This window comes from Streptomyces coffeae (assembly GCF_016741875.1).
Taxonomy (GTDB): domain Bacteria; phylum Actinomycetota; class Actinomycetes; order Streptomycetales; family Streptomycetaceae; genus Streptomyces; species Streptomyces coffeae.
On record NZ_JAERRF010000023.1, the window covers coordinates 57,672 to 115,342 of the forward strand.

Genomic DNA, 57,671 nt, shown 5'->3' on the forward strand with positions numbered 1-57,671 from the left:
GAGCGGCGGGGCGCGTCAGACGTGAGAGACGTGAGATCAAGGCAGGCTCCTTCGGTCGATATGCGGCGATGGGTAGTGGGTAGCTGTCCGGATCCTGTGCCCGGACCGCTGCTCCCTTGCTCGAAGCGGCGGCAGAGAGGCCGCTCAACTTCCTTACTGGCCAGCCGAGTACATCAAGAAGTGCCGGATATGCCGTGAGGTGTCCGCATTGTCTGGCACCTTGACGAGTGCACAGCAGGGCCTTAGGTTCGCCTTACCTTACCCCGCACCGAAAGATTTCAGCCATGCCCAAGTCCCCGCTGCGCCCGCTCGCTCTGACCGCGTTGCTCGCTCTCGCCGTGACGGCGTGCGGCAGCAGTGATTCCGGCAACACCGACTCAGCCGACAAGACGGCAGGCAAGACCCAGGCGAAGGACGCCGTGCCGGCCGGTGTGGCGCAGCAGTACACCGTGCTCAAAGCGGAGATCGACGCCCGAGGCGGGGAGACCAAGGCCGGGGAGTACCGCATCGGCTACATCGTCGAGGCCGCCGAGCCGTGGTTCCAGGGCGAGCACGGCGCCCACGGGAAGCTGGTCAACCGCGAGCCCACCAAGAACGAGACCCACCACATCGAGATCATTCCGATGGAGGCCAAGACCGGCCGCATCGTGCCGGACATTCCGATCAAGCTCGAGGTCATCGACGCCAAGGGCAAGGTCGTCCAGGCCCAGGACCTGAACTTCTACCACGCCCAGTTCTTCCACTACGCGAACAACTTCTCCATCCCCACCGCCGGCAAGTACACCCTCCGCGCCACGTTGCAGCCGCCGACCTTCCTGCGGCACGGCGCCAGCGGCGAAAAGCCGGCGCTGAGCGAAAAGGTCACCGCCACGTTCAGCAACGTGGAACTGAAGCCCGAGAGCTGACCGTGAATCTGACGTCCGAAAAACAGCCGGGCCCTCCGGCCGCCCCGCACACCGGGGCGCCGGAGCGGCCTCCGGCTGTCGGCCCCGAAGCCCATGAGCGCACGGAGCACGCGCCCCTGCCGTCCTGGTCGCTGATGGTGCTCGGGGTCCTGAGCTCTCTCGCCCTGGCCGCCGTGTGCTGGACGTCCGGTCACGTCCACCCTGATCCCGCCTTGCGGGCGGTGGCCCGCTTCGTGCATGTCGCGGCCCTCGTCGTGAGCTTGGGCGCCGTGCTCGCCGTGGACTGGTTCGCCGTTCTCTGGCTGCTCGGCCGCCGCCGTTTGACCGACATCCTGAGCACGGCCGCCACGCTTCAGGGCCCGATCTGGGCCGGGCTGGCCGGGCTGGTGGCCACCGGCATGTTCCTCAGCCCCGATCTGACCTCGAGGCTGACGCTCATCAAGCTGGGAATCGTCCTGGTCATCACCTTCAACGGGCTGTACGCCCACCGGCTCGGCCGCCACCTCGACCGATACCGGGACGCGTCGGTGCCGCGCGGTCTGGTGTTCCGGTCGGGAGTCACCGCTGCCATCAGCCAGCTCGGCTGGTGGGGTGCCACCCTGATCGGCCACCTCAACAGTCAGTGATGACCGGCATGACCCGGACCACGGAGTTGGCCTGACGGGACACCTGCTTGATCGTCGCCTTGATGCCGAGGCGGCGGATGGCCTCCTCCAGCCGGGTGTCATGGGTGAAGACGACCACCTGCCGGTGCCGAGCGTAGAGGTCCAGGAGCCGGGCCAGGCCGTCGACCTTTTCCGGGTCCATGGACTGGACCGGGTCGTCGATCAGCAGGAACTTGAACGGGCTGCTCTCATGCGTGGCCCGCGGCACGAACAGGGACAGCGCCAGTGAGTGCAGCTCGCCCTGGCTCATGACGCCGAACGCGGGCGCGTCCACCGCGTCGACCGCGACATCCAGCACCACCTTGCGCGCGTTGGCCGTCCCCGCGAGGCCGACCGAACCCAGCGAGACATTGCTGCGCTCGCACAGCAGCTTCCACACCGTCTGCGACTGGTCGGCGATCGGCCCGAGACGCTCCTCACGCAGCTCGTCCGTGAACTTCCGCAACCACGCCCGCGCGGCCTTGATCTGCTTGATCCGGGGCAACGCCCGCTCAGCGGCCTCGGCGTGCCGCAGCCACTCGGTGAGGCGCCCCACGACGCTCTGCCAACGGCCGTCCTGCTCGTCGAGACGCCGCGTGGCGTCCTCGCTCACCCGGCGGCAGGCATCGCCGATCGCTGCCTCGGCGCGCTCCACCCGGTCCGCCAGCTCCCGCGGCTCCAGCACCGCACGGCACGCGACCCAGTCGCGCCAGAGGGCGGCGAGCGACGGTTCGTCGCCCTGGAGCCATTCCGGGACGGGGTGCACCGTGTCCTGGACCGCTTGCACCGCGGCCGTCAACTCCCGTTGTACGCCCTGGGCCTGGGCCGCCTCTGCCTGGAGTCGCTCGACCTGCGCGCGGGCGCCCTCCGCCCAGCTCGCGTCGAACCGGTCACCGCTGCCGCACACCGGGCACTCGGTGGCGCCGGGGTGGCGGCGGTGACGGTCCAGCGCCTTTTCCAGCAACTCGATCAGCTGCCGCGCGTCCTCCGCGGAGCTGTACCGCAACCCCTCCGCGTCAGCGGCCGCCTTCCGGAGCCGGGTCACGGCGGCGGCCACGGCCACTCGGTCGGGACCCTTGAGGTCGGCCAGGCGGCGCAGCCGGGCGAGCGCGGTGTCGTCGGCCACGGCGCTTCCGCTGAGCAGCAGACGCACCCGGTCGACGTCGGGACGACGACCGCTGAGCGCGGTGACCGCCTCGGCGGCACGCGGGTCGTCATGGTTCGACAGTTCGCCCACAACGGTCTCCGTCAGCGTCGTGAACGCCGTGACCTCGTCGTTCAGCGACTTGAGCAGGACACGCGCCTGCTTGTCGGTGTCGCTCAGCAGTTCAAGGCCCAGGAGCTGAGCGAGCGCGTCGTGCAGCGCGGTGAGCGGCCCGCTGATCGTCGCCCCGAGCTCGCTGTACGGAAGGAACGGCCGGTACAGCGATATCTGTTCGGGGTCGACGACCTCGTGCAGCGCGGAGGCCGCCCCCTCGACCTCGATGTGGCAGTCGTCCAGACCCGTGCCGCTCCAGCGGCGACGAACGGTGATCGAAGTGCTCTCGCCATCGGCGTGCAGTTGGACGGCCACCTGCGGATCGACGTTGTCGTGCAGATTGCGCCAGCCCTGCTTCCAGATCTGAGTCCGGTCCTGCCAGCGGTAGTTGCTCCCCGTCAGCGCCATCTCGGCGGCTTCGGCGAGGCTGGACTTCCCGGAGCCATTGCGTCCGGCGATGACCGTCAGCCCCGGCTCGGGCTGGAGGTCGAGGGTGACAGCGGGCCCGATGCCGCGCCATCCGGCCGCTGTAATGGACTGGAGGTAGAGGAGACGGCTGCGCCCTTCGCCCCTGACCGGCGCCTCCGGTACGAGGTCCCGCAGCACCTCCTGCGCCTCGGGTGCGAGGCGGGATGCGGACAGACGGCCGAGCAGGGTGTCCCGCAGGGACACGGGGGGAGGGACGGTGATTCCGTCGGACATCGCTCTGCTCCTTGTGCGGGCAACGGGAGTTGGCGGTCGGGCCCGGACAACTTTATGAGCTTGGGTCCAGCTCGGCCCATACGGTCTTGCCCACGCACTCGTGGGGTTGCGTACCCCAGCGGTCGGCGAACGCGGCGACCAGATGCAGACCGCGCCCCGTTTCGCTGTCCGGACCCGGGACCGGCCCCAGAGTGGGCAGCTTCTCGCCGAGCGTGTCGGCGACCTCGATGCGGAGCGTCCCCGTTGCCTCGTGGTGCGTGAGGGTGAGCCGGAAGTCGCGGCCCTGGACGCGCCCGTGCGATGCCGCGTTCGCGGCCAGTTCGGCGATGACCCCCTCGGCGCGTCCCGCGAGGCTCGGCGACACCGGCCAGGTACGGAGCTGTTCCACGGCGAACAGCCGCGCGAGCCGGGCCCCGCGCCGGGTGGAGGACAGGCGCTGGGTGAAGAGTCGTGGGATGGGAGGGAGTTGGGGCGTGCTGACGTTCATGGGGCCACGGTGGCGGCTGCGCGGGGCCCTCGCCAGCAGCGGCGCGCGTACGCTGCGTCAGCGTACATGCGCGTTCGGTGGACGGTACGCCGGTGATGCCGTCACGCTGGGTGAGTCGAGCGCGGGGGCCTCGTACGTACGCATATGGAGGTGGCCGTGTATGGCGACTGACAACGCCCTTGGGGTGACGGGAGACAGTGACGGGGAGCGGGAACCCGATCCCTCGGACAGTCTGCGGACCTTCGGGGCCGTCGTCCAGGCTCTGCGTGAGCACGCTGGCCTGAGCCGGGTGGAGTTCGGAGAACTGGTCCGGTTCTCGAAACACACGGTGGCCTCGGTGGAACTGGGGCGTCGGATGCCGGACGAGTCGTTCGTGGAGCGGGCGGAGGAGGTGTTGGGGAACACGGGTGCGTTACGGAAGGCGGCGGTGTTTCTGACGCGTGGCAAGCCGGGGCTGGCTGTGTGGTTCCGGCAGTGGGCTCGGCTGGAGAAGGTGGCGGTGAGCCTGTGCACGTACGAGTGCAGGCTGGTGCCGGGGTTGTTGCAGTCGGAGGCGTATGCGCGGGCCGTGTTCGACAACAGCATCCCGCTCCTGACGGACACGCAGATGGAGGAGCAGGTGACGGCTCGGCTGGAGCGGCAGAAGATGCTGTACGAGCGGCCGAGCGTTCCGTTCAGCTTCATCGTGGAGGAGGCAGTCTTTCGGAAGCGGCTCGGCGGTGCGGAGGTGTTGCGGGGCCTGTTCAATCACGTGCTGGACCTCAGCGCTCGGCGCAATGTGATCCTTCAAGTCATGCCGGTGGACGCGGAGTTCCATGCTTGCCTGGACGGCCCGGTTCAGCTGTTGGAAAACCCAGAGGGACGGCGGCTCGCGTACTCCGAAGGGCAGCAGAACGGACGGTTGATCACTGGCCCGAAAGAGGTGAGCCTCCTGCACCAGCGCTATGACACACTGCGGTCGCAGGCCCTGAACCCCCAAGACTCCCGGGGCCTACTGGAGCGACTGCGAGGAGCGCTATGAGCAGGTCCGAACTCGCTTGGTTCAAGTCCAGCTACAGCGGTACCCAGGGCGACAGCTGCGTGGAGGTCGCCCTCACTGAACAGGCCGTCCACGTGCGCGATTCCAAGGATGTGGGCCGCCCCGCCTTCGCCGTCGGGCGCGAGGGCTGGGATCACTTCGTGCGGTACGTGGCGGGCGACTAGCGAGGAGCGCTATGAGCACACCTGAACTCGACTGGTTCAAGTCCAGCTACAGCAGCGCCCAGGGCGACGACTGCGTGGAGGTCTCCGTCACCGAACAGGCCATCCACGTCCGGGACTCCAAGGATGTGAGCCGCCCAGCCCTCGCGGTCGGGCGCGAGGGCTGGGGCCGGTTCGTGCGGTACGTGGCGGGCGTGTAGATCAGCTACGGCATCCCTGCGCCTTGGCCGCCGTGGGCAGATAGGAGCGCAGGAAGCGCTCAAGAGCCTTTCGGCGTTCGGACACGTCCTTCGGGGTGGGGGAGGAGAGAGAGACCTCCAGCGCGAAGGTCGTGTCCTTGCCCTTGGGCGCACATGAGGTGGTGACCAGCGCGCCCTTGTCCCCGAGCCGGGCGTCGTCCCCGATGTCCACCTTCTTCGCATTGCCGTACCCGATCAGGGTGTCCTTCTTGACCTCCAGGGGGTCAACGCCCTCGGTGACGGCGTCCCGTGTGATGTACACCCCGCCACCATCCCCGCCCTGCACGGAGACATCGCAGGTCGCACCGTGTTCTCTCGGGACGTCGCGCTGGTGGATCTTCTCACCGTCTGAAAGCAGCGGTGCGAGCAGATCAGGATCGACCTTTGTGTCGCAGATCTTCTCGGGCACCGCGTAGCCGCGGCCGTCGTCGCCGCAACCGACAGCGGTTACGGCCAGCGCCACGATTACCAGGGAGGCGGAGGTGCGGTTCATGGGGAGTTCTTCCTCGGCTCAGTGGGCGGGCTGGCGGCCGGGGAGGCCCTGGGCGGCCGCGTTGCCCCTCAGAGCCGCGTTGCCGGCTTCCCCCGTGATGGTGTAGACGGTCCCCTCCTCATGGGGGTTCTGCTGCTTCCAGATCTTGGCGAGACTCTCCAGCTGATGCTCCCGCCCCTTGAACGTCTGACCGCTCTGCTGCCGGTTCTCCTCGCCGATCCGTTTCTCCTCGTCCATGCGCCAGTCTTGCGAGAGCACGTACAGCCCGCGGTCCGCAGCACCGGCCAGATGTGCCTCCGGGATGAAGCTCGACACTATTCCGGCGCCGTGGTAGCCCCAGGTCTGCTGCCATACGGCGTCCTCTTTGTCCGCCGCCACCTTGTCCGCCAGTGCCTGGTAGCGCGCCTCCTCCAGGAAGCCGACGGTGTGACCCGCGCGCTGCAAGGTCTCCCGCGGATCCTCGGGCTTGTCGGTGCGGATGTCGTGGACCAGTTCGTGGTTGATGCCGTCGTTGAGGAGGCCGTACGCGCCCTGGTCGCGGGAGATCTGCTTGGTGACCTCGAGCAGTTGCCTGCGGTCCAGCTCCCTCGGATCGTTGGGATGGTCGGCCTGGGCCGACGCGGTGTGGTGGAACACATCGCCGTGGTTGACGAAGACCTTGGCCATGTCGTCGCGCATTTCCGGAGGGAAGTCGTCCTTCTTGGCGGAGAGGTAGTCCAGCGACCTGTCCAGGATCTCCCGGTGTTCCGGGGTGTGCGGGGGTGCCTTCGCCGAGTGGTCGCCTGGGTCCACTCCCGTGGCCCCCGCGGCCAGCGCGGCTCCGGTGGACTCCCAATACGGCCGGGGTGTCTTCTGCTCGTGCACCACGCCGTAGCCGCCGTCCGGAATCGAGTCGTCGAGCACCGGACGGTCCTTGAGCACCCACTTCAGGTTGTCCTCCGGCTCGTGAGAGCTGAAGAAGTCGGTGGAGGCGTCGGGAGTCCTGGACAGCGCCTTCATGAACCCGGTCATCGGGTCCGTGCCGGCGTCCTTGTCGTCACCGAAATGCAGTGGGTCGGTCTGGTCCAGGGCGTCGTGCTTGTCCCAGGGCAGGACGTTGTGGCGCTTCGGGCTGGCGATGCCCCCCGACGGCTCGTCATCCCCCGTGTGCTTCTTCTCGTAGGCCACGAGGTGATTGCCGTAGTTGGTCAGGAAGTCCTTGTCGTAGGTGCCGTTCCGCATCAGATTGCTCATCAGCTGGAACCCGTATCCACGCTTCTTGCCGTCGCCGTCGGCGAATTGGTGGCCGCCGAGCGCGACCATCTGGTCCTTCCACTGGTGGATGGACTCGCCGTCCTGCCGCGAGGCCAGACCCAGGGTGCTGCCCAGGCGCTGCTCCATGGTGCTGAGCAGCTTCATCCGGGCGTCCTTCTCGTCCTTGTTGGCGATCCCGGCCGGATCGTAGCCTCCCTTCTTGCCGTCCGGGTCCCATGAGTCGATGTTGGTGGCTCCCGACCAGAACTTCAGCATGCCCTTGGCGCCGAGTTCCCCCGCCACCCGCTCGGCGAAGACCGGGTCCCCCTGGTTCGCCTTCAACAGGTCGTTCAGCTGGGTGAGTTGCTTGTTGCTGAGCTTGGTGGGGTCCGTCTCGGCCAGCTTGACGAACGCGTTGGAGTCCTTGATGACCTTCTTCGCCTCGCCGAGGCTCTTGAAGCCCGTGGAACCGAAGTCGTACTTGTCCTTCGCGTGGAAGCGGAGCGCCGCGGCCGCGGTGCTGTCGGTCTCGGCCGCCTCGCCCAGGACGGTCTTGATCTCGCCCGCGATGGCGTCGATCTCGCCCTGGGTCGGCTTCTTCTCCGCGTCGTCACGGGCCTTGACCGTGCCCTGGGCGGTGACATGGATGTCCTGCTTGGCCGCCCGCTCGACGATCTCCTTCAGCTTCTTCTTGTGGCTGGTGAACTTCTTGTGGGCGTCGTGGAGCACCGTGTGCACACTGCGCGCCTCGGTGAGGATGTCCTGGAACTGGTCCGCCGTCTTTGTGGTGAACGCCTTCGTCACCGTGGCGTTGACGCCCTTCCAGCTGGCCGCCTTGGCCTTCTTCTCCAGGTCGGCCGCGTTGATCTCCCCGTCGCCGCCGTTGGCGAGCTTGTCGAGCTTGGCCACCATCTTCTCCCAGTCGGTCACGGCCATGTGGAGGGTGCCGAGCCGCAGATGGTGGAGTTCCTGGTACGTCAGCGCCATGCTGCCGTTCCCCCGTCCTCTTCGCTGGACCGTTTCCGTGCTAGCGAGTCATCACGGTCACTTGATGTATTCGTATATGCGCGAAACGGTCATGCGCTTGCCGTCGAGATTCTGCATCTCCGTGATGATCTTGTCCTCGTCCTTGCGGTGCGCGGAGCGCGTGTAGTCGAGGTGGTTGGAGATGTGCGCACACGCTTCCTTGAGCGTCTGCAGCTTCGTATTCCAGGCGTCCTGCAGCTCGGTGAGCGCGGAACCCGCGTCCAGGCCGTCATTGAACAGCTCGATGGACGCGTTGAAGGTGTTCTGCCGGGCGTGATCCCCGTACGTGGACACACGCTCGCGCAGATCCCGGCCCATTTCGCCGATTTTGCCCAACTCGTTGTCGTGGACGATGAGGTCACCGTCCGGGCTGCCCTTGCCGTGCCGGCCGCCCGTGCCCTTTGTCTGATTCAGCTGCATGTGTACGGGCTCGTCGGCGGCCCGGGTCTTCTGCTGATTCCACTCCTGCTCAAAGGACATGTCGTGTCGCCCCCTGTCTTGGTGAAGCCTCCGTGAAGCTACGGCTGCATGGAGTAAAAAATCTTACCAAGGGGCTCGGTAAATGGTTGTAACAGCGATGCAATGAAAGGGAGTTGGCAAGGGATCGTGGGTGACTATTTCCGAAATAGCTGACTCGCTGGACCCGGCCGCCTACGCGCTGTTCGCTCACGGGTGGCGGCGCTTGATCATGTCGGCGCACTTCTCGCCGATCATCATCGTGGTGATGCACGGGTTGACGGCGACCAGATGGGGCATCACCGAGCCGTCGCACACCCGCAGCCCCGTGATGCCCTTGACCCGCAGTTGCGGGTCAAGGGGGGCGGCCGGGTCGTCCGGCGCGCCCATCCGCACCGTGCAGGACGGGTGGTAGACGGTGTTGTGCGTCTGCCGGATGTAGTCGAGCAGTTCGTTGTCGGTGTTCACCTCGGGGCCCGGGGCGAGTTCGGCGCCCGCCCACAGGGCCAGCGCGGGCCGGGCCGCGATGGTGCGGGCGACCCGGAATCCCTCGGTCATGACGCGGATGTCGTGCTCATGGGTGAAGTAGCGGGGGTCCACCCGCGGTTTGTCGCGGAAGTCGCGGGTGCGCAGCCGGACCGTGCCGGTGGAGCGGGCGCGGGTCACATTGGGGGTGAGGCAGAAGGCGTTCTCGGAGGTCGGGTAGCCGCGCCGGTAGGTGTTCAGGTCGAACGGCACCGAGCCGTAGTGGAACATCAGGTCCGGGCGGTCCAGATCGGGTTCGGTGGGGGAGAAGATGCCGATCTCCCACCACTGGGTGGAGCTGGTGACCATGGGCTGCTCGGCGTTCCACATGATGACGCCCTCGGGGTGGTCCTGGAGGTTCTCCCCGACCCCGGGGGAGTCCACGGCCACGTCGATGCCGGTCTCGCGCAGATGGTCCGCGGGGCCGATCCCGGAGAGCATCAGCAGCTTCGGGGAGTCGATGGCGCCGCAGGAGACGATGACCTCGCGCCGGGCGTGCACGGTGTGGGTGTGGATGAGGTCGGGGGCCAGGTAGTCGACGCCCGTACAGCGCCGGTCCGCGTTCAGCACCAGCCGCCTGGCCTGGAGCCCGGTGCGTACCTCCAGGTTGGACCGCTGGTCCAGCACCGGGTGGAGATAGGCCACCGAGGCCGAACAACGGGTGCCGTCCTCCCGTGCGTTGATCTGGAACCAGTTGGCGCCCCGGACCACGGTGGCGCCGGAGTTGAACGGGACGGTGGGGATCCCCGCCTCCTCGCAGGCCGCGAGCAGCGCCACCCCGCACGGGTCTTTCGGGGGCACGGTGCGGATGGTGACGGGGCCGCCGCGGCCGTGGTGGTCGCCGGGCGCGTTGTTGGACTCCAGCCGCTGGAACAGCGGGAAGCAGTCGGCGGCCGACCAGCCGGCCAGTCCCTGGGAGGCCCATTCGTCGAGGTCCTCGGCCGGGGCCCAGAAGGCGATACAGGAGTTGTGCGAGGAGCAGCCGCCGAGCACCCTGGCGCGGGCGTGCCGCAGGAAGCTGTTGCCCTTCTCCTGAGGTTCGACGGGGTAGTCCCAGTCGTAGCCGGACTCCAGGAGGGCCATCCACCGGTCCAGCCGCAGCACGTTGTCGTCGCCGATGTCGGAGGGGCCCGCCTCCAGCAGGCACACCGAGATCGAAGGGTCCTCGCTCAGCCGCGCCGCCACGACCGACCCGGCCGTACCGCCACCGGCCACCACGTAGTCGAACTCGTCCACGGGTCTCTCCTCACGGGGTGGCGGGGGCGGCATGCTCCGCGAGCACGCCGGTGTGCTTGCGCTGGACGAACCAGTAGTAGGCGAAGCCGCCGAGCGCGACCGCGCCGATGAACAGGAACGCGCCCCAGCGCAGATACCAGTGCTGCGGGCCGCTGGCGTTGTAGACCTCCGCACGCGGCCAGGCCAGGTTGACGGACATTCCCACGCCCCACAGCACCGCCAGGACGTTGACCGGCAGACCCAAGCGGCCCAGGGAGAAGCGGCCCTCGGCCGGTGTCCACTCACCCCGCAGCCTGCGCATCAGCATGGGCACGGTGACCAGCAGATACGCGATGTAGATCATGATGATCGCGATACTGGTGACCACTGAGAAGATCTGTGGCTGGTTGATGTTGATGACCAGGATGCCGACCGCCACCAGACCGATGAGGATCGCCGGGAGCAGCGGGGTCTGGAACCGCGGATGGACCCGTGCCAGTCGGGAGCCGCCGGGGAGGTTGTTGTCCCGGGCCATGGCGAACATCAGCCGGATGCCCGCGGTGTGCACGGCCAGCGCACAGACGGTGATCGCGATGACCACGCACCACAGCACGATGTCGCCGACGGTTTCGCCGAGGGTCGACAGCACCACGTACTGGAGCCCTTGCGCCGACAGTTGCCTGGCTTGCAGATTCTCCACCGCGAGCAGCGCGAAGAGCAGGATGAACCCGCCGATGATGAACGAGGCGACCAGCGCCCGCAGGATCGCGCGCGGCGCGTTGCGGGCCGGGTTCAGGGACTCCTCGCCCAGCGAGGACGCGGTGTCGAAGCCGTACATGACGTAGGCCGAGGCGAGCGAGGCGGTCAGAAACGCGCCCAGATAGCCCAGATGCTCTCCGCTGCCGAGGCCGTAGGTCTCCATCACGGCGGACGGGCCGCGGGTGATGTGCGCGGCCAGCAGCAGGATCAGCACGATCGCGGCGATCAGCTCGATGGCCACGCCCGCGGAGTTGATCCGGGCCATCAGCTTCACGCCGAAGCCGTTCACCAGCGTGGTGAACAGCACCAGGATGCTGCCGAGCACCACCGCGTTGGCCGCCCGCTCGGTGCCACTGCTGCCGTCGCCGATGAACTGGAACCACGCGGAGATCTGCGGCAGCGTGATCTGGTACGCGAGCGCCACCGCCGACAGCGACACCATGGTGGCCGTCATCATCATCCAGCCGCCCAGCCAGCCCACATGCGGCCCGCCCAGCAGCTTGGACCAGTTGTAGACCGACCCGGCCACCGGATAGCGGCCCGCGAGCTCGCAGAAGCACAGCGCCACCATCAGCTGGCCCGCGAACACCATCGGCCAGGACCACCAGTAGGCCGGGCCGCCGTGGCTCACCCCGAAGTAGAACAGCTGGAAGGTGCCGGTGAGGATGGAGATGTAGCTGACCCCGGCGGCGAAGGTGTGGAAGTTGCCGAGGGTGCGCTTGAGTTCCGGACGGTAGCCCAGTTCGGTGAGCGAGTCGTCGTCGTGACCGCCCTCGGGACGGGGGCCCGGCGACGGCCCGGCGGGCTCGGTCGCCGTCACGCGGACCACCTGTGCGGCGTCATGCGAACCACCACGGCGGCGTCATGCGAACCACCGCTGCGGGCGGGGCACGGTGTTGCGCCAGATGTGCTTGGCCTCCTGGTACTCCGCCAGACCCGCCGGGCCCAGCTCGCGCCCGATCCCGGACTGCTTCATCCCGCCCCATTCGGCCTGTGGGACATACGGATGGAAGTCGTTGATCCACACGGTTCCGGCGCGCAGCCGGGAGGCCACCCGGTGCGCCTTCTCCGCGTCCTGTGTCCACACCGCCCCGGCCAGGCCGTACACCGTGTCATTGGCCAGCGCCACGGCCTCGTCCTCGTCGCGGAACCGCTCCACGGTGAGCACCGGGCCGAAGGACTCCTCCTGGACCACGGACATGTCCGGGGTGCAGTCGTCCAGCACCGTCGGCAGATAGAAGTAGCCGTGCTCCAGCGCCGGATCGTCCGGCGGTGTCCCGCCGCAGCGCAGCACCGCCCCCTCGTCGAGTCCGGACGCCACATAGGCCGCCACCTTCTCGCGGTGGGCCGCGGAGATCAGCGGGCCGCTGCGGGCGTCCTCGTCGAACGGGCCGCCCAGCCGGATCTGCCGGGCCCGGTGCACGATCTCGTCGATGAACGCGTCGTGCAGCTGCTCCTGGACCAGCAGCCGGGCCCCGGCCGAACAGACCTGTCCGGCGTGCAGGAACACGGCCATCAGGGCGTAGTCCACGGCCGTGTCGAAGTCGCAGTCGGTGAAGACGATATTGGGGTTCTTGCCGCCCAGCTCCAGCGCGATCTTCTTCACCGTGGGCGCGGCGGCCGCCATGATCCAGCGGCCGGTGGCCACTCCGCCGGTGAACGACACCAGGTCCACCCGCTCGTCCGTGGCCAGTGGCGCGCCCACGGTCGATCCGGCGCCCAGCACCAGATTGGCCGTGCCCGGCGGCACCCCGGCCTCGGCCAGCAGCCGCATCAGCCCGATGGCGCTGTGCGGGGTCAGCTCGCTGGGCTTGAGGACGAAGGTGTCCCCGGCGGCGAGCGCGGGGGCGACCTTCCATGCGGTCTGGAGCAGCGGATAGTTCCATGGCGTGATCAGGGCGCAGACCCCCACCGGCTCATGGACCACCGTGCTGTCCACTTCCGGGCTGCCCACGTCGATGACCCGGCCCGGCCCCGCGGAAGCGATCAGATTGCCGAAGTAGCGGAAGCAGTTCGCGATGTCGTCGAGGTCGTACTCGCTCTCCACCAGCCGTTTTCCGGTGTCCAGGGATTCGGCGCGGGCGATGTCGGCCTTGTCCCGCTCCAGCAGCTCCGCGATGCGCAGCAGCAGTCTGCCGCGCTCGGCGGCCGGGGTGCCGGGCCAGGGGCCGCGGTCGAAGGCGTCACGGGCGGCCGCGATGGCCGCGGCCGTGTCCTTCGGCCCGGCCTCGTCGACCGTGGCCACCAGCATTCCGTCCGCGGGGCAGCGGATGTCGCGGGTGTGTCCGTCGAGGGCGGCTGTCCAGCGGCCGCCGATGAAAAGCTCCGGCATGTATCGCCTCCGGGCTCGGACGACAGTGGCCGACCCCCGTGGTGACACCTCGCTCGGTGATCCTTCGCCGTCCCTCGATCCCTCGGTGCGCGAGGCCGGTCCACACACCGAGCGTAAGTGGCACCGGTCTCCCTCGCACGGCGTAACCGGAAGGCCGCTGATCGGCGGGGTTGCGCGGTGGCAGCGGGGCGTGACGCGGGCCGGTGGGCGGGCCCGGGGGCCTCGGATAGACACCCTTACGGCCGGTACATCTTCACCGTGCACAATCCTCGTCATGGTCCACGAGCCCGAAGCCCCCCGCGCCCTCGCCGATGAGCTGCTCACCGTCCTCGACCCGTTGCCGCATCCGCGCCGGATGCACGAACTGGCCGTACGGACCAGGGTGGCGACCTCGCGCGGGGAACTCGGCGCCTTGATCGGTGAGTTGGAGCGTCGCGGGGGGTACGAGCGGCGGCTCGCCGCCGCGGCCGCGGCGGTCGGCGGGCGGACCGGCCACCTTCAGGGGCGGCTCCTGGACCCGGACCCCGTAGTGCGCCACTACGCCCTCGCGGTGGCCCGTGACGGGGGCGGGATCGACGACGAGACGCTGGAGGCGGCGTTCCAGGACGCGCCCGCCGCCGTACGGCGGGAGCTGGCGCGTACCGTCGTCGCCGGGCGGCGCACCGCGCTGGCCGAACGGCTCATCGACCCGGTGCGGGAGCGGTGGGGCGACGCCGAGGCTGCCCGGCTGCTGCCCGGCTGCGGAGCGGACACCCTCGCCCGGCTGCTGCCCGCCCTCTTCCACGCCGTCGGCAGCTGGCGCCCGCTCGTCCCCCGCCACCCCCTCGCCTTTCTCGACGAGGCCGAACGGCAGCTCACCGCGCTGCCGCAGGCCCTGCGCGACGCGTGGTGGGCGCGGTACGCACACGGTGTCGCGCTCGCCGTGCCCGTCGCACCGCACCGGGTGCTGGACCTGCTGGAGGACGTGTGCCACGGGGCGTTGCCGCTCCCGGTGCGGCACCGGCTGTCCGTGCTGGTGGCCGCCGACCCCACGCGTACGCTGCGGCTGCTGCTCACCCCGGCCCAGGCGCCCCTGTTGCGCGGCCGCGGCCTGGAACGGGCGGTCTTGCGCCGCCTCGTACGCGCCGACCCGCCCGAACTCCCCGAACTGGCCCGCGCCCTGCGGCACGACGCGTGCGCGCTGGCGCGGCTGCTGGCCACGCTGCCGCCCGGCCGCCGCGCCGATGTGTTCGCCTGCGCCACGGCGGGACGCGACCCCGACCACGCCTCCGTCGACCCCGCTGTCCTCGAGGTCCTGCCGCGCGCCGTCCGTCAGGACGAGGCGCGCCGGATGGCCGCACGGGCGCGCGAGCGCGGGGCCCCCTGGACGGCGGTGCTGGCGGCCGTGGCGTATCTGCCGGTCGACGAGGCGCGCGAGGAACTGCTGAGCGCGACCCGCCGATCCCCGGCGGAGGACCGCGCCCTCGCCCATCCGCTGCTGATCCGCAACGCCGCCCACTCCGGCGACCCCGCTGCCGTCACCTCCCTGCTGGTCCTGCTGGAAGGGCTGCGCAACGAGCAGGACCCGGTGCGCTGCGCCGCGCTCGGCGCGCTCGCCACCGTCCCGCCGGCCCTGTTCACCGACGACGCCGCGGACCATCTGGACCGGGTCGCGGGTGACGCGATCCAGGCCCGGGACTCCTCCCCGGCCACCCGGCGGGCGCTGCGCGGCCTCGCCGTCGCGCTGCTGCGGGAACACGCCGTCACCGGACAGCGGGAGCTGCTGGGCTGGGCGTTGCGCACCGTGACCCGGCTCGCCGGGCGGGTCGGCGCCGCCGATCTCGGCAGACTCGACCACACCCTGCGGCGCGGTCAGGAACACACCGTCTTCGAGGCGCTGCGGCCCTGGCTGGAGGCGGGCGCCGACCGGGTCGACCACGAGCTGACGTTCGCCCTCGTCCGTTCGCTCGGACGACGCGCCCACGCCATGCCCGAGCTCCAGGAACTGCTCCGCCAGGCCATCCAGTTCGGCAGTGACACCACCGCCCGTACCGCCGTCGGACTGTGGCTCGAACCGCCCGGTGAGCGCGACGCGCGGGTCGCGGAGATCCTCGCGCAGGACCCTTCCGCGGCCGTACTGCCGCCCGTGCTGGCCGTGTTGACACGCCGACGCACTGATCTGCTCGATGGTGTCCTGGCCGACACACCGCCGTACGGCCGGTTTCTGGCCCCCGGTACTGCCTGGACCCCGCCCACCACCCATGACGCCATGCGCTGGGTGCCCCGCCAGCAGGCCGCCGCGGCCCGCCTGTTGGAGCGGACCGCCGCCGACACCGCGCGTCCGGCCCATGAGCGCACCTCGGCCATCGCCCGCGCCGCGCTGATCCCCGGCACCGGCGCCGCCGCCGTACGGGCCTGGACGGGTAACGACGACGTGGTGCTCGCCGAGGCCGCGCTCACCGCCCTCGCCCACACCGACCGGCCCGGCGACGCCCTGCCCGCGCTGCTGGCCCACGCGGGCGACGACCGGGCGCGGGTGGCGGTGTACGCGGCCACCCGGGCGGCCCGTTACGCCGAACCCTCACGGCTGGAGGCCCCGATCCGCGGTGTTCTCGCACCGGACGGCGTGGCGACCGCCGTGCCGTCCGTGCCCGCCAAGGTCACCAGCCGCAAGCAGGCCGCCCGGCTCGCCGCCACCCTGCTGCCCGTGCCCGACGCCGCCACCCTCCTCGCCGACGCCTGCGCGGTGCCCGGCCAGCACCATGACGTCCAGGCCGCCTGTGTGGCCTTCGCGACCCGGCTGCTCGACGCCAAAGGCGCCTGGGAGATGCTCACCGCCGCCGCGAACGGGCGGCGCGAACTGCGCCACGCCGTGCTGCGCGTCCACCCGCTGGACCTGCCCGAACCCCACCGGGCGCGCTACGCCCAGCTCATACGTGCCGTCTGCGACACCGAAGACCCCGAGGTGGCCGCGGCGGGTCACGCCGCGCTCGCCGTCTGGTCGCCCTGGGCACCGGATGTGGCGGCCGTCCTCGTCGCCGCCGTCACCGATCTGGACAACCGGGCGGGCTGGACCTCCGCCGCCGACGCGCTGCTGACCCTGGTGGCCACCGCCCCCGACGGCACGCCCGAGGACAACCCTCTGGCATGGGCGCTCGCCGCGCTCGCCACCGCCGACGCCCGGCCCGGCACGCCCGACGCCGAGCCCGGCCGGGACCGGCCGGCGCGCCGCCGGATCCGCCATATCGCCACGCGGCTCGCCGGGCGGGCACCCGGCGGCACGGCGACCCGCCCGATGCGCCGTGCCGCCACCGCCGCGGCCGAACTCCTCGCCGGATACGAGACCTTCATCCCCGACGCCGCCCATGTCCTGGTCCACGTCCTGGACCTGGGCTCCCGGCCCGCCCCGCTGACCGCCGCACTCGCCCGCCTCAGCCGACTGCACTCCGCCCGCCCCGCGCTCGCCGCCCACACCGCCGGCGTACTGCACCGGCGGCTGAACGCGGGGACGCGGCCCGGGTCCGACGAGGCGCTGCTGCGCGCGGCGCGGGAGCTGAACGAAGACGGCGGACACGCCGCCGGGCTGTTCGCCACCATCCTCACCGAGGCGGGTGGCCGCCGCACCGACTGGCCGGAGCCATGGCGCGAGCAACTGCGCGCGCTGCGCGGGCATCCGCACCCGGACGTACGGGACGCGGCGCTGCTGCTGACCACGGCGGAGGAGTAGCCGCGGTCGGTCGGGGAAAGCGCTCGGCCCGGGTGGCGGTCAGCCGTTCTTGCGCCAGGCGCCCTCGTCGTAGTCATAGCCGTACCCGGGACGGCCCTTGGTTCCGCTGGTGCGGAACGGCGCGCCCCGGTCGTCGATCCGCACCGTCCCCTCGCGCCCGCCGCTGGACCAGTCCAGCTCCAGGTACCAGCGGCAATCGCAGCCGGTGGTACGGGCGTTGATCCGCAGCACCTCCGGATCCGTGGCCGACACGCGGTACGGGAAGCGGACGGCGGGGAGCGGCGTGCCCGAGTCATTGCCGTCGGTGGGGCGGGCCAGCGGGCGGGAGGCGTCCAGGTCGACCGAGAACGCGCGCGGGGTGAGGGAGCCGCCGCAGCCGTTGTCCATCGCGAACGACGACCACCGCAGGGGATCGCGCCGTCCCACGACCCGTACGTGCAGCGCCTGGAGGACCACCGCGGATGACGCCCGGCCCTGCGCCGTGACCTCCACATGGGTGGTCCCGCCGTGCACGGCGCCATGGGCCGAGGCCCAGGCGGGCGCGTCCTGCTCGGTGGGCGGCGGGGCGACGTCGGTGGGCGGCCGGTCGATGAGATAGCGGTGATCACAGCCGTTCTCCCAGACGTGGGAACGGGTGCTGAGGGTGAGCGGGGCGCGGGAGCCGCCGTTGCCGGGCGCGTCGCCCGGCCGGCCGGGCGACGCGCCCGGGGAGGGTGAGGCGGATGCGTCATGGTCCCGCTCGCCGTCACGGCGCGGCGCGCCGGACCGGTGCTTGTGGTCGTCCGTCTCCGCCCGGTCCAGATGTCCGCGCGCCGTCGGCCCGACCGGCGCGGCGGACCGCGGATGGGCGGTGGCGCGGGGTGAGGTCGCGGTGTCCTTCCGTTTGTCGTCGCCGGGCGGTCGTACCTCCACCGCCGTGACGGCGAGCACGACCATGGCGGCGGCCCCGGCCAGTAACGCCCATGGCCGCCGTCGCCAGGCCCGGCGCGGCGCGGCGCCCTCTCCCGCGGGCACGGCCCGCAGCCGCCCCCGCGCCACGGAGCCGCCCCCCACGGGTGTCCACCGCACCCCCGCCCCGGCCTCCGGCCCCGCGGGCCGTAACGCCCGCGGCCCGAACTCGGGGGAGCGGGAGGATGGTTGAGGCGTGGGATCCGCCGGAGCCGAGGCGGCGGCCGGTTCTGTGGCATCCACGGGCGCGCCCTTTACACGCCCCCGTCCGCCTCGGCCCACCTCGACGACCGGGCGGATCGGCCCGTTTGGCGTGGGGTCGGCGCCCTCCGTGCGGTCCGGCCCCGCCGTCGAGCCGCCGGTCGGCGCGTCGGGGCGCGTCCCGTCGTCTGGCACGGCGCATGGTGCGCTCGTCGGTGCGTCGGCATCTGCCCGCCCGTCCCGGCCGGTTGCGTCTGCCGCCCTGGCTCGCTGTCCCTCGGCGCTCGCCGGGGCGTCCGGAGCGTCCGCCGGGGCGTCCGGAGCGTCCGCCGGGGCGTCCGGAGCGTCCGCCGGGGCGTCCCCCGTGGTACGGCGGGGTCTGCCCGGGGTGCTGCCCCGGGTGGTGGTGCGGCGTCTGGCGGCGTCGGCCAGCATCCAGCGGCGGTGGAGGGAGATCAGCTCCTCCGGTGTGGCTCCGCAGAGCCGGGCGAAGCGTTCCACCGGCGCGTAGTCCGCCGGGACCGCGTCGCCGTTGCAGTAGCGGTGCAGCGTGGACGTGCTGACGTGCAGTCGCGTGGCCAGCGAGCCGTAGCTGCGGCCCGAGCGTTCCTTCAGGGCCCGCAGGCTCTCCGCGAAATCCGCGACCTCATTGGCGCTCCCCACGGAACCGTCCCCCTTCTTCCCCGTGTCCCCACCCGTTGCGCATCCCGCGGGTGTCCCGCGAACGCGTTCCAGGCTGAGTCATACCCCCAAGTCAGCGTACGTGCAGGCATTCCAGCGTCCCGGATGCCACTCCTTTCCTGGCGCCCGCGCCCGGCGGCCCGCACGCTGGGCCCTGCCGTCGTGAACCGCGCGGCGGCCTCATGACACGACGGCCGCACGCGTACGCGTCGCGCCGATATGAGTCGCAGTGACATGACAGGAAGAGACGGGGAATCACCTGATGCGCATGGTCAAGCACATCCTCCGCACCGCCGCCGCGGGCGCGCTGGCCGCGGCCGCCGTCGTAGGGGCGGCCGGGGCCGGTCCGGCCCGGGCCGCGGCCCTGGGCACACCCGCCCACCTCGTGCCGAGGGAACTTCCGCCGCACCCCGGCTCGGACTGGTACGCGAGTGATGTCACCAAGGGGCTGCCGGAGAACGTCCCGTTCTGCGTCGAGAGGACGTTCCCCTCCGCCGGGGCGACGCACCGTACCTTCTGGACCGAGTACGACACCGGCGCCGCCCAGATCGTGGTCAGGACCGGCACCGTGGACGCCGCGCGCAAGCTGGCCGCCGCCGCGGAGAAGAAGATCCGGAACTGCGCCGCCGACTGGCAGCGCGACTATCCCGAGGGCACCGCCTCCTGGCGGGACTACGGGGCGCTCCCGGCCGAGGACGGCGCCCATGTCTACGGCGTCCACACCTCGTACCCGGACTCCGAGCCCGGGATCCACCTCTACGGCGTGGGGCGGGACGGCCGGACCGTGACCGTCGTCCAGTGGGGCGAGATGGGTGGTTTCGGCCAGGCCCCGGTCGCCGACTTCACACGGACCACCACCACCGCCGTCGTCAAGCTCTACCACTCGTAGGGCAACCCGAAGGGCAACCCGTAGGGCCTCGCATCGGCCGCGGGCCCGGCGGTCACGCGCGCGCAAGGGGGGTGCGCGTGGCCGCCGTCCCGGCGCGGCCTCCGGCGGTTATGGTCGGGACACGTCGCACCGACCGGAACGACACCCACCGGACGACACCGACCGGAGGTCCCCGTGCCGAACGGCTCGCTCTCCCTCGCCGCCGCGCTCCATCTGCTCGCCTTCGACCCCGGGACCGGCAAGCCCGTCGGTGCCCACACCGCGCTGCTCGTCCGCGCCGCAGCCCTCACCGAGCTGGCTCAGCGCGGACTGCTGACCGACTCCGACGGCAGGCCGTGCCCGGTGGCCGACGCCATGACCGGGGACAGCGCGCTCGACGGGCTGCTGGAGCTGATCGGGGAGTCCCGGCCGCGTACCTGGGCGACTTGGGTGGAGTATCAGCCGCGGCTGACCGAGCACGCCGTGCGCGACCAGCTGGTGGCGCACGGCTATCTGCGTGCGGAGGTGCGGCGCGTGCTGGGGCTGTTCCCGCTGAAGCAGTACCGGCTGGAACGGACCGACCTGGTGGCGGGTATGCGCGAGGACGCGGTGCGGGTGCTGCACGGTGACCAGCCGGTGTCCGAGGTGTCCGAGCGGGACGCGGCGCTCGTCGCACTCGCGGCGGCGGGGGAGCTGCGGACCGTGGTGACGCTCAAGGACGCGAAGCTCCACAAGAAGCGCATTACGGAACTGGGGGAACGAAGCGGGGGAATGGGGCCGGTGCTGGAGAAAGTGATCGCACAGGTGCGTGCGGCGCTCGCCGCCGCGGTCACCACGGCGATCCTCGTGGCGACCACGTCCTCGAGCGGCACCTGACGCGAGCGGCGCCTGAGGGGGCCTGACGGCCCCCGGCGCGGGAGGCGAGGCGGCGGCGTCGGCTCAGGCGGGGGCGTCCCCCAGCAGGGACGCCAATCCGTCGTCCAGGTTCAGTGCCCCGCTCTCGCTGCCCTCGGGGACCGCGGTGTAGGAGCGGCCGAGGAACCTGAGGAGGTCGCCGGTGTCGAACTGGACCATGGCCATGCCCTCGGGGGCGTGGAACTCCAGCACCGTGCGCTGCGTACCGCACGGCCACATCTGCACATCACCGTTCCCCGCGGGGCCGCGCAGCCCCGCCGCGAGCAGCTCGCGCCCGAACGTCCACTCCACCGCGGACCCGTCGAGGGAGGCCGAGGGCGGGAAGGAGATGCGGACGGCGAACGGGTCGTCGGGCTCGTAACGCAGACAGGCCGGGATGGCGCGTGCCTCGGGCGTCGACGCGATGAGATGGGCCTGGACGGCTTGGTCGATGACTGTGGACAACGCCGGCTCCCTCGTGATCGGTGCGGGGTCCTCGCCTCGCTTACGACCGTTAAGACGTACGGGCAATCACGCCAGTGCACCCATGGTTGCTGTGACGTGTGTCACGAGTGATTTTTCCAGGGGACATAGGGCATTTAGGCTTGCGAAAACCATGCACGGTCTCGGGCGCCGTGCGGAGCTGTTACAAAACTCCGCCGCCGACGAGGCACCACCCCAGGGGTTGTTCCACCATGCACCAAGGTCCCGCGGCGCTCGGCGCGGCCGCCTACACCCGTCTCTACGAAGCCGAATATCCGCGTCTCGTCGCGTACGCCCGGACCCTCACCGGTAACCCCTGGACCGCGGGTGACCTCGTCGCCGAGGCCCACTACCGGGTGTGGCGGCGGGTACGGACCGGGCCGCCGATCGGTGCCGACGCCGCACCCGCCGAACTCACCAGTGCGGTGCGCGGGCTCTCCGCGGCGGCCTCGAGCTGGGGGCCGCCGCAGCGCGCCTCGTATCTCGAACCGCTGGTGGAGGTCCTGGGCGAACTGCCGCAGCGATGGGTGACGGCGCTGTGGCTCGCGGAAGTGGACGGGCTGGCGCCGGAGGGCGTCGCCCGGCGCCTGGGCAGCCACGCCGACGGTGCCGCCGCGCTGGTCGAACGGGGGCGGGACAGTCTGCGCCAGGAGTATCTGCGCGCTCAGCCGGGCGCCCCGGCGAGCGCGGCGTGCGGTGCGTACTGGGAGCGGATGCCCTCGCATGTGCAGGGTGTCGACACCCCGCAGCAGGCCGAGCAGATAGCCGTGCACATAGAGGGCTGCCAGGACTGCCGGGCCCGGATGGAGCAGCTGGTGGCGGCCGACGACCGGCTGCCCGCGCTCACCGGACCGGCGCTGCTGGCGCTGCTGGACCGGGGTGCGGCGACATGGCTGGCGCCGCTCGCCGCCGTCGGCGGCGCGGCCGCCGCGGTCGCGGCCACGCGCACGCTGCCGTTCGGCGGTGCGCACGCGTCCGCCGCGGGCGGCACGCTGGTGTCCACCCGGCGTTCGGTGCGCCATCTGATGCGCGGGCAGGTGCGCCAGGCCGGACCGGTCGCGGCCACCGTGGCCGGAGTCGGTGTGCTGCTCATCGCGAGTGCGGCGGTCGCGGCCGGGCTGGCGCTGACCGACGGCGATCCGGCGGAGCCGGGGCAGCCCGCGGCGGCGTCGGTGCCGTCGCACCCGGGTGGTGCCGGGGTGCCGCCGCAGGGGCACAGTTCGTCCGGTTCGTCGGAGACATCCGGTACGTCGCCGCGGAAGCCGGACGAGCTGCGGTCGGATGCCGCGCGTGAGGCGTCACGGAACCGGCCGTCCAAGGGTGCGCCCGTGGGGCAGTCGCCGTCGGATGTGCCGTCGAGCGCGGTCGCTCCCTCGACGTCGGCGTCGTCCTCCGCCGAGCCGTCATCGCCGTCGTCCTCTTCGCCCTCGTCACGGCCGACATCTCCCAGTTCGTCGCCTTCGTCTCCTTCGGGTGAGCCGTCCGATCCGTCCGCACCCTCGCCGACCGACGACCGGACCGACGGCCCGACGGGTGAGCCGACCGACGGTGATACGGCTCAGCCGTCCCGGCCCGGAGAGCCGAGCGGCACCACGAGCACGAAGCCGACCGCCGAGCCGACCGCCTCGTCCGGCGACAGCTCGAAGGACTGTGTGTCGCTGGTGGTCCGGGTCTGCGTCGACGACAACCGCTGACGCCGCGACGCCGGGGTTACGGCCGCTGCTCCCCGCAGCCGCCGGGCCCCGGCCTCGCTCCGCAGGGCCCGGACGCGTCGCAGTACGGGTCGTTGCGGGTGGCGCCGCAGCCGCAGAGCGTCGCGCGGGTCTCCTTGCGGGCGCCGTCCGGGGTCTCGATCATCAGATCCCCGCGGACCAGGATCTGACCCGAGGATGTGCGCGCGAGCGCGGTGGGGCGGGTGGGCTGCTCCGTCTCGCCGTTGGCCATCCGGTACCGCAGCGCCCCGGAGGTGCAGCGCCGCACCACCTCGGCGACAACATCGGCGGGCGCGCCGTCGGCCTGGATCCACGGCTGCTGCTCGGGGTCGAACACCTGCGGCAGGGCGCGGGCGCACGCACCGGCGTGGAGACAGCGCTCCGCTTCGTAGCTGACGGTGACCATGGCGCCCACGTACGGCTTTCCACGTTCGTTGTCCATGGCGGTCACCTTAGGAAGGCCGAGCCGGTCCCGCGATTCGGAGTTTCTCCCTCTCACTGGCTCACTCGTCCGTGGACGGCGTCCCGCGGATGGGCTAGCTTCCAGCTCCATGAGGGCCATGGGGATCATGAGCATGATGCGACGCGCGGTGGCGGCCGGACTCTGCGGGGCGGCGCTCGCCGCCGTGACGGCCGCGCCCGCGCACGCTCAACCGACGGACGGCGAGGGCCGGTTGGGAGTGGGGTGGCGGCTCACCGAGAGCGGCACCGACGCCCGGTTCCGCGGACTCGCCGCGGTCAGCCGCGGCACGGCGTGGGTCGCGGGTACCAAGGGCACGGTGCTGCGGACGCACGACGGCGGGCGCAAGTGGCGCAATGTCTCCCCGCCCGGCGCGGAGGGGCTGGAGTTCCGCGATGTCGAGGCGTTCGACGCCCGGCGCGCGGTGGTGCTGGCGATCGGCGAGGGCGAGGCGTCCCGGGTCTTCCGCACCGACGACGGGGGCGCGACCTGGCGCGAGAGCTTCCGCAACGACGATCCGCGCGCCTTCTACGACTGCATGACCTTCTTCGACTCCCGGCACGGGATCGCGCTGAGCGATCCGGTGGACGGCCGCTACCGGATCCTGTCGACCGGCGACGGCGGCCGCAGCTGGCGGGTCCTTCCCGCGGACGGTATGCCGCCCGCGCAGCCGGGCGAGGCCGCGTTCGCGGCGAGCGGGCAGTGTCTGGTCGCCTCCGGTGGGCGGAACGCGTGGTTCGCCACGGGCGGGTCGGCTACCGCCCGGGTGTTCCACACCACCGACCGCGGCCGCAGCTGGACGGTGGCCGACACTCCGGTCCCCGCGGGCGATCCGGCGCGCGGGGTGTTCGCGCTCGCCTTCCGCGACGCGCTGCACGGCCTCGCCGTCGGTGGCGACTACCGGCCCGATCAGCCGTCCCCGCGCGCGGCGGCCGTCACCGGGGACGGCGGATACCGCTGGACCACGGCGGAGCAGCCGCCGTCCGCCTACCGCTCGGGCGTCACCTGGCTGCCGTACAGCCGCCGGGCGGCCCTGGCCGTCGGCCCCACCGGTACCGACCTCACCACCGACGCGGGCCGCACCTGGCGCACCGTCGACACCGGCTCGTACGACACCGTCGACTGCGCCCCGGACCTCGGCTGCTGGGCCGCGGGGGAGAAGGGCCGGATCGCCCGGCTGGGCCCAACGGCGCGGTGACCCGGTGTCCGCCGGACCCCGCCCCGTGACGGGGTCCGGCGGAAGAGCGCGGGCCGCTCAGCGGACTCGCTGAAGTCCGGTGCGGTTCGGGTGCGCCCTGAAGGGGCGCGGGGCTGTGTCGATGTGCGGCTCCGCCGCGGCTGTGTCGATGTGCGGCTCCGCCGCGTGGGCGACCAGCCACGAGGCAGCCGCAGACGAACGACGACAGCTCGCGGCACTTCCCGAGTCGCGCTCAGACGGTCGGCTGCTGCCGGTAGGGCTCCAGCGCCGGGGCCGTCCTGGTGGCGATGAACTCCGTGATCGTGTACTCGCCCACACCCGCGATCGTGAACGGATCGGTGGTCACCAGCTTTTCGATGGCCGCGCGGTCGTCGCCGCCCGCCAGAATGACCCCGCCCTCGCGCGGGTCCTTGGGTCCGGAGGCGAGGAAGACGCCCGCCGCGTAGTGCTCCTCCAGCCAGGCGATGTGTGCCGGGAGCAGGGCCTCGACGCGGTCGAGCGGGGCGCTGTAGGTCACGTCCAGAACGAACATGATCGGGATAGTAGCGTGGTGCCCACGATGACCAGCGCCGACTTTCCCCGCTATGACCTGCCTCCCGACTGGCCCACGACCGAGGCCGAGGCGACCGCCGTTCAAGAGCGTCTGCGGGCGGCCGTCGTGACCGCCGGAGAGGTGGCCCCGCCGGGCGAGGGCGCGGGCACCGTGGCCGGGGTGGACGTGGCGTACGACGACGAGCGCGGGGTGGTCGCGGCCGCCGCCGTGGCGCTGGACCCCCGCACCCTGGCGGTCGTCGGGGAGGCGACGGCGGTCGGCCCGGTCACCTTCCCCTATGTGCCCGGACTGCTGGCGTTCCGTGAGATACCGGCCGTCCTGGACGCGCTCGGCGCGCTCGACCGGGCCGGTCACCGCCCGGATCTCGTGGTGTGCGACGGCTACGGACTGGCCCACCCCCGCCGCTTCGGACTGGCCAGCCATCTGGGGGTGCTCACCGGGCTCCCGGTCATCGGCGTCGCCAAGAACCCGTTCACCTTCCGCCATGCCGACCCCGGACCGCACCGCGGCGACTGGTCACCGCTGCTGGACGGGGAGGAGGAGGTCGGCCGGGCGCTGCGCACCCGGGATGGGGTGAAGCCGGTGTTCGTCTCGGTCGGCCACCGGGTCGACCTCGACAGCGCCTGCGCCCACACCCTCCATCTCGCCCGCGACTACCGGCAGCCCGAGACCACCCGGCGAGCCGACGCGCTGTGCCGCCGGGCGCTGGCCGAGGTACGGGCCGCTCGGAGCTGACCGGACCCGGGCCGTCACCGGCGCCGGGTCTCGGCCAGGAAGCAGCCGAACTCCACGGCGCGCACATGGACCGCCGCCACCCGCGGATCCCGGTAGAGCTGGTCGAGCCCCTCCTCGATCGTCGGTGTGCCGCCGTCCAGCAGCAGTCCGCCCAGGATGGAGCCGTCGGCGGAGTACGCCCGCAGCACCCGCCGGTCGCCGCGGAGGCCGTCCGGTACGCCGGTGCCCGTCCAGCCGCCGCACGGTTCGCGGTGGACGAAGACCGGGCCCGTCTCGTTGTACGGGCCCGGATCGGCGCCGGTGTCCAGCGCCCAGCGCAGCAGCGGGGAGTACGCGACGAGCGCGATGGTCTCGTGCGGTCCGCTGCGTCCCAGACAGCAGCGCAGCGGTGAGCCGCCGTTCTCGTCCTCCACCACGATGCGCGGCGGACGGTCCGCGTCGTCCATGATCCGCAGCCGCCGAAGCGCCTCCGGCGCGATGGCCCGGATGTCGTACCGCGGCGTCTGGTGTTCCAGGGTCTCGGGAGTGCTGTGCTCGTTCATAGGTCTCATGCTCACCGGGGGACACGGCCGGTGCTGGCGGTATTCGGACGCCGCGCTGGAGGGTGGGAAGCCTTGGCCGGGAGGGTACTTGACAGTGGGGTCGGCGCTGAGCGAGATTCAGCCCCGACATAGGACATCCCACCTCCCTATTGCCCCGCTATTCCCCTGGATGTGGCGGGACGTCAGATGTCGTATGGGTCATCCGTCCGGGTCCAGGCCGCCCGCGTGCAGAAAGCTGGGTTGTGATGAGTCTTCCGGCTCCGCTCACCGGTGTTGTACCGCCCCTGTGTACCCCGCTCACCCCCGGCGGCGCGATCGACACCCGCTCCCTGACCGCCCTGGCCGAGCGGCTGATCGGCGCGGGGGTGAGCGCGCTGTTCGCGCTCGGCTCCAGCGGTGAGGCCGCCTATCTGGACGACCGTGCGCGCCGTACCGTCCTGGAGACGGTGATCGGGGCGGCGGACGGCCGGGTGCCGGTGCTCGCCGGGGCGATCGACATGACCACCGCGCGGGTGCTGGACCACGCCCGCACCGCCGCCGGGCTGGGCGCGGGCGGCATCGTGGCCACCGCGCCGTTCTTCACCCGCACCCACCCGGTGGAGATCGCCGACCACTTCCGGCGGCTGCGCGACGGCGCCGGGCTGCCGCTCTTCGCGTACGACATCCCCCTCTCGGTGCACGCCAAGCTGACGTCCCAGGCCGTGCTCCCGCTGGCCGCCGACGGCACCCTCGCCGGGCTCAAGGACAGCAGCGGGGACGACGGCGCGCTGCGCAGGCTGCTGGTGGAGGTCCGCCGCCGCGGTCTCGACGCGGGGTTCTCCGTGCTCACCGGATCCGAACTGACCGTGGACGGCGCCCTGTTGGCGGGCGCTCACGGGGTGGTCCCGGGGCTGGCCAACGTCGACCCGGACGGCTATGTCCGGCTGTACGCGCACGCCCGCGCCGGGCGCTGGGACCGGGCCGCCGCCGAACAGGACCGGCTGGCCGCGCTGTTCGCCCTCACCGACGCCGGTGATCCGGCACTGATGGGCGGAAGTTCATCGGCGCTGGGAGGTTTCAAGGCCGCGCTGCATCTGATGGGTGTCATCGACTGCCCCGCGACGGCCGCGCCCCAGGTGCCGCTGGGTGAGGAGGCCGTCAAGACCGTCCGTCATGTCCTCGAGGAAGGGGGGCTGTTGCCATGACCGCCGCCGCACCCTGGTACCGGGAGGTCTCCCGAGGCCAGTGGACGTCCCTGACCGCGGCCTGGATCGGCTATCTGCTCGACGGCTTCGACTTCGTCCTGATCACCCTCGTGCTGACCGAGATCGCCGAGGAGTTCGACCTCAGTACGGCGTCCGCGGCGAGCCTGGTCTCCGGTGCGTTCATCACCCGCTGGCTCGGCGGGGCGCTGCTGGGCGCCATGGGCGATCGCTACGGCCGTAAACCGGCCATGATCGCCAGCATTCTGCTCTACTCGCTGGGCACCTTCGCCTGCGGCTTCGCCTGGAACTACTTCAGCCTCTTCACCGCCCGTCTCCTGATTGGCATGGGCATGGCCGGTGAGTACAGCGCCAGTGCCACCTATGTGCTGGAGAGCTGGCCCGCCCGGCTGCGCAATCGCGCCTCCGGGTTTCTCATCTCCGGCTACGCGGGCGGCACCATCCTCGCCGCCGAGCTCTACAAGTGGGTGGTACCGCACTGGGGCTGGCGCTGGATGTTCTGGATCGGTGTGCTCCCGGTGTTCGTCGCGCTGTGGATGCGGCGCGCGCTCCCCGAGGCCGCCGACTGGCGCCAGGAGGTGGCGGCGGGCGAGGGCGCGCGGCCCAACCCCTTCGCGCCGCTGTTCACCGGGCGGTGGCGCGCCTGGGCCAACACCGCCCTGGCGGCGGCCGCGAGCGCGGCGCTGTTCTGTGTCTTCACCCCGGTGGGCGCCGGGTGGCGGTGGCCGCTGTCGCTGCTGGCGACGGGGTGTCTGGTCGCCTTCGCCGCACAGCTCGGCGGGCGGCGCGGATGGCTGCTGCACACCGCGCTGACGGCCACGGTCTTCTGCGCGTTCCTCTACAGCTGGCCCATCCAGGCGCTGCTGCCGACCTATCTGAAGGCGGAGCTGGGCTATGCGCCCGGCGAGGTCACGGACGTGATGTTCTACGCCGGGTTCGGCACCATGGCGGGCTGCTGGCTCGCGGGCTTCGTGGGCGACTGGCTGGGCACCCGGAAGGCGTACGCCTGCACCCTGCTGGCCTCGCTGGCCTTCGTTTTCCCGGTGTTCGCGGTGCGGAGCAGCCTCGTCGGCCTCGGCGTGCTGCTGTTCTTCCTGCTCGCCCTGAGCCAGGGGATCTCGGGCATCCTGCCCACGTACATCGCGGGCCACTTCCCGACCCGGACCCGGGCCGCCTCGCTGGGCTTCGTCTACAACACCGGGGCGCTGGGCGGTGCGGTGGCCCCGGTGCTCGGCGCCGATCTGGCCGAGGGGATGCCGCTGGGGCGGGCGCTCGCGGTGCTCACCTTCGGGCTGACGCTGGTGGTGATCGCCCTGGTGGGCGGCGATGTGCCACGGCGGCTGGGGCGACTGGCCGATCCGTCGGGCGGCGCGGACCATCTGGTGCCCGGGCGGCCGTTGTCGGTGGCGGAGACTAGCGTGGAGAAGGCCGGTCGGGGACCGCGGGAGCATGGGCCCCCGGCCGCTTCATGACAGCCGTGGACCGCGCACCGCAGGAGGAGCCGATGGCCGCGTCGAAGGACCCGCTCCGGGTGCGGGGCGCGGTGCGCGCGTTCGCGCTCGGCCTCCCCGGCGCCTGGGAGGACTTCCCCTGGGGCGATGGCGTGGTCAAGGTCGGCAAGAAGATCTTTGTGTTCCTCGGGCCGGACGACGGCGACCGTACGCCCGGTGTCACCGTCAAGCTGCGGGACGAGGCGGCACACGCCCATGCGATGTCCCAGCCCGGCGCCGCCCCGACCGGCTATGGCCTGGGCCGGTCCGGATGGGTGTCCATACCGCTCGCCGAGGGTGCGCCGGGAGCCGACCTGCTGTGCGACTGGGTGGAGGAGAGCTATCGGGCGATCGCCCCCAAGCGGCTGATCGCGGAGCTCGACGCGGGCTGACGGCGCCACCGGGCTCATCGCTGCCCGACCCTCCATGGCCCCGCCGGCCAAAGACCGGCGGGGCCACGGTCTTTCGCTGTCCGCCGCCCGGCCCGGGGACTTGTGGAATGTGGCACGCCTTCTTAGCATCAGCGGTGTTACAGCAAAATTGTCACAAGGTTGGGGGTCGGATAGTGGCGACAGAGGACGGGGCGGTGCCGGGCGGTCCGCTGTCCGGGGTGCGGGTGGTGGAGCTGGCGGGGATCGGACCCGGCCCGTTCGCGGCCATGGTCCTCGCCGACCTCGGCGCCGATGTCGTCCGGGTGGACCGGCCGGGCGGCACCGGGGGATTGCGGATCGACCCCGACTACGACATCGCCAACCGCAACAAGCGCTCCGTGCTGCTCGACCTGAAGTCCGACGGCGGCCGGGCCGCCGTGCTCGACCTCGCCGAGCGCGCCGACATCCTGATCGAGGGCTACCGCCCGAGGGTCGCCGAGCGGCTCGGCGTGGGCCCCGAAGCGTGTCTGGCGCGCAATCCCCAACTGGTCTACGGCCGGATGACCGGCTGGGGCCAGGACGGCCCGCTCGCCCCGACCGCCGGACACGACATCGGCTATATCGCCGTCGCCGGAGCGCTCGGCATGATCGGCGCGGCCGACGGTCCGCCGGTGGCCCCCGCCAACCTCCTCGGGGACTACGCGGGCGGTTCGCTCTACCTCGTCATCGGTGTCCTCGCCGCCCTCCAGCACGCCCGCGCGGGCGGCCCCGGCCAGGTCGTGGACGCCGCGATCGTGGACGGCACCGCCCATCTGACCGCCGTGATCCACGGCATGCTGGCCGCGGGGGGCTGGCAGGACCGCCGCGGCGCCAACCTCCTCGACGGCGGCTGCCCGTTCTACGGCACCTATGAGACCTCCGACGGCGGCCATATGGCCGTCGGCGCCCTGGAGCGCAAGTTCTACGCGGAGTTCACCGAGCGGCTCGGCATCGCCGACCAGGCCCCGCCCCGCGAGGACTTCGACGCCTGGGGCAGGCTGCGCGCCGTTATCGCCGCCCGCTTCAAGGAGCGCACCCGCGAGGAGTGGACGGCGGTGTTCGACGGCTCCGACGCCTGCGTCGCGCCCGTGCTGTCGCTGCGCGAGGCCACCGCACACCCCCATCTCGCCGCCCGTTCCACCTTCACCGAGCACGGCGGCATCACCCAGCCCGCGCCCGCCCCGCGCTTCTCCGCCACCCCCGGCGCGGTGCGCCGCGCGCCCGCCCGCCCCGGCGCGGACGCCGCGGAGGTGGCCCGCGACTGGGGCCTCGCCCTCCCGCGGGACGCAAGCGACACGGCCACCGAGAGCGCCACCGAGACCACCGCAGAGACCGACGAGACCGCCACCGAGGAGAACCCGTCGTGACCCGCACGCCCCTGACGCGCCAGATCTTCACCGCGGAGCACGACGCGTTCCGCGAGAGCGTCCGCACCTTCGTCGAGAAGGAGGTGACCCCGCATCACGAGCGCTGGGAGCAGGACGGCGTGGTCGACCGCGCGGTGTGGCGCGCGGCCGGACGGCAGGGGCTGCTCGGCCTCGCCATGCCCGAGGAGTTCGGCGGCGGCGGAAGCGACGACTACCGCTACTCCGCGGTGATCTCCGAGGAGCTGGCCCGCGCGGGCGCCTCCGGGTTCGCGATCCCGCTGCACAACGACATGATCGGCCCGTACCTGCGCACCCTCGCCACCGAGGAGCAGAAGCGGCGCTGGCTGCCCGGCTTCTGCTCGGGTGAGATCATCACCGCCATCGCCATGACCGAGCCCGGGGCGGGCTCCGACCTCCAGGGGATCCGCACCACCGCCACCGACGCGGGCGACCACTGGGTGCTCAACGGGTCCAAGACCTTCATCTCCAACGGCATCCTGGCCGACCTGGTGATCGTGGTCGCCCGGACCACCCCCGAGGGCGGCGCCAAGGGGCTGAGCCTGATCGTCGTCGAGCGCGGTACGGAGGGGTTCGAGCGCGGTCGCAACCTCGACAAGATCGGCCAGAAGGCGCAGGACACCGCCGAGCTGTTCTTCAACGACGTCCGGGTGCCCAAGAGCAACCTGCTGGGCGAGTTGCACGGCGGCTTCGGCCATCTGATGACCAACCTGGCCCAGGAGCGGCTGACCATCGCGGTCTCCGCCATCGCCACCGCCGAACACGTCCTGGAGCTCACCACGGCGTACGTCAAGGAGCGCGAGGCGTTCGGACGGCCGCTGGCGAAGCTCCAGCACATTCGCTTCGAGATAGCCGAGATGGCCACCGAGTGCGCCGTCACCCGCGCCTTCCTGGACCGCTGCATCACCGACCACACGGCGGGCGGACTGGACGCCGTGCAGGCGTCCATGGCCAAGTGGTGGGCGACCGAGCTCCAGAAGCGGATCGCCGACCGCTGCCTCCAGCTCCACGGCGGCTACGGCTATATGACGGAGTACCCGGTGTCCAAGGCGTTCACCGACGGCCGGATCCAGACGATCTACGGTGGCACCACCGAGATCATGAAGGAGATCATCGGCCGCTCCCTGCTCGCCGACTGAGCCTCCCGCACCAACCCTCACCCCTCGAAAGGCTGCTGACGTGAGCACCGAAGCGTACGTGTACGACGCCATCCGCACCCCGCGCGGGCGCGGCAAGGCCGACGGTGCCCTGCACGGTACCAAGCCCGTCGACCTCGTCGTGGGCCTCATCCACGAGATCCGGCGCCGGTTCCCCGATCTCGACCCGGCCGCGATCGACGACGTCGTGCTCGGCGTGGTCAGCCCGCTCGGCGACCAGGGTTCGGACATCGCCAAGGTCGCGGCCATCGCGGCCGGGCTGCCGGACACGGTCGCGGGCGTCCAGGAGAACCGCTTCTGTGCCTCCGGTCTGGAGGCGGTCAACCTGGCGGCGGCCAAGGTCCGTTCCGGCTGGGAGGATCTGGTGCTCGCGGGCGGTGTGGAGTCGATGTCGCGGGTGAAGATGGGCTCGGACGGCGGCGCCTGGTTCGCGGACCCGATGACCAACTACGAGACCGGTTTTGTCCCTCAGGGCATCGGCGCCGACCTCATCGCCACCATCGGCGGCTGGAGCCGCCACGATGTGGACACCTTCGCCGCGCTCTCCCAGGAGCGGGCGGCGAAGGCGTGGAAGGACGGGCGGTTCGACCGCTCGGTGGTCCCGGTCCGCGACCGCAGCGGGCTGACCGTCCTCGACCGCGACGAGCACATCCGCCCCGGCACCACCCCCGAGACCCTGGCCGGGCTCAAGCCCTCGTTCGAGGCCATCGGTGAGGCGGGCGGCTTCGACGCGGTGGCCCTCCAGAAGTACCACTGGATCGAGGCCATCGACCATGTCCACCACGCGGGCAACTCCTCCGGCATGGTGGACGGCGCGGCCCTGGTCGCCATCGGCAACCGTGAGGTCGGCGAGCGCCACGGGCTGACCCCGCGCGCCCGGATCGTCTCCGCCGCCGTCTCCGGCTCCGACCCCACCATCATGCTCACCGGCCCGGCCCCCGCCTCCCGCAAGGCGCTCGCCAAGGCCGGGCTGACCATCGACGACATCGATCTGGTCGAGATCAACGAGGCGTTCGCCGCGGTGGTGCTGCGCTTCGTGCAGGACATGGGGCTCAGCCTGGACAAGGTCAACGTCAACGGCGGCGCGATCGCGATGGGCCACCCGCTGGGCGCGACCGGCGCCATGATCCTCGGCACCCTGATCGACGAGCTGGAGCGGCGCGAGCAGCGCTACGGCCTCGCCACGCTGTGCGTGGGAGGCGGCATGGGCATCGCCACGGTGGTCGAGCGCCTCTGACCACCCCCGACGTCCCTCAGACCGACCTCCCTTCCCCCTTGGAGACCGTGCCATGACCCAGACCACCACCGCGTCGGCCATCCGCTGGGAGCGGGGCGACGACGGCGTCGTCACCCTCGTCCTCGACGACCCCGGCCAGTCCGCCAACACCATGAACGCCGGGTTCATCGACTCCCTCGACGCGATCGCCGACCGTGCCGAGGCCGAGAGCGAATCCATCCGCGGCATCGTCATCACCTCCGCCAAGAAGACCTTCTTCGCGGGCGGTGACCTCAAGGACATGATGCAGGCCGGGCCCGACCACGCCCAGGAGATGTTCGAGGTCAACCTCCGCATCAAGCGGGGCCTGCGCCGGCTGGAGACCCTCGGCAAGCCCCTCGTCGCCGCGATCAACGGCGCGGCGCTCGGCGGCGGTCTGGAGATCGCGCTCGCCTGCCACCACCGCGTCGCCCTCGACGCCCCCGGCTCCCGGATCGGCTTCCCCGAGGTCACCCTGGGCCTGCTGCCGGGCGCCGGCGGTGTCGCCCGTACCGTCCGGCTGCTCGGGGTCACCGACGCCCTGCTCAAGGTGCTGCTCCAGGGCCAGCGTTACGCCCCGAAGCGCGCCCTGGACGCGGGTCTGGTGCATGAGGTGGTGGACACCCCGGAGGAGATGTTCACCCGGGCGCGGGCGTTCATCGACGCCCACCCCGAGTCCATCCAGCCCTGGGACGAGAAGGGCTACCGGATCCCGGGCGGTACCCCGGCCCATCCGAAGTTCGCCGTCAACCTGCCCGCCTTCCCGGCCAATCTGCGCAAGCAGCTGAACGGCGCCCCCTACCCGGCGCCGCGCAACATCCTGGCCGCGGCCGTCGAGGGCTCACAGGTGGACTTCGAGACCGCGCAGGTCATCGAGGGCCGCTATTTCACCGAGTTGGTGATCGGCCAGACCGCCAAGAACATGATCCAGGCGTTCTTCTTCGATCTCCAGGCGGTCAACTCCGGTGCCAACCGGCCGCAGGGCATCGAGCCCCAGCAGGTCCGCAAGGTCGCGGTGCTGGGCGCCGGGATGATGGGCGCGGGCATCGCCTACGCCTGCGCCAAGGCGGGGATCGAGGTCGTGCTCAAGGACGTGTCCACGGAGGCCGCGGCCCAGGGCAAGGCGTACTCCGAAGGGCTGCTGGCCAAGGCGCTCGCCAAGGGCCGCACCACGGAGGCCAAGCGGGACGAGCTGCTGGCCCGGATCACCCCGACCGGCGATGCCGCCGACCTCGCGGGCTGTGACGCGGTGATCGAGGCGGTCTTCGAGGACCCGGCGCTGAAGCACAAGGTGTTCCAGGAGATCGAGGGCGTAGTGGCCCCGGACGCCCTGCTGTGCTCCAACACCTCCACGCTGCCCATCACCCTGCTCGCCGAGGGGGTGCAGCGCGCGGACGACTTCATCGGGCTGCATTTCTTCTCGCCGGTGGACAAGATGCCGCTGGTCGAGATCATCAAGGGTGAGCGGACCGGCGAGAAGGCGCTGGCCCGCGCCTTCGACCTGGTGCGGCAGATCAACAAGACCCCGATCGTGGTCAATGACTCGCGCGGCTTCTTCACCTCGCGCGTCATCGGGCACTTCATCAACGAGGGTGTGGCGATGGTGGGGGAGGGCGTCGACCCGGCCTCGGTGGAACAGGCCGCCGCCCAGGCCGGCTACCCGGCCAAGGTGCTCTCCCTGATGGACGAGCTGACCCTGACCCTGCCGCGCAAGATCCGTGAGGAGACCCGGCGGGCCACCGAGGAGGCGGGCGGCAGCTGGCGTCCGCATCCGGCCGACACGGTCATCGACCGCATGGTCGAGGAGTTCGGGCGCACCGGCCGCAGCGGTGGCGCGGGCTTCTACGACTACGACGAGACCACCGGCAAGCGCGCCGGGCTGTGGCCGGGGCTGCGCGAGCACTTCGGCGGCGACGGCGACGGCACCCGCATTCCCTTTACGGACATGCAGGAGCGGATGCTCTTCTGCGAGGCCATCGACACCGTGCGGCTGCTGGAGGAGGGGGTGCTGACCTCCGTCGCCGACGCCAACATCGGCTCGATCCTCGGTATCGGCTTCCCCGGCTGGACCGGCGGTGTGCTTCAGTACATCAACGGCTACGAGGGCGGTGTCGCCGGATTCGTGGCGCGCGCCCGGGAGTTGGAGGCGGCGTACGGCGAGCGGTTCGCGCCGCCCGCGCTGCTGGTGGAGAAGGCCGAGCGGGGAGAGCCGTTCGCGGACTGACGGCCGGCGACGGAGAACCACGACCGCCGGTGGACCGGGCCCTCCCGGTGTCACCGGCGGTCGTGGTGTCACGTCACGCGTCGTCCGTGCGGTCGTCCCGCTCGGCGAGATCCTGCCCGTACCAGGCGCGCAGCTCCTGCTTCATCGACCGCTGGAACGCGATCACCAGCGCCTGCACCACCAGCGGCTGCATATGGGCCGACAGCGACTTCTTCGCCTTCACCCGCTCCGGACCGGCCTCCGACTCCCGGTCCCGCTGCGGCCCCCACACCTCGTCACGGAACAGCCGCCCCAGCTCCCGCGCCGCGGAGCGGGTGTGGTCCACCACCACGGCGTGGGCCGCCAGTATCGTCTCCAGCTCGATCGGCACGTCCAGCAGCCGCATCCCCAGGTTCAGCACCCGGGGATCGATCCGGAAGACCTCCGGGTCCTCGGTGGGCTCCAGGGCGTCCAGCGCCGCCAGCCGGTCGATGTCCTCCTCCGTCAACTCCCGCCCCGCGCGCCGGGACAGCTCCTCCCGGCTGATCTCCTCGGGGGCGTCCGGGGCCCAGGAGGCCACCATGGCACGGTGGATGGCCAGATCGTCCGGGCTGATGTCCTCCGGGAGCCGGCCAAGATAGCGCTCGATGGCGGCCAGGGTCATCCCGTGGTGCTGGAGCTCCTCGATCAGCGCCAGCCGCGAGAGGTGCTCGGCGCCGTAGCGGCCGACCCGGCGGGGGCCGATCACCGGCGGTGGCAGCAGTCCGCGGGTGCCGTAGAAGCGGACCGTGCGGACGGTCACCCCGGCACGCGCCGCCAGTTCATCGACGGTGAGAGTCGGTTCCTCGGTGTCGGGGGTGGTCATCGGGGCGCGCCTCGCTCTCCGCTGTGCTGCTGCTCCATCGGGTTCATCAGTATTGCTGTCTCATCACCACTGTGAAACCTCTCGCCGCAACCTCGCCATCGGAGGCCGCTGTGAGAACGGTTGACGCCCCACACCTCCGTCAATACTGTGCGATGCCGTTCATCTCTGTTTGATTTCTTCGGAATCTGTGAGGTGAGGTGGGAGTTGAGCACGGCACACGGCAGAACCCACAGCGGCCCCGGCGGCCCGGTCCGGCGGCTGATCGCGGTGGTGCTCGCGATGACCACCGCCGTCGGCCTCGGTCTCACGGCCGCGGACACCGCCACCGGCCGGGCACCGGCCGCCGACGGTTTCCCCGCGGAGGTGCACAGCTATCTCGAGGACCCCGAGCGCACCGGCGAGGGCCAGGAACCCCCGCACGCCCGGCTGCGGCCCGACAGCCCCGACCGGAAGAAGTGGGAGCGCAGCCTCGACGGCCGATGGCGGTTCGCCCTCGCCGACCGTCCCGAGGACGCCCCGCGCGGCTTCTGGAAGGAGGACTACAGCACCTCCGGCTGGCAGAGCGTCCAGGTGCCGCACACCTGGCAGACCGACGACCTCGACCATCCGCTGTTCCGCAACGTACAGAGCGAGATGGCTCCCGACGCCCCGCCGAAGGTGCCGCGCGACATCAACCCCACCGGGGCGTACGTCCGCACCGTCGAGGTGCCCCGGGACTGGGACGGCCGCCGTCAGGTGATCCGCTTCGACGGGGTCACCTCCGGCTGGTTCCTGTGGATCAACGGCCGGTATGTCGGCTACGACCAGGGCGGCTATGTGCCCGCCGAGTTCGATGTGACCGACTATCTGCGTCCGGGCAGTAACCGGATCGCCCTCCAGGTGCACCGCTGGAGCGCCGGGTCCTATCTGGAGGACTACGACCAGTGGCGCTACGCGGGCATCTTCCGCTCCGTGACGTTGTACTCCACGCCCACCACCCGGATGCAGGACGCATACGTCACCACCGACCTCGACGACTCCTACCGGCACGCCACCCTGCGCACCGCGGTGGACATCGCGCGCACCCCGGGCGACACCAGCGGTCCGCACCGGGTCACCGGGGTGCTCTACGACCCCCGGGGGCGTGAGGTGCGGCGGCTGAGCGCCGAGGAGCACAACGGGAAGGCCGAACTCACCGGGAAGATCACCGATCCCGCCAAGTGGTCCGACGAGACGCCGAACCTCTACGCGCTGGTGCTCACCCTGCGCGACCCCGGCGGCAGGGCGGTCCAGACCGTCCGCCAGAGTGTCGGCTTCCGTGAGATCGAGGTCAGGGACAAGCTGCTGAAGCTCAACGGCAAACGTGTCCTGATCCGCGGCGTCAACCGCGCCGAGACCGACCCGGCCACCGGACGGCATGCCACCCGGGCCCGGATGGAACAGGACATCCGGCTGATGAAGCGGCTGAACGTCAACGCCATCCGCACCTCGCACTACCCCTCGGACCCCTATCTCTACGAACTCGCCGACCGCGAGGGCATCCTGATCGACGACGAGATGGAGATCGAGACCCACAGCCACGAGAGCTGCCCGCAGGACTGCCTCGCCGAACGCCCCGAGTGGCGGAAGGCGTTCCTCGACCGCCACCGGGGCATGGTGGAACGCGACAAGAACCATCCCAGCGTCATCCTGTGGGACACCGGCAACGAGGCCGGGCTCGGCAAGGCCCACTACGCCATGGCCGAGTGGACCAAGAAGCGCGAGCCCACCCGTCCGCTCTACCATCAGTCCAACTCGCCGGACGGCGACGCTCCGTTCGCCGATGTGGCCGGACCCCGCTATCCGACCCCGGCCTCCCTGGAGTCCAAGGCCAAGAGCTTCGACAAGCCCATCGTGATGGGCGAGTACGCCCACGCCATGGGCAACAGCCTCGGCAACTTCCGGGAGTTCTGGGAGGTGATGCGGTCCCAGCCGCGCGCCCAGGGCGGCTTCATCTGGGACTGGGCCGAGCAGAACATCCGCCGTCCGCTCCTCACCACCCCCGACTCCTCCGGCAACCACATCGCCGCGAGCCTGTCCGGCAAACCGGAGGTCGTCGACGGCAGCACCGGGGCCACGGGCGACCAGGCCCTGTATCTGTCCGGTCTTGACGACTTCGTCGAGGTCTACCGCGATCCGCGGCTGGACCTCACCGGTACCGCCGTCAGCCTCGACGCCAGGGTCAAGCCCGCCGACCCCTGGACCGGCGACTTCACCATCGTCAGCAAGGGCGATCAGTACGTGCTGCGGATGAAGGACAAGGACACCCTGGAGTTCACCCTCACCAGCCAGGGCAAGCCCCGTACCGTCACCGCCCCCGTCCCCTCCGGCTGGACCGGCGCCTGGCACCGGGTCACCGGCACCTACGACGGCACCGCCCTGCGGCTGTTCGTGGACGGTGCGCAGCTCGCCGAGACCGCCTGGAGCGGCCGGATCGACTACACCGGCTTCGACCTCGGCATCGGCCGCAACAACGACGCCATGGAGGACGGCTGGACCGGACGCACCGCCAAGGGCACCATCGACCGGGTCCGGGTCTATGACACCGCCCTCGGCCCGGCCCGGCTGGCCGCGGACGAGGACCCCAAGCACAGCGCCCTGATCGCGCTGGACTTCGACCACGTCACCCGCGAGGGCAGCTATCTCTCCTACGGACTCTACGAGTCCGGGGTCGACGGACTCGTCACCGCCGACCGCCGCCCCGAACCCGAAACCGCCCAGCTCGCCTGGGTGCAGTCACCGATCCGGATCAGCGAACCGTCCTCCGGTGGCGGCGCCCGCTCCGGCGCGGTCACGGTCACCAATGAGCGCGCCTTCACCGGCACCCCGGACCTCACCCTGCGCTGGAAGGTGACCGAAGGCGCCAGAACCGTGGCCGACGGCAGCCACACCCTGGACGTCGGCCCCGGCGCGAGCGAGCGGATCCAGCTCCCGGCCCCGCCCGCCAACCCCGGCGGATACGAGCGCCACCTCACCGTTCAGGCCGTCACCGCCCGCACCACCGACTGGGCGAAGGCCGGACACGTGGTGTCCTTCGGCCAGTTCGCGGTCGGCGGCGACAAGGTCCCCGAACCCGCCGCCCGCCCGGACGGCGGCCCGGCCGAGGCCACCGGGAGCGGTGACACCGTCCGCGTCACCGGCAAGGGCTTCCGCTACACCTTCGACAAGAAGCAGGGCGCTCTCACCTCGATGCGCGCGGACGGCCGCGAACTGCTGCGCTCCGGGCCCGAACTGGACGCCTGGCGCGCCCCGATCAGCAACGAGCGTTCCGACTGGGGCACCGCGGAGGGCAAACGCTGGCGCGCCCTGGGCCTGGACCGGCTGCGCACCACCGTGGACGGGGTGGAGGTGACACCCGGCGACGACGGCACGGTCACCGTGACCGTCCGCTCCACCGCCGCCGCCCCCGACGTCAGCGGCGCGTCCTTCGGCCAGACCGTGGCGTACCGGATCGACGGCTCCGGCGCGATCCGGGTACGGCACCGGGCCGAGGCACGCGGTGACTTCCGCACGCTGTCCTATCTGCCGCGGATCGGGCTGAAGCTGCGGGTGCCCCAGCGGTACGACACCTTCCGGTGGTACGGCCGCGGCCCGGTGGAGAGCTTCAACGACCGCAAGGACGGCACCCCCATGGGGGTGTGGTCCTCCTCGGTGAAGGACCAGTACGTGGAGTATCTGAAGCCGCAGGACCACGGCAACCACGACGATGTGCGCTGGGCGTCGCTCACCGACGGCCGCGGCGGCGGACTGCTGGTCTCTGGTGACCTCGAGGTGGCCGCCACCGCGTACGACGATCTCGACCGCGCGGCCTATCCGCACTTCCTGAAGCGCAACGACGGCTGGCACACCCTGCACGCCGACCACGCGGTCACCGGCGTGGGCGATACCCCCAACCCGGTCCGCGACCCGTACCGGGTGAAGGCCGACCGGGCCTACGACTACACCCTGACCCTGCGCCCGCTCGGCACCGGCGCGGCGGCGCATACTGGAAGGAGCAGCGACCAGTCGTGAACCCCGCGGGCCGGGCGCGTCCCGGCCCGCCGTCCTCCGATCGACGATGACCGAGCACGGACCCCGCCCCACCGGCGTGGACCACCGGCCGCCACCCGTCGGCGGCATCCTGTGGTCCATCGCGGGGGAGGTGCGCAGTGTGCTCGCCCTCCCGGCCGCGCTGACCATGCAGGTGGCGCATCCGGCCGTGGGGGCGGGCGTGGACCAGCACTCCGTGTTCCGCACCGATCCGTGGGGGCGCGGTGAGCGCTCGCTGCGCTCGGTGCAGCTGTGGGTCTACGGCGGGGACCGGGCCGCGGCGGAGGGCCGCAGACTGCGCGCCCTCCATCGCGATATCCGCGGTACGGACGCCGAGGGCCGTCCGTACCGCGCGCTCGACCCCGAGCTCTACCGCTGGGTGCACGCCACCGGCTACCCGGTCTATCTGCGTGCCCAGCACTATCTGGGCGCCCGCCCCTTCACCGTCGCCGAGGAGCGCGCGCTGTACGCCGAGTGGCGATATGTCGGCCGAGTGCTGGGCATCGCCGACCACGAGCTGCCGCGCAGCGTCGAGGAGTTCTGGACGTACTACCGGGCGGTGGTGCGCGAGCGGCTGGAGCCCACACCGGTCGCCCGTGAACTGGCCGCCCCCGACGCGTCCGTCCCCGCCCCCGGCCCGCTGCCGCTGCGGCTTCTCTGGCCGGGTCTGCGCCCGCTGTTCACCCGCTTCCGCGCCTTCCTCACCACCGGGCTGATGCCGCCGGACGCCCGGGCGGCCATCGGCCTGGAGTGGACGGATGCCCAGGAGCGCAGGCTGCGCTGGTTCGGCCGGGTGGTGCGGGTGACCGTACCGCTGCTGCCGGAGCGGCTGCGCTATCTGCCGATCGCGCGTGCGGCGCGGGCCGGTGCGCGCCGGGCGGGCTGAGCTCTCCCGCCCGCCCGGCGCTGGTGTCCGGGCCGGTGTCAGTGCCGGTGGGCGCTGTGCGTGGCCTGGATCCGGTCCCACGACTTCGGCTTCGCCACGGCCTTGGCCGGGCTGACCGCCGCCGCCTTCGCGGCCGACGCGGCGGGCTTGGCCGGGGTGTACAGCCAGGTCTCGAAGAGCTCGTCGAGCGGCTTGCCGGACACCTTCTCGGCGAAGGTGATGAAGTCCCGCACCGAGGCGTTGCCGTACCGGTTCTTCGCCGTCCAGCCCTTGATGATGGCGAAGAAGTCCTTGTCGCCGACCTTGTTGCGCAGCGCCTGGAGGGCCAGCGCGCCCCGGTCGTACACCGCGCCGTGGAACTGGTTCTCCGCGCCCGGGTCGGCCGGCTTCACCGTCCAGAACGGGTCGTCCGCCGGGTAGGAGGCGTAGGTGTAGTCCGCCAGCTCCTGCGCGGTGCCCTCGCCCTCCTTCTCCGACCACAGCCACTGGGCGTAGGAGGCGAACCCCTCGTTGATCCAGATGTCCCGCCAGTCCTTCAGCGAGACGCTGTCGCCGAACCACTGGTGGGCCAGCTCATGGACGACCACCGAGGCGTTCGCGCCCCGGGAGAACTGGCGCGGGCTGTAGAACGGCCGGGTCTGGGTCTCCAGCGCGAACCCGGTGGGCACGTTCGGCACATAGCCGCCCAGCGCCTCGAAGGGGTACGGGCCGAAGACGGTGGACTCCCAGTCCACGATCTCCGCCGAGCGCTCCACGCTCGCCCGCGCCGCGCCCGCGTTGTCGCCGAGGTCCTTGCTGTAGGCGTTGATGACCGGCAGGCCGCTCGCGGTGGTGTCCTTGGTGATGTCGAACTTGCCCACCGCCAGCGTGGTCAGATACGTGGCCTGCGGTTTGGCGGAGCGCCAGTTGTACCGCGTCCAGCCCAGCTTGGAGGAGGTCGACTGGAGGGTCCCGTTGCTGATCGCCTGGGTCCCGTCCGGGACCGCCACCGACACGTCGTACGTGGCCTTGTCCAGCGGATGGTCATTGCTGGGGTACCACCACCACGCCGACTCCGGCTCACCGGCCGCCACCGCCCCGTCGGGGGTGCGCAGCCAGGCGGTGAACCCGCTCGCCTCCACCTTCGACGGGGTGCCGTGGTAGCGCACCACCACGGTGAAGGGGCGGCCCTTGTCCAGCGGCGCGGCCGGGGTGATCTCCAGCTCGTGGTCGCCGGTCGCGGTGAACGCCGCCTTCTTCCCGCCCACCAGCACCTCGCTCACATCCAGCGCGAAGTCCAGGTTGAAGCGCGACAGATCCTGGGTGGCGGTGGCCAGGACGGTCGTCGTGCCCTCCAGCCGGTCCGTCGTCGGCTGGTACTTCAGCCGCAGGTCGTAGTGGGAGACGTCGTACCCGCCGTTGCCGTACGAGGGGTAGTAGGAATCCCCGACGCCGGGGGCGCCCGGGGTGGCATCGGCCGCCGACGCCGGGATCGCCAGCAGCAGGCAGGCCGCGGCCGCACCCGGAACGAGAAGTCTGTGGTGACGCACGAGTCCTCCAACTCGTAGGGGAGAACGATCACTCGCGACTCTATGTACTCCCGGCTGGTTCCGCCCGCCCATCCCGCTTTCTGACATGTAATCGACATCCAGCCGACATACCGTCAGGTGCGGAACCGTCAGTTCCGGTGCGCGCCTCTTCTGCCCGGGAGTTGACTCGCGCTACCGTCCGGCCGTGCTGCTACCGAGGCGGAAATCCCGCATCCACCGGACCACGCTGATCCTGTTGTCGGTCACCGCACTGCTGGCCGCCGCCGTCACCCTGCTGCCCCCGCTGGGCGCCCAGGCCGCCCATGCGGCCACCGCCGGAGCCCGGGAGAGCAGACCCGTCTACTCCTACGACCACGCCATACGTGAGTCCGTATGGGTGGACACCAGGGTCGACGGCGACGCGGACGGAAGGACCGACCGCGTCGCCGTCGACATCGTGCGGCCGCGCGAACCCGCCCAGGCGGGTCGCCGCATCCCCGTCATCATGGACGCCAGCCCGTACTACGCCTGCTGCGGACGCGGCAACGAGAGCCAGACCAAGACCTATGACGCGGCCGGGAACCCGGTGCGGTTCCCGCTCTTCTACGACAACTACTTCGTACCGCGCGGCTACGCCACCGTCCTGGTCGACCTCGCCGGAACCAGCCGCTCCGACGGCTGTGTGGACATCGGCGGCCGGTCCGACATCCAGTCCGCGAAGTCCGTCGTCGACTGGCTGAACGGCCGGGCCCGCGGCTACGACGCCCCCAGCGGCGGCAGAGCCGTCCAAGCCACCTGGTCCAACGGCGCCACCGGCATGATCGGCAAGAGTTACGACGGCACCGTGGCCAACGGGGTGGCCGCCACCGGCGTCAAGGGGCTCAAGACCATCGTGCCCATCGGCGCCATCTCCTCCTGGTACGACTACTACTTCGCGCGAGGAGCGCCCCTCTTCGACTCCGGCCCCGACGCCCTCGCCGATGCCGTCGAGAGCGACGCCGCCCGCGGGCGCTGCGCGGCCGTGCAGCGGCGGCTGGTCGAGGGAGCGCCGCGGACCGGCGACTGGACCGCGCTGTGGAGCGCCCGCGACTACGTACCCGACGCCCGCAAGGTCCGCGCCAGCGTGTTCGCCGTCCACGGCATGCAGGACCTCAACGTCCGCACCAAGCACCTCGGACAGTGGTGGAACGCGCTCTCCCGCGCGGGTGTCGAGCGCAAGATCTGGCTCTCCCAGGCGGGACATGTCGACCCGTTCGACTTCCGGCGCGGGCACTGGGTGCGCACCCTGCACCGCTGGTTCGACCACTCCCTCATGGGCATCGACAACGGCATCGAGCGTGAACCGATGGCCGATGTCGAGCGCGCCCCCGACCAGTGGTCCACCGATCGCGTCTGGCCCCCGTCCGGCACCCGGCAGACCACTCTGCGCCCGCGCGGTGGCGACACCCCCGGCGTCGGCGTCCTCGGCACCCGGCGGGCCGCGCCCGGTACGACCGAGACCTTCACCGACAACCCCGCGCTGAGCGAGGCCGACTGGGCCGCGCAGCTCGGACGGTCCACCCCGGACAAGGCGGGCTTCACCACCGGACCGCTGCGCAGACCGCTGCGGCTGTCCGGCTCGGGCACGGTGACCGTCACCGCCACCCCCTCCACCACCAGCGCCCATCTCTCCGCGGTCCTGGTCGACGTCGGCCCGGCCACCATCCGTCACTACACCGGGGACGGCGAGGGGATCGTCACCCACGAGCGGCGCACCTGCTGGGGGAGCAGCACGGAGGGTGACAGCGCCTGCTTCAAGGAGACCGCCGCCGATCCCGCCCAGGTCGACCACACGGTCGTCAGCCGCGGCTGGGCCGACCTCGGCACCTACGCCGGTGACGGCAAGGGCCGCCCGCTGACCCCGGGCGAGCGCTACACCCTCACCCTCGATCTCGCCGCCACCGACCACATCGTCCCGGCCGGACACCGGCTCGCCCTCATCGTCGCCGGGACCGACGCGGGCCTCATCGAACCGCCGGACACCACCCCGAAGCTGACCCTCGATCTGCACCGCACCTCCGCCCGGCTGCCGCTGGTCGGCGGAGCACCGGATGCCACCACCGGATCCCCGCCCGCCGGGCTGCTGAAGAAGGGGGTCGCCGAGCCGGAGCCGGGGCGGCAGGGCGACCGTATGCCCTCCGCACGCACCACCGGCTGAACCCCTGCCACGCGGTGCCCGGCGCCCGCCGGGCACCGCGTTCCCCCCAGGCTGCCGAGGAGGCACCGTTCATGCCCTCGTCCTCTCGTGTGCTGCGTACCGCGATCTGCGGAACCATGGGCGCGGTTCTGACCGGATCCGTATGCATCGCCCCCGCACACGCACAGCCCTCCCCTCCCCGCACCGGTTTCGAGACCAGCCACGGTGCCCGCTGGACCTCCGAGGCGGAGGAGACGGACTTCCTGGCCACGGTCGACAAGGCGAGCCCCCGTATCGCCATCGACCGGATCGGCACCACCGCCCAGGGCCGCCCGCTGCGCCTGGTCCGGATCGGGGCGGCCACCGCTCCCGCCGACCCCGCCCACGCCACCCGCAACACCATGCTGCTCATCTGCTCACAGCACGGTGATGAACCGTCCGGCCGTGAGGCGTGTCTGTCCACCGTCCGCCGCCTCGCCTATGCCAGGGACTCCGCCACCCGCCACTTCCTGGAGCGCACCAACGTCCTGGTGGTGCCCACCGCCAACCCGGACGGCCGCGCAGCCGGCACCCGCACCAACTCCCAGACCATCGACATCAACCGCGACCACATCGAGCTGACATCCGCCGAGGCCCGCACCATGGCGGCCGTGATCCGTGACTGGGCCCCCGACACCGTCTACGACCTGCACGAGTACACCCCCACCGCCCCGTACTACAGGAAGGATGTGCTCACCCTGTGGCCGCGTAACCTCAACACCGCGGATACCGTGCACCACGAGGGGCGGACCCTGTCCAACTCCTATGTCCGGCCGCGGGCCGTGGCCGCGGGCTACTCCGTCGGGGACTACGGGATCTGGACCGACCCGGAGACCGGCGAGCCCATCAAGCAGACCGCCGGAGACGACCAGGAACGGATCCTGCGCAACACCCTCGGGGCCAAGAACTCCGTGGGGCTGCTGGTGGAGACCCGCGCCGAAGCCCTCACCGACGAGGAGGAGGCCGACCCCGCGCTCAACAACCGGCGGCGGGTCCTCTCACACCTCGCCTCCCTGGATGGCGCCTTCGACTATGTGAAGGAGCGGCGCGGCCGGATCGAGGCCGCCACCACGGCCGCCCGCCTCGCCGGATACGCCGACCGCGGTCCGGTGTACTTCGGCGGCGCCGACAACGACCCGGCCGAGGAGAGCGAGATACTCCAGGACCCGCCGTGCGGCTACCGGCTGGACGCCGCGCAGTACGGCGAGGTCACGGACGAACTGGCGCTCCACGGAGTGCGGGTGCGCCCCGATTCCGGCTCCGGCGGGGGTGTGCTCGTCACCCTGCGCCAGTCCGCGCGTGCGCTGGTACCGCTGCTGCTGGACGAACGTGCCGCGTACCACCTCACCACCGGACGGCCCGCGGACCATTGCTGACCGCCTGACCTGCCGATACAGGACATTGCGCGGCGGTGGAAAAAGGGCATGCCTCCCCAACTACTGGGTAGCCGCAAACTCGTTGACCAAACGTCGTTGAACATCCTGTGAAAGGTTTTTGCGTGACGGAGACAGGTAAGACCACGGGGGACGCCAAGGGCGGTCCTCCGGGTACAACGGGTAAGACCGGAAGTCCGGGGAGCCCGGAGCAGTCCCGGGCCCCTCAGACGGACCGCGTGGTGTTCGGCGTCTCCGCCGCGCTCACGCTCGCCTTCGTCATCTGGGGCGCGGCCGCCACCGACACCCTGGAGGACGCCTCGGCGGACCTGCTGTCCGGGCTGATGCACAACGGCGGGTGGGCCTTCGTCCTCGTCGCGTCGGGCTTTGTGATCTTCGCTCTGTGGCTGGCCATGAGCCGCTACGGCAAGATCACGCTCGGCGAGCAGGGCGAGGAGCCCGAATTCCGCACCGTCTCATGGGTCGCGATGATGTTCAGCGCGGGCATGGGCATCGGGTTGATGTTCTACGGCGTGAGCGAGCCGCTGTCGCACTTCGTGAGTCCGCCGCCGGGCACCGACCCCAAGGGCGCGGCCGAGGCGATGGAAACCGCCATGTCGACCACGCTCTTCCACTGGACGCTGCATCCGTGGGCGATCTACGCGGTGGTCGGGCTGGCCATCGCGTACAGCACCTTCCGGCGCGGCCGTCGCCAGACCATCAGCGCCGTCTTCACCCCGCTCATCGGCCGGCGCCACGCGAACGGCTGGGTCGGCCGGCTCATCGACATCCTCGCCATCTTCGCCACCCTCTTCGGCTCCGCCGCCTCGCTGGGCCTGGGCGCGCTCCAGATCGGCAGCGGTGTCGAGGTGCTGGGCTGGAAGAGCGATGTGGGCACCTCGCTGTTGGTGGCCGTCATCGCGATCCTCACGGCGGCGTTCATCGCCTCCGCCGTCTCCGGTGTCGCCAAGGGCATCCAGTGGCTGTCCAACATCAATATGGTGCTGGCGCTGTTCCTGGCCGTCTTCGTGTTCGTCGCGGGCCCGACGATCATCATCCTCGATCTGCTGCCCACCTCGATCGGCAGCTACCTCGGCGATCTGCCGCAGCTCATGGGCCGCACCGAGGCCACCGGCGGCAAGTCGGTCGCCGACTGGCTGAGCAGCTGGACGGTCTTCTACTGGGCCTGGTGGATCTCCTGGACGCCGTTCGTCGGCATGTTCATCGCCCGCATCAGCCGCGGCCGCACCATCCGGCAGTTCGTGGGCGGTGTGATCCTGGTGCCGAGCACCGTCAGTCTGCTGTGGTTCGCGATCTTCGGCGGTTCGGCGATGAAGCTGGAGGCCGCGGGCCGGCTGGGCAAGGAGACCACGCCCGAGGGCCAGCTCTTCGGTGTGCTCGACCAGTACCCGATCGCGGGCGTGATGAGCGTCCTGGTGATGATCCTCGTCGGCATCTTCTTCGTCTCCGGCGCCGACGCGGCGTCCATCGTGATGGGCACGCTCTCGCAGAAGGGCGCCTTCGAACCCACCCGGTTCGTCGTGGTCTTCTGGGGTGTGGTCACCGGTGGCGTCGCGGCCATCATGCTGATGATCGGCGGTGGCGAGGAGGACGCGTTGAAGGGCCTCCAGAATCTGACGATCCTGGTGGCCGCGCCGTTCACCCTCGTGATGGTGGGGCTCTGCTGGGCCCTGATGCGGGATCTGCGCCGTGACCCGCTGATCGTCCGGGGCGAGAAGGGCGAGGCGGCGGTCGAGATGGCCGTCATCGCCGGACACGAGAAGTACGACGGCGAGTTCGAGCTCCGGATCGGCCCGGCCACCCCGCCCGACCCTCCGCAGGACGGCGAAGGCGCGGACAGCCCGGTCGACCCCGCCCCCGCGGGCACGGCATAGCCAAGGCTCCGCGGGAGCCGCACGGCGGCATCCCAACGGCCCGTCCCGGTGCCCCACACCGGGACGGGCCGTACGCATGCCTCGCCCACCACCGGCCGGTTGACGCCGACGGCGGCTCGGCGGGGGCCACGTCCTCCGCCGTTCCAGCGGGACGGCGCCGCCCGACCGGTCAGGGCGGCCGGGTGCCGCTCCGTCGGGCTGGTGGCGGGGACCTGGTTGCCCGTCCACGGGCGTAGTCCGGTCGTGGCCGCGGCCCGGCGGGGCGGGCTGTGGCGGGGGACGTTGCACGACCCCCGCCGTTCCGGCGGCAGGGCGTAGTCTGCCCCGGTCAGGCCAGACGGGCCACCTCGTGGGCACAGCCCCAGGACACGGTGACGCCCGCGCCGCCGTGTCCGTAGTTGTGCACGACGCGGGCCCCGTCGGGCAGTTGCTCGCTCTCCAGCCGTACTCGGGAGCGCGCCGGGCGCAGGCCCACCCGGTGGGCCAGCACCTGCGCGTCCGCCACCCGCGGATGCACACGGGCGCAGCGGGCGACGATCGCCTCGGCCGTCGCCGGGTCCGGCTCCAGGCCCCGGGCGTTCTCGCGTGCGGTGCCGCCGAGCACCAGCCCGTACGGCTGCGGCAGGGCGTACAGCGTGTCCGGGGAGTTGTCGTCCGCGGCCACCAGCCACTCCTCGACCCCCGGGTTCTCCACGACCACCAGCTGCCCCTGCACCGGGTGCACCCCGGTGTCCGGCACCAGCTCCCGCGCGCCCAGGCCCGTGCAGTTGACCACCAGCGGGGCCGCGCGTCCGGCCTCGGCCAGGGAGGTCACGGTGCGCTGCTCGACCGTGCCGCCCGCCGCCTCCAGACGGCGCCCCAGATAACCGAGATATGTCGGCATGTCGACCAGCGGAACACGCGCCCGCAGCCCCACCGAGAAGCCCTCCGGCAGCTCGTCGGGACGCGCCGGGCGCAGCCCCGGCACCTCCGCCGCCCAGGTCCCCAGCTCCTCCACGGCGAGCCCTGCCTGTGTCCCCTCGGCCAGCCGGACCCCGGTCTCCTCCGGCCGGGCGGCCAACTCGGTGAATGTATGCAGCGCGTCGACGGACCAGGCGGCCACCTGCTCCTCCGGCTCGATGCGGTACGGCCACCACAGCCCCCCGGCCACCGCCGAGGTGGTGCGCCCGGCCGGGTCGCGGCTCCACACCGCTACCCGGCGGCCACCCTCGGCCAGCACGATGGCGCTGGTCAGGCCGATGACCCCAGCGCCGATGACAATCGCGTCGCATGGCATGCCCCGGAGGCTATCTCCGGGGTGGGGGTCCGGCGCCAGACCGTGTCCCGCCGCGTCCCGCGCGTCTCCTCCCCATAACTCCCTACTCCGGATATATCCCTGATCAGCCGCTACAGGCGAGTCGCGGTGTCCATGCGCCGATGAGTGAATACTTGGGCCATGACCTCCGAGTACGTGACCTTCGGACTGACACCGGCCGTACGCCCCGGCGGTGTCCCGGCCGACGGCGCGTATCAAATGCACCGTGATTTCCTGGACTTCACCGTGGACGGCAGCTCGCTGCTGTCGTGCCTCGACGACTTCGACGACCTCGACGCCGTCTCGCCGCTCACCTCCGACCTCGACCCCGCCGTCTTCACCGGGCAGGTCCGCGGACTGCTGCTGGACACGGACCCGCCGCTCGACGGCGGCCGGTTCGTGATCTACGGCTGTCCGGAGTGCGAGGGCCTGGAGTGCGGAGCGGTCACCGCCGTCATCGAGCGGGACGGGCCGGACGTGGTCTGGCGGGACTTCGCCTGGCAGACGGACCACACCGCCCCCGACGTCGAACGCGACGGCTTCCATGGCGTCGGCCCCTACCGCTTCCACGGCGACCAGTACCGCACCGAGCTGAAGCGGCTGCTCACCGACGACGGCCCGGACAGCCGTCCGGCACCCCGGGCACTGCTCGTCGGCCGCCGCGCCGCGGTCCTCGCCAAGCTGGCCGCCGCACTGCGGCGCATCGGCATCGGCGCCGAGATCACCCTCGACGCGGCGGGGGCGCATCCGGACGAGCTGCGCAAGTACGGTGCGGTGGTCTTCGGCCGCGCGGTGGGCCGGGACCAACGCGACGCGGTGCGGGACGCCTGCGCGGCGGCGCGGGCTGACGTGGTCTTCCTGACGGGGCTCGCGCCCATCGTCCCGCTGCTGGTCGCCCAGGTGGAACAAGCCCTGGACCGCAGGCCGTTCGACCGCCGCAGGCTCACCGGTCTGCATGCGTCGGGCACCGAGGCCGTCATCGAGGTGGCATCCCCGTGCCGGGTCCGGCTGGAGGCCCACCGCCTGGACCGTTTCTCCCGTCCGCGGACGCGTGAGGTGTTCGACGGCCCGCTGGGTCCGGGCACCCATCGCCTCACCCTGGACGCCCGCGCCGTGCGCGGCGAGGCGTACGTCGTCGCCCGTACCCGGGACGCGGTGCTGGTGACCCCTGTGGCGCGCTAAGCGCTCCGCGGGAAGTGCCGCGAGGTGCCGTCATGCGTCTGCGGCTGCGTCTGCGTCGTGGCTGGTCGCCCACGCGGCGGAGCCGCACATCGACACAGCCGCGGCGGAGCCGCATATCGACACAGCCCCGCGCCCCTGCGGGGCGCACCCGAACCGCACCGGACTTCAGCGAGGCCGCTCAGGCGGTCCCGCCGCGCCGGGGGGCGGAAAACCCGGCGGCGACGCCCCCGGCTCGGCGATTAGGATCGCCGTTTGTGACTGCCACCCTCGTCGCCAAGGACCTCGCCGCGGGCCACGGCGACCGCACCCTCTTCTCCGGTCTCGACCTCGTCGTCGCCCCCGGTGATGTCATCGGCCTCGTCGGGGTCAACGGCGCCGGGAAGTCCACCCTGCTGCGGCTGCTGGCCGGGCTGACCGACCCCGAGGGCGGCGCGGTGCGGCTCAGCCCGCCGCATGCGACCCTGGGTCATCTGCCGCAGGAGCCCGAGCGGCGCCCCGAGGAGACCGTACGGGCCTTCCTGGCCCGCCGTACCGGGGTCGCCGCCGCGCAGGCCGAACTCGATGCCGCCACCAAGGCACTGGTCGACGGCGCGCCCGGCGCGGATGACGCGTACGCTGTCGCCCTCGAGCGCTGGCTCGGGCTCGGTGCCGCCGACCTCGACGAGCGCGCGGACGAGGTCGCCGCCTCGCTGGGCCTCGACATCTCCCTGGACCGGCCCATGACCGCCCTCTCGGGCGGGCAGGCCGCCCGTGCCGGACTCGCCTCGCTGCTGCTCAGCCGGTACGACGTCTTTCTGCTCGACGAGCCGACGAACGACCTCGACCTCGACGGACTGGGCCGGCTGGAGAGCTTTGTCACCGGGCTGCGCGCCGGGACGGTGCTGGTCAGCCACGACCGCGAATTCCTCACCCGCACCGTCGACAAGGTCCTGGAACTCGACCTCGCCCAGCAGCAGGTGAACCTCTACGGCGGTGGTTACGCGGCCTATCTGGAGGAGCGCGAGACCGCCCGGCGGCATGCCCGCGAGCGCTACGAGGAGTACGCGGACACCCGCGCCACGCTGGAGGCACGGGCCCGCACCCAGCGCGCCTGGATGGAGAAGGGCGTCAAGAACGCCCGCCGCAAGGCGCCCGACGGCGACAAGATCGGGCGGAACGCCCGCGTCGAGGCCACCGAGAAGCAGGCGGCGAAGGCGCGTCAGACCGACCGGCTCATCGAGCGCCTGGAGGCGGTCGATGAGCCGCGCAAGGAGTGGGAACTGCGGATGGAGATCGCCGCGGCGCCGCGCGCGGGCGCGGTCGTGGCGACCCTGCGCGGCGCCGAAGTGCGGCGCGGCGACTTCCACTTCGGCCCGGTCGACCTCCAGGTCGACTGGGCGGACCGGGTCGCGGTGACGGGGGCGAACGGCTCCGGCAAGTCGACCCTGCTGGCCGCCCTGCTCGGTCGGCTTCCGCTGGACGCGGGGGCGGCGGCGCTCGGTCCGGGCGTGGTGGTCGGCGAGGTCGACCAGGCCCGTGCGCTGTTCTACGGCGGGGAATCGCTGCTGGACGCGTTCGGCGCGGCGGTGCCGGAGCTGGAGCCCGCGGCCGTACGGACCCTGCTGGCCAAGTTCGGGCTGAAGGCGGCCCATGTGCTGCGGCCTGCCTCCACGCTGTCCCCGGGGGAGCGGACACGTTCGGCGCTGGCCCTGCTCCAGGCCCGCGGTGTGAACCTCCTGGTCCTGGACGAGCCCACGAACCACCTCGACCTCCCGGCGATCGAACAGCTCGAGTCGGCCCTCGCGTCGTACGAGGGCACGCTGCTGCTGGTCACCCACGACCGCCGGATGCTGAACGCGGTGCGGGTCACGCGCCGCGTGGAGGTCGCGGCGGGACGCGTGACGGAGCGCTGAACCCGGGCGAACTCGCATGCCCCGCCCGGCGGCCGACGGACAAGCCATGGGCGGCGGGGAGGAAACCCCGCCGCCCACATGTCACTTGCCGTCCGGGCCCAGCAGACCCGCTCGCCGCAGCGCGTCGGCCATCGCGCCGTTGACCGGTGCGCCGCCGCGGTTGCCGCCCTGGCGCTGCTGCGGTGCGCCCCGGCGCGGCCGGTCCTGACGGCGGCCCTGGCCGCCCTCGCCGCGTCCGCCGCCCTGTCGGCCGTCCCCACGGCCGCCGCCGCGCTGGCCTTCGCCGCGTCCGCCGCCCTGTCGGCCACCGCCGGACTGCGCCTCGTCGTCCAGCCGCAGCGTCAGCGAGATCCGCTTGCGCGGGATGTCCACGTCCAGGACCTTCACGCGCACGATGTCCCCCGGCTTCACCACGTCCCGCGGGTCCTTGACGAATGTCTTCGACATCGCGGACACATGCACCAGACCGTCCTGGTGGACGCCGACGTCCACGAACGCCCCGAACGCGGCCACGTTGGTGACGACGCCCTCCAGGACCATCCCCGCCGAGAGGTCGCCGATCTTCTCGACACCCTCCTTGAACGTGGCCGTCTTGAACGCCGGTCGCGGGTCGCGGCCCGGCTTCTCCAGCTCCTTGAGGATGTCCGTGACCGTGGGCAGACCGAAGGCGTCGTCCACGAAGTCGTCCGGGCGCAGGCCCCGCAGCACCGCGGTGTTGCCGATCAGCGAGGTCACCTCGCCGCCCGCCGAGCCGACCATCCGGCGCACCACCGGATACGCCTCGGGGTGCACGCTGGAGGCGTCCAGCGGGTCGTCGCCGCCGCGGATCCGCAGGAAGCCCGCGCACTGCTCGTATGCCTTCGGACCGAGCCGGGACACGTCCTTGAGGGCGGTACGGCTGCGGAAGGGGCCGTTGGTGTCGCGGTGGGCGACGATGTTCTCCGCGAGCCCGGCGCCGATCCCGGAGACCCGGCTGAGCAGCGGGGCGGAGGCCGTGTTGACGTCCACTCCGACGCCGTTCACACAGTCCTCGACCACCGCGTCCAGCGAGCGGGAGAGCTTCACCTCGGACAGGTCGTGCTGGTACTGGCCGACCCCGATCGACTTGGGGTCGATCTTCACCAGCTCGGCCAGCGGGTCCTGGAGACGGCGGGCGATGGAGACCGCGCCGCGCAGCGAGACATCGAGGTCCGGCAGCTCCTGGGAGGCGAAGGCCGAGGCCGAGTACACCGAGGCGCCCGCCTCCGAGACCATGACCTTGGTGAGCTTCAGCTCGGGGTGCTTGGCGCACAGCTCGCCCGCCAGCTTGTCGGTCTCGCGGGAGGCGGTGCCATTGCCGATCGCGACCAACTCGACGCCGTGCTGACGCGCCAGCCGGGCCAGCTTGTCCAGGGCCTCGTCCCACTGGTTGCGCGGCACATGCGGGTAGATGGTGTCGGTGGCGGCGACCTTGCCGGTGGCGTCCACGACGGCCACCTTCACACCTGTGCGGAAGCCGGGGTCCAGGCCCATCGTGGCGCGGGTGCCCGCCGGGGCGGCGAGCAGCAGATCGCGCAGATTGGCGGCGAAGACGCGCACCGCCTCGTCTTCCGCGGCCTGCCGCAGCCGCAGCCGCAGATCGATACCGAGGTGGACCAGGACCCGGGTGCGCCAGGCCCAGCGGACCGTGTCGAGCAGCCACGCGTCGGCCGGCCGGCCGCGGTCCGCGACACCGAAGCGCGCGGCGATGGCCTGCTCGTACGAGGTGCGGCCGTCCTCCGGCTCGTCACCCGGCGCGGCGGGCTCCAGCGCGAGGTCGAGGACCTCCTCCTTCTCACCGCGGAACATCGCCAGCACCCGGTGCGAGGGCAACTCGGTGAACGGCTCGGCGAAGTCGAAGTAGTCGGCGAACTTGGCGCCCGCCTCCTCCTTGCCCTCCCGCACCTTGGTGGCGACCCGGCCGCGCTCCCACATCCGCTCGCGCAACTCACCGATGAGGTCCGCGTCCTCTCCGAACCGCTCGGTGAGGATGGCCCGCGCGCCCTCCAGCGCGGCGGCGGGGTCCGCGACACCCTTCTCGGCGTCCACGAAGGCGGCCGCGGCGGCGGTGGGCTCCACGGACGGATCGCCCAGCAGCCCGTCGGCCAGCGGCTCCAGACCCGCCTCCCGCGCGATCTGCGCCTTGGTGCGGCGCTTGGGCTTGAACGGGAGGTAGATGTCCTCCAGCCGCGCCTTGGAGTCGGCGCCGCGGATCTGCGCCTCCAGGGCCTCGTCCAGCTTGCCCTGGGACCGCACCGATTCGAGGATCGCGGCGCGCCGCTCCTCCAGCTCCCGCAGATAGCGCAGCCGCTCCTCGAGGGAACGCAGCTGCGCGTCGTCGAGCATCTCCGTCGCTTCCTTGCGGTAGCGCGCGATGAACGGCACGGTGGAGCCGCCGTCGAGCAGCTCGACGGCGGCCTTGACCTGCCGTTCCCGTACGCCGAGTTCCTCGGCGATCCTGCCTTCGATGGACGTCGTCACGATCACGCTCCGCTTTCGGTCTGCACTGCCTCTGCATTGTGGCAGGTGGCACCGACGAAGCGGTCGCGGCCGAGGGATTACGGCGGGGCGGGGGATCGGCGGCCGCAGCCGGGCGCCGTACGCACGCGGAGCACGGGCACTCGCCGGCGTGCGCGGCGCGCGGTTGAGCACCCGGTTCCGGGCGACCGATCGCGCACGGTCCCCGGGTATCCCGGACCGCGCACGGCAAACCCCGGCTCACCGCAAACCCCGGCTCACGACAAACCCCGGCCGCCCACGACCGGAGCGTCGTGGGCGGCCGGGGCGTCCGCCGCTCGCGGGTGGGTCAGCGCTTGCCGAGGAGGTCGGCCGGGAAGGCGCCGCGCTCCAGGGCGGTCGTGGTGAAGGCCCCGGCCAGCTCGGTCAGCCGGGCCACCCCCGCCGCGCCCAGGTGCTCGTACGGCGCCGCGTCCAGGCGGTCCGTCTCGTCCTCCAGCGCGGCGCGCAGCTGCGTGCCCGCGTCCGTCAGCTCGTTGTCGGCGGTCAGCAGACCCCGCTCGCGCAGCCGGGCCTGGGCCGCCGTCCACTCCTCCTCGGTCCAGCCGCGGGTGCGCAGGATCCACTGGGGGGCCATGCCCTTGCCGGTCGCCGTATGGCTGGCCAGCGCCTCCAGCCCGTCGAGCCCGGCGCCGACCAGGGTCATCAGATGGCTGTCGCCGCGGTGCTCGCGCAGCAGTGTGGCGGCGTGCCAGAACGCCAGATGCGGGGCGTCCGGGGTGGCCAGATCGGCGTGCGCGGAGTACAGGGGGCGTGCGGCGCGTGAGCACGCCTCCGTGGCGCGCAGGGCCAGCTCCGCCGCCTCGGCCATCTCCTTGGACGCGACGGCCTCGTCGCCGAGCACTCGCCGCAGCACCGAGTCGGCCGCGCGCAGCCGGGCCTCCAGGGCGGCCTCGGGGGAGATCACGTCCCATATCTTGGGGAGATGACGGGCGATCAGCTCGTGCTTGAAGTTGTAGAAGGTGGCGGTGACGGTTCCCGCGCCGACCCGGCCGAACGCCGCCGCGCGGCCCACGAAGTAGACCGCCCCGCGATCCTCCATGCCCAGCCGGGCGAGTTCGTGGCCGTAGTCCGGGGCGAAGTAGACGGCCGAGTGGAGCGGGTTGACGACGGAGTGGCAGCGGCGTGCGGCACGCTCGGGCAATGAGGTCATGTGCCGCACGTTACCCGCAGGTAAGGGGAGCCGGAAGGCCCGATTTCACCCGGTGGATGCCCGCTTCATTCCGCCGGGGGCATCCAGCGGAAACGGGGCGCGCGGCGGCCGAGGAACGCGGCCACGCCCTCCTCGGCCTCACCGCTCGTCCGTGCCTGCTCCCGCCAGTACGCCACCCGCTCCGGAGCCACCGGACCGGGGGCCGCGAACTCCTTCGCCGCCGCCTGGGTGAGCTGCGAACGTGAGATCAGCACCTGGGCGAACTCCGCCACCCGCTTGTCCAGACCGCCCACCGGAAGCACCTCGTCCACCAGCCCGGTGCGCAGCGCCCGCTCGGTGCCGATCAGTTCGCCGGAGAACAGCAGGTACTTCGCGGTCGCCGGTCCGACCAGCTCCACCAGCCGCCGGGTGGAGCCGGGGGCGTAGACGATCCCCAGCTTGGCCGGGGTGATCCCGAACCGCGCGCCCTCCTCCGCGAACCGCAGATCGCAGGCGGCCGCGAGCTGACAGCCGCCGCCCACGCAGGAGCCGCGCACGGCGGCGAGGGTCGGCTTCGGGAAGGCGGCGAGGGCCTCCTCGGCGGGCAGCGCGGCCCCGGTGGTCTCCTCGAAGGTCGTGCCCAGCGCGCCGATGTCGGCGCCCGCGCAGAAGGTGTCCCCGTCGCCGGTGAGCACCAGCGCCCGGACGTCCGGGTCGGCGGCGAGCCGGGTCAGCAGCGGGGGCAGGGCGTGCCACATGCCGGGGCTCATCGCATTGCGCTTGGCGGGGTTGCTGATGACGACGGTCGCTATGCCGTCGGCGACGCGGTGGTGCAGACAGGGCTCCATGCGGCGGATCGTATCCGGGCCGGCGCCCGGCCCAGGGGGGCGTACCGGCGCCGCCCGCACACCGGCTTCGTTGCCCGGTTGAGGGATGTTCACCAGGGTGGCCCCTCAGCTGGGCGGGAACGATCCTTCGTGTGACGCTGGCATACGCCAACGATCAAAACCGGTCGATAGACGTTAACTTCTGGTCAGTTCGCCGGTCCGTACCAAAGCATTCCCAACACTCGACGGGAGTGGTGGTCGGGCCGTGGCGATGGGTGGGTATCGGACATGGAGATCGTCGGAAGAGTCCCTTCGGAGCCGGGACATGCGCCACCGCACAGACCCCCCGTCTACGACGGGGTGTGGCGGTTCACGGCCCCGGCCCTCGACTCCTCCGTGCCGCAGGCCCGGCACGCGGTGCGCGATCTGCTGACCCGTCAGCGGGTACCCACCCACGGCGAGC

At 71.7% G+C, this 57,671-nt stretch carries 46 protein-coding genes (2 of these 46 cut by a window edge); 26 read left to right on the plus strand and 20 right to left on the minus strand.

The genetic code is table 11. The features are described 5' to 3' along the window. On the minus strand, positions 1-40 hold the start of the coding sequence (locus JK363_RS30455; protein WP_236076219.1) for a cupredoxin domain-containing protein. The gene continues 359 nt to the left of window position 1, outside the view; only the first 40 of its 399 coding nucleotides appear in the window; the start codon lies at positions 38-40; the stop codon falls past the left edge of the window. Between the two features lie 244 nt (positions 41-284). Between JK363_RS30455 and JK363_RS30460 the strand changes: the two genes are divergently transcribed. Further along, the gene (locus tag JK363_RS30460; RefSeq protein WP_201879933.1) at positions 285-905 is read left to right on the plus strand and encodes an iron transporter; all 621 of its coding nucleotides are present in this window, start codon (positions 285-287) and stop codon (positions 903-905) included. Positions 906-907: 2 nt separating this feature from the next. Next, positions 908-1,531: a hypothetical protein gene (locus JK363_RS30465; RefSeq protein ID WP_201879935.1), complete on the plus strand. Its 624-nt coding sequence runs from the start codon at positions 908-910 to the stop codon at positions 1,529-1,531. On the opposite strand, the gene JK363_RS30470 is transcribed toward JK363_RS30465, so the two are convergent. Further along, positions 1,518-3,509: an AAA family ATPase gene (locus JK363_RS30470; protein ID WP_201879937.1), complete on the minus strand. Its 1,992-nt coding sequence runs from the start codon at positions 3,507-3,509 to the stop codon at positions 1,518-1,520. The genes JK363_RS30465 and JK363_RS30470 overlap by 14 nt on opposite strands. 52 nt (positions 3,510-3,561) lie before the next feature. Then, on the minus strand, positions 3,562-3,996 hold the full coding sequence (locus JK363_RS30475) for an ATP-binding protein (RefSeq protein WP_201879938.1): 435 nt from the start codon (positions 3,994-3,996) through the stop codon (positions 3,562-3,564). Between the two features lie 160 nt (positions 3,997-4,156). Here JK363_RS30475 and JK363_RS30480 point away from each other — a divergent pair, with 160 nt between their 5' ends. The 3 genes from JK363_RS30480 to JK363_RS30490 are packed head-to-tail and all read left to right on the plus strand — an operon-like array spanning position 4,157 to position 5,396. Then, on the plus strand, positions 4,157-5,017 hold the full coding sequence (locus JK363_RS30480) for a helix-turn-helix domain-containing protein (RefSeq protein ID WP_201879940.1): 861 nt from the start codon (positions 4,157-4,159) through the stop codon (positions 5,015-5,017). Further along, on the plus strand, positions 5,014-5,199 hold the full coding sequence (locus tag JK363_RS30485) for a DUF397 domain-containing protein (RefSeq protein WP_201879942.1): 186 nt from the start codon (positions 5,014-5,016) through the stop codon (positions 5,197-5,199). The genes JK363_RS30480 and JK363_RS30485 overlap by 4 nt, the downstream gene beginning before the upstream one ends. Positions 5,200-5,210: 11 nt before the next feature. Next, on the plus strand, positions 5,211-5,396 hold the full coding sequence (locus tag JK363_RS30490; RefSeq protein WP_201879944.1) for a DUF397 domain-containing protein: 186 nt from the start codon (positions 5,211-5,213) through the stop codon (positions 5,394-5,396). 1 nt (position 5,397) lies between these two features. Here the strand turns inward: JK363_RS30490 and JK363_RS30495 are convergent, their stop codons facing one another. The 6 genes from JK363_RS30495 to JK363_RS30520 form a co-directional block, all read right to left on the minus strand. After that, the gene (locus JK363_RS30495) at positions 5,398-5,928 is read right to left on the minus strand and encodes a hypothetical protein (protein WP_201879947.1); all 531 of its coding nucleotides are present in this window, start codon (positions 5,926-5,928) and stop codon (positions 5,398-5,400) included. A gap of 18 nt (positions 5,929-5,946) precedes the next feature. Further along, positions 5,947-8,148 carry a hypothetical protein gene (locus JK363_RS30500; protein WP_201879949.1) on the minus strand — a complete coding sequence of 734 codons (2,202 nt, stop codon included), beginning with the start codon at positions 8,146-8,148 and terminating at the stop codon, positions 5,947-5,949. A 57-nt stretch (positions 8,149-8,205) separates the two neighbouring features. After that, entirely contained in the window at positions 8,206-8,667 is a 462-nt protein-coding gene (locus JK363_RS30505) for a hypothetical protein (RefSeq protein ID WP_201879953.1), read from the minus strand. Between the two features lie 186 nt (positions 8,668-8,853). Beyond that, entirely contained in the window at positions 8,854-10,437 is a 1,584-nt protein-coding gene (locus JK363_RS30510) for a GMC family oxidoreductase (protein ID WP_201879957.1), read from the minus strand. Continuing rightward, positions 10,415-11,971, minus strand: a complete 1,557-nt coding sequence (locus JK363_RS30515; protein ID WP_372444882.1) for an APC family permease — start codon at positions 11,969-11,971, stop codon at positions 10,415-10,417. The genes JK363_RS30510 and JK363_RS30515 overlap by 23 nt, the downstream gene beginning before the upstream one ends. Before the next feature lie 33 nt (positions 11,972-12,004). Continuing rightward, complete coding sequence (locus JK363_RS30520; protein WP_201879964.1) at positions 12,005-13,474, minus strand: aldehyde dehydrogenase family protein; 1,470 nt, start codon at positions 13,472-13,474, stop codon at positions 12,005-12,007. A 274-nt stretch (positions 13,475-13,748) separates the two neighbouring features. On the opposite strand from JK363_RS30520, the gene JK363_RS30525 reads away from it, so the two are divergent. Continuing rightward, positions 13,749-17,180: a hypothetical protein gene (locus JK363_RS30525; protein ID WP_201879966.1), complete on the plus strand. Its 3,432-nt coding sequence runs from the start codon at positions 13,749-13,751 to the stop codon at positions 17,178-17,180. Between the two features lie 39 nt (positions 17,181-17,219). Here JK363_RS30525 and JK363_RS42935 read toward each other — a convergent pair whose 3' ends face one another. Continuing rightward, positions 17,220-18,992, minus strand: a complete 1,773-nt coding sequence (locus JK363_RS42935) for a helix-turn-helix domain-containing protein (RefSeq protein ID WP_307821922.1) — start codon at positions 18,990-18,992, stop codon at positions 17,220-17,222. A gap of 280 nt (positions 18,993-19,272) precedes the next feature. On the opposite strand from JK363_RS42935, the gene JK363_RS30540 reads away from it, so the two are divergent. Together JK363_RS30540 and JK363_RS30545 are read left to right on the plus strand one after the other, a co-directional pair. Beyond that, positions 19,273-19,899, plus strand: coding sequence for a hypothetical protein (locus JK363_RS30540; RefSeq protein ID WP_201879969.1), 627 nt, complete (start codon positions 19,273-19,275; stop codon positions 19,897-19,899). Positions 19,900-20,073: 174 nt separating this feature from the next. Next, a complete protein-coding gene (locus JK363_RS30545; protein WP_201879971.1) occupies positions 20,074-20,754 on the plus strand; it encodes a GOLPH3/VPS74 family protein in 681 nt (226 codons plus the stop codon). 63 nt (positions 20,755-20,817) lie between these two features. Here JK363_RS30545 and ssgD read toward each other — a convergent pair whose 3' ends face one another. Further along, positions 20,818-21,237 (minus strand): spore wall synthesis regulator SsgD, encoded by a 420-nt coding sequence (gene ssgD, locus JK363_RS30550; protein WP_201879973.1) that lies wholly within the window; start codon positions 21,235-21,237, stop codon positions 20,818-20,820. A 230-nt stretch (positions 21,238-21,467) separates the two neighbouring features. Here ssgD and JK363_RS30555 point away from each other — a divergent pair, with 230 nt between their 5' ends. After that, positions 21,468-22,949, plus strand: a complete 1,482-nt coding sequence (locus tag JK363_RS30555; RefSeq protein ID WP_201879976.1) for an RNA polymerase sigma factor — start codon at positions 21,468-21,470, stop codon at positions 22,947-22,949. A gap of 16 nt (positions 22,950-22,965) precedes the next feature. Here the strand turns inward: JK363_RS30555 and JK363_RS30560 are convergent, their stop codons facing one another. Then, the gene (locus JK363_RS30560) at positions 22,966-23,409 is read right to left on the minus strand and encodes a (4Fe-4S)-binding protein (RefSeq protein ID WP_201879979.1); all 444 of its coding nucleotides are present in this window, start codon (positions 23,407-23,409) and stop codon (positions 22,966-22,968) included. Between the two features lie 127 nt (positions 23,410-23,536). On the opposite strand from JK363_RS30560, the gene JK363_RS30565 reads away from it, so the two are divergent. Next, positions 23,537-24,625 carry a WD40/YVTN/BNR-like repeat-containing protein gene (locus tag JK363_RS30565; protein WP_201879982.1) on the plus strand — a complete coding sequence of 363 codons (1,089 nt, stop codon included), beginning with the start codon at positions 23,537-23,539 and terminating at the stop codon, positions 24,623-24,625. Positions 24,626-24,857: 232 nt separating this feature from the next. On the opposite strand, the gene JK363_RS30570 is transcribed toward JK363_RS30565, so the two are convergent. Further along, positions 24,858-25,157: a YciI family protein gene (locus tag JK363_RS30570; protein ID WP_201879985.1), complete on the minus strand. Its 300-nt coding sequence runs from the start codon at positions 25,155-25,157 to the stop codon at positions 24,858-24,860. A gap of 27 nt (positions 25,158-25,184) precedes the next feature. Between JK363_RS30570 and JK363_RS30575 the strand changes: the two genes are divergently transcribed. Continuing rightward, positions 25,185-25,913 carry an endonuclease V gene (locus tag JK363_RS30575; RefSeq protein ID WP_201879988.1) on the plus strand — a complete coding sequence of 243 codons (729 nt, stop codon included), beginning with the start codon at positions 25,185-25,187 and terminating at the stop codon, positions 25,911-25,913. Positions 25,914-25,927: 14 nt separating this feature from the next. Here JK363_RS30575 and JK363_RS30580 read toward each other — a convergent pair whose 3' ends face one another. Beyond that, complete coding sequence (locus JK363_RS30580; protein WP_201879991.1) at positions 25,928-26,455, minus strand: DUF1203 domain-containing protein; 528 nt, start codon at positions 26,453-26,455, stop codon at positions 25,928-25,930. A 245-nt stretch (positions 26,456-26,700) separates the two neighbouring features. Between JK363_RS30580 and JK363_RS30585 the strand changes: the two genes are divergently transcribed. From JK363_RS30585 to JK363_RS30615, 7 genes are all read left to right on the plus strand, one after another. Further along, positions 26,701-27,639 (plus strand): dihydrodipicolinate synthase family protein, encoded by a 939-nt coding sequence (locus tag JK363_RS30585; RefSeq protein WP_201879994.1) that lies wholly within the window; start codon positions 26,701-26,703, stop codon positions 27,637-27,639. After that, positions 27,636-29,129: a sialate:H+ symport family MFS transporter gene (locus tag JK363_RS30590; protein ID WP_201879997.1), complete on the plus strand. Its 1,494-nt coding sequence runs from the start codon at positions 27,636-27,638 to the stop codon at positions 29,127-29,129. The genes JK363_RS30585 and JK363_RS30590 overlap by 4 nt, the downstream gene beginning before the upstream one ends. 32 nt (positions 29,130-29,161) lie before the next feature. Next, positions 29,162-29,539 (plus strand): MmcQ/YjbR family DNA-binding protein, encoded by a 378-nt coding sequence (locus JK363_RS30595; RefSeq protein WP_201880000.1) that lies wholly within the window; start codon positions 29,162-29,164, stop codon positions 29,537-29,539. Positions 29,540-29,673: 134 nt separating this feature from the next. After that, positions 29,674-30,924, plus strand: coding sequence for a CaiB/BaiF CoA transferase family protein (locus tag JK363_RS30600; RefSeq protein ID WP_372444883.1), 1,251 nt, complete (start codon positions 29,674-29,676; stop codon positions 30,922-30,924). A gap of 11 nt (positions 30,925-30,935) precedes the next feature. Continuing rightward, positions 30,936-32,081, plus strand: a complete 1,146-nt coding sequence (locus JK363_RS30605) for an acyl-CoA dehydrogenase family protein (protein ID WP_201880102.1) — start codon at positions 30,936-30,938, stop codon at positions 32,079-32,081. Between the two features lie 40 nt (positions 32,082-32,121). After that, a complete protein-coding gene (locus JK363_RS30610) occupies positions 32,122-33,336 on the plus strand; it encodes an acetyl-CoA C-acetyltransferase (protein ID WP_201880006.1) in 1,215 nt (404 codons plus the stop codon). Positions 33,337-33,388: 52 nt separating this feature from the next. Then, on the plus strand, positions 33,389-35,578 hold the full coding sequence (locus JK363_RS30615) for a 3-hydroxyacyl-CoA dehydrogenase NAD-binding domain-containing protein (RefSeq protein WP_201880009.1): 2,190 nt from the start codon (positions 33,389-33,391) through the stop codon (positions 35,576-35,578). Positions 35,579-35,651: 73 nt separating this feature from the next. Here JK363_RS30615 and JK363_RS30620 read toward each other — a convergent pair whose 3' ends face one another. Continuing rightward, positions 35,652-36,422, minus strand: a complete 771-nt coding sequence (locus JK363_RS30620; RefSeq protein ID WP_201880012.1) for a MerR family transcriptional regulator — start codon at positions 36,420-36,422, stop codon at positions 35,652-35,654. A 204-nt stretch (positions 36,423-36,626) separates the two neighbouring features. Between JK363_RS30620 and JK363_RS30625 the strand changes: the two genes are divergently transcribed. Next, on the plus strand, positions 36,627-40,451 hold the full coding sequence (locus JK363_RS30625) for a glycoside hydrolase family 2 TIM barrel-domain containing protein (protein WP_236076220.1): 3,825 nt from the start codon (positions 36,627-36,629) through the stop codon (positions 40,449-40,451). Between the two features lie 46 nt (positions 40,452-40,497). Continuing rightward, positions 40,498-41,355, plus strand: coding sequence for an oxygenase MpaB family protein (locus tag JK363_RS30630; protein WP_201880014.1), 858 nt, complete (start codon positions 40,498-40,500; stop codon positions 41,353-41,355). A 38-nt stretch (positions 41,356-41,393) separates the two neighbouring features. On the opposite strand, the gene JK363_RS30635 is transcribed toward JK363_RS30630, so the two are convergent. Further along, complete coding sequence (locus JK363_RS30635; RefSeq protein WP_307821923.1) at positions 41,394-42,884, minus strand: M1 family metallopeptidase; 1,491 nt, start codon at positions 42,882-42,884, stop codon at positions 41,394-41,396. A 184-nt stretch (positions 42,885-43,068) separates the two neighbouring features. Here JK363_RS30635 and JK363_RS30640 point away from each other — a divergent pair, with 184 nt between their 5' ends. The 3 genes from JK363_RS30640 to JK363_RS30650 all read left to right on the plus strand — a co-directional run bounded on the left by JK363_RS30640 (position 43,069) and on the right by JK363_RS30650 (position 48,346). Then, positions 43,069-45,060: a Xaa-Pro dipeptidyl-peptidase gene (locus tag JK363_RS30640; RefSeq protein ID WP_307821925.1), complete on the plus strand. Its 1,992-nt coding sequence runs from the start codon at positions 43,069-43,071 to the stop codon at positions 45,058-45,060. 71 nt (positions 45,061-45,131) lie between these two features. Beyond that, positions 45,132-46,454, plus strand: coding sequence for a M14 family metallopeptidase (locus JK363_RS30645; RefSeq protein WP_201880017.1), 1,323 nt, complete (start codon positions 45,132-45,134; stop codon positions 46,452-46,454). 122 nt (positions 46,455-46,576) lie between these two features. After that, the gene (locus JK363_RS30650) at positions 46,577-48,346 is read left to right on the plus strand and encodes a BCCT family transporter (protein ID WP_201880020.1); all 1,770 of its coding nucleotides are present in this window, start codon (positions 46,577-46,579) and stop codon (positions 48,344-48,346) included. 328 nt (positions 48,347-48,674) lie between these two features. Here the strand turns inward: JK363_RS30650 and JK363_RS30655 are convergent, their stop codons facing one another. After that, on the minus strand, positions 48,675-49,622 hold the full coding sequence (locus tag JK363_RS30655; protein WP_201880023.1) for an FAD-dependent oxidoreductase: 948 nt from the start codon (positions 49,620-49,622) through the stop codon (positions 48,675-48,677). Between the two features lie 159 nt (positions 49,623-49,781). On the opposite strand from JK363_RS30655, the gene JK363_RS30660 reads away from it, so the two are divergent. Both JK363_RS30660 and JK363_RS30665 read left to right on the plus strand, forming a co-directional pair. After that, complete coding sequence (locus tag JK363_RS30660; RefSeq protein WP_201880026.1) at positions 49,782-50,822, plus strand: oxidoreductase; 1,041 nt, start codon at positions 49,782-49,784, stop codon at positions 50,820-50,822. A gap of 254 nt (positions 50,823-51,076) precedes the next feature. Beyond that, on the plus strand, positions 51,077-52,714 hold the full coding sequence (locus JK363_RS30665; RefSeq protein WP_201880028.1) for an ABC-F family ATP-binding cassette domain-containing protein: 1,638 nt from the start codon (positions 51,077-51,079) through the stop codon (positions 52,712-52,714). 81 nt (positions 52,715-52,795) lie between these two features. Here JK363_RS30665 and JK363_RS30670 read toward each other — a convergent pair whose 3' ends face one another. The 3 genes from JK363_RS30670 to JK363_RS30680 form a co-directional block, all read right to left on the minus strand. Further along, a complete protein-coding gene (locus JK363_RS30670; protein WP_201880032.1) occupies positions 52,796-55,213 on the minus strand; it encodes a Tex family protein in 2,418 nt (805 codons plus the stop codon). A gap of 325 nt (positions 55,214-55,538) precedes the next feature. Continuing rightward, positions 55,539-56,402, minus strand: coding sequence for an SCO6745 family protein (locus tag JK363_RS30675; protein WP_201880035.1), 864 nt, complete (start codon positions 56,400-56,402; stop codon positions 55,539-55,541). Positions 56,403-56,467: 65 nt separating this feature from the next. Continuing rightward, entirely contained in the window at positions 56,468-57,229 is a 762-nt protein-coding gene (locus JK363_RS30680) for an enoyl-CoA hydratase/isomerase family protein (protein WP_201880038.1), read from the minus strand. A gap of 267 nt (positions 57,230-57,496) precedes the next feature. Between JK363_RS30680 and JK363_RS30685 the strand changes: the two genes are divergently transcribed. Continuing rightward, positions 57,497-57,671 carry the 5' portion of an ATP-binding protein gene (locus JK363_RS30685; RefSeq protein WP_201880041.1) on the plus strand. 332 nt of this gene lie beyond the right edge of the window, so only the first 175 of its 507 coding nucleotides appear in the window; it begins with the start codon at positions 57,497-57,499; its stop codon lies off the right edge, out of view.

Excerpts from the sequence above, each read along its gene's own strand:
- JK363_RS30460 (WP_201879933.1), top strand. The coding sequence starts at position 285 with ATGCCCAAGTCCCCGCTGCGCCCGCTCGCTCTGACCGCGTTGCTCGCT.
- JK363_RS30470 (WP_201879937.1), bottom strand. The coding sequence starts at position 3,509 with ATGTCCGACGGAATCACCGTCCCTCCCCCCGTGTCCCTGCGGGACACC.
- JK363_RS30475 (WP_201879938.1), bottom strand. The coding sequence starts at position 3,996 with ATGAACGTCAGCACGCCCCAACTCCCTCCCATCCCACGACTCTTCACC.
- JK363_RS30480 (WP_201879940.1), top strand. The coding sequence starts at position 4,157 with ATGGCGACTGACAACGCCCTTGGGGTGACGGGAGACAGTGACGGGGAG.
- JK363_RS30485 (WP_201879942.1), top strand. The coding sequence starts at position 5,014 with ATGAGCAGGTCCGAACTCGCTTGGTTCAAGTCCAGCTACAGCGGTACC.
- JK363_RS30490 (WP_201879944.1), top strand. The coding sequence starts at position 5,211 with ATGAGCACACCTGAACTCGACTGGTTCAAGTCCAGCTACAGCAGCGCC.
- JK363_RS30495 (WP_201879947.1), bottom strand. The coding sequence starts at position 5,928 with ATGAACCGCACCTCCGCCTCCCTGGTAATCGTGGCGCTGGCCGTAACC.
- JK363_RS30500 (WP_201879949.1), bottom strand. The coding sequence starts at position 8,148 with ATGGCGCTGACGTACCAGGAACTCCACCATCTGCGGCTCGGCACCCTC.
- JK363_RS30505 (WP_201879953.1), bottom strand. The coding sequence starts at position 8,667 with ATGTCCTTTGAGCAGGAGTGGAATCAGCAGAAGACCCGGGCCGCCGAC.
- JK363_RS30510 (WP_201879957.1), bottom strand. The coding sequence starts at position 10,437 with ATGCCGCCCCCGCCACCCCGTGAGGAGAGACCCGTGGACGAGTTCGAC.
- JK363_RS30520 (WP_201879964.1), bottom strand. The coding sequence starts at position 13,474 with ATGCCGGAGCTTTTCATCGGCGGCCGCTGGACAGCCGCCCTCGACGGA.
- JK363_RS30525 (WP_201879966.1), top strand. The coding sequence starts at position 13,749 with ATGGTCCACGAGCCCGAAGCCCCCCGCGCCCTCGCCGATGAGCTGCTC.
- JK363_RS30540 (WP_201879969.1), top strand. The coding sequence starts at position 19,273 with ATGCGCATGGTCAAGCACATCCTCCGCACCGCCGCCGCGGGCGCGCTG.
- JK363_RS30555 (WP_201879976.1), top strand. The coding sequence starts at position 21,468 with ATGCACCAAGGTCCCGCGGCGCTCGGCGCGGCCGCCTACACCCGTCTC.
- JK363_RS30560 (WP_201879979.1), bottom strand. The coding sequence starts at position 23,409 with ATGGACAACGAACGTGGAAAGCCGTACGTGGGCGCCATGGTCACCGTC.
- JK363_RS30565 (WP_201879982.1), top strand. The coding sequence starts at position 23,537 with ATGAGCATGATGCGACGCGCGGTGGCGGCCGGACTCTGCGGGGCGGCG.
- JK363_RS30570 (WP_201879985.1), bottom strand. The coding sequence starts at position 25,157 with ATGTTCGTTCTGGACGTGACCTACAGCGCCCCGCTCGACCGCGTCGAG.
- JK363_RS30575 (WP_201879988.1), top strand. The coding sequence starts at position 25,185 with ATGACCAGCGCCGACTTTCCCCGCTATGACCTGCCTCCCGACTGGCCC.
- JK363_RS30580 (WP_201879991.1), bottom strand. The coding sequence starts at position 26,455 with ATGAACGAGCACAGCACTCCCGAGACCCTGGAACACCAGACGCCGCGG.
- JK363_RS30585 (WP_201879994.1), top strand. The coding sequence starts at position 26,701 with ATGAGTCTTCCGGCTCCGCTCACCGGTGTTGTACCGCCCCTGTGTACC.
- JK363_RS30590 (WP_201879997.1), top strand. The coding sequence starts at position 27,636 with ATGACCGCCGCCGCACCCTGGTACCGGGAGGTCTCCCGAGGCCAGTGG.
- JK363_RS30595 (WP_201880000.1), top strand. The coding sequence starts at position 29,162 with ATGGCCGCGTCGAAGGACCCGCTCCGGGTGCGGGGCGCGGTGCGCGCG.
- JK363_RS30615 (WP_201880009.1), top strand. The coding sequence starts at position 33,389 with ATGACCCAGACCACCACCGCGTCGGCCATCCGCTGGGAGCGGGGCGAC.
- JK363_RS30620 (WP_201880012.1), bottom strand. The coding sequence starts at position 36,422 with ATGACCACCCCCGACACCGAGGAACCGACTCTCACCGTCGATGAACTG.
- JK363_RS30630 (WP_201880014.1), top strand. The coding sequence starts at position 40,498 with ATGACCGAGCACGGACCCCGCCCCACCGGCGTGGACCACCGGCCGCCA.
- JK363_RS30645 (WP_201880017.1), top strand. The coding sequence starts at position 45,132 with ATGCCCTCGTCCTCTCGTGTGCTGCGTACCGCGATCTGCGGAACCATG.
- JK363_RS30655 (WP_201880023.1), bottom strand. The coding sequence starts at position 49,622 with ATGCCATGCGACGCGATTGTCATCGGCGCTGGGGTCATCGGCCTGACC.
- JK363_RS30660 (WP_201880026.1), top strand. The coding sequence starts at position 49,782 with ATGACCTCCGAGTACGTGACCTTCGGACTGACACCGGCCGTACGCCCC.
- JK363_RS30675 (WP_201880035.1), bottom strand. The coding sequence starts at position 56,402 with ATGACCTCATTGCCCGAGCGTGCCGCACGCCGCTGCCACTCCGTCGTC.
- JK363_RS30680 (WP_201880038.1), bottom strand. The coding sequence starts at position 57,229 with ATGGAGCCCTGTCTGCACCACCGCGTCGCCGACGGCATAGCGACCGTC.